At 55.9% G+C, this 57,460-nt stretch carries 57 protein-coding genes, 3 tRNA genes and 1 rRNA gene; 46 read left to right on the forward strand and 15 right to left on the reverse strand.

All coding sequences use genetic code 11. From position 1 onward, the window contains the following. From D7024_RS00005 to dnaA, 7 genes are all read right to left on the reverse strand, one after another. Positions 1 to 251 (reverse strand): 16S ribosomal RNA (locus D7024_RS00005); the annotation flags it as partial. 342 nt (positions 252 to 593) lie between these two features. Continuing rightward, positions 594 to 3,020, reverse strand: a complete 2,427-nt coding sequence (gyrA, locus tag D7024_RS00010; RefSeq protein ID WP_121449984.1) for a DNA gyrase subunit A — start codon at positions 3,018 to 3,020, stop codon at positions 594 to 596. A gap of 29 nt (positions 3,021 to 3,049) precedes the next feature. After that, on the reverse strand, positions 3,050 to 4,945 hold the full coding sequence (gyrB, locus tag D7024_RS00015; RefSeq protein WP_278246266.1) for a DNA topoisomerase (ATP-hydrolyzing) subunit B: 1,896 nt from the start codon (positions 4,943 to 4,945) through the stop codon (positions 3,050 to 3,052). A 96-nt stretch (positions 4,946 to 5,041) separates the two neighbouring features. After that, complete coding sequence (gene remB / locus D7024_RS00020) at positions 5,042 to 5,296, reverse strand: extracellular matrix regulator RemB (protein WP_121449985.1); 255 nt, start codon at positions 5,294 to 5,296, stop codon at positions 5,042 to 5,044. 3 nt (positions 5,297 to 5,299) lie between these two features. After that, positions 5,300 to 6,406 carry a DNA replication/repair protein RecF gene (gene recF / locus D7024_RS00025; protein WP_165859204.1) on the reverse strand — a complete coding sequence of 369 codons (1,107 nt, stop codon included), beginning with the start codon at positions 6,404 to 6,406 and terminating at the stop codon, positions 5,300 to 5,302. 28 nt (positions 6,407 to 6,434) lie between these two features. After that, positions 6,435 to 7,544: a DNA polymerase III subunit beta gene (gene dnaN, locus D7024_RS00030; RefSeq protein ID WP_121449987.1), complete on the reverse strand. Its 1,110-nt coding sequence runs from the start codon at positions 7,542 to 7,544 to the stop codon at positions 6,435 to 6,437. A gap of 225 nt (positions 7,545 to 7,769) precedes the next feature. After that, a complete protein-coding gene (gene dnaA, locus D7024_RS00035; RefSeq protein ID WP_121449988.1) occupies positions 7,770 to 9,110 on the reverse strand; it encodes a chromosomal replication initiator protein DnaA in 1,341 nt (446 codons plus the stop codon). Positions 9,111 to 9,462: 352 nt separating this feature from the next. Between dnaA and rpmH the strand changes: the two genes are divergently transcribed. The 12 genes from rpmH (at position 9,463) to D7024_RS00095 (ending at position 18,110) form a co-directional block, all read left to right on the forward strand. Beyond that, complete coding sequence (rpmH, locus tag D7024_RS00040) at positions 9,463 to 9,597, forward strand: 50S ribosomal protein L34 (RefSeq protein WP_013824550.1); 135 nt, start codon at positions 9,463 to 9,465, stop codon at positions 9,595 to 9,597. A gap of 33 nt (positions 9,598 to 9,630) precedes the next feature. After that, entirely contained in the window at positions 9,631 to 10,008 is a 378-nt protein-coding gene (gene rnpA, locus D7024_RS00045; RefSeq protein ID WP_341466925.1) for a ribonuclease P protein component, read from the forward strand. A 6-nt stretch (positions 10,009 to 10,014) separates the two neighbouring features. Continuing rightward, positions 10,015 to 10,224, forward strand: coding sequence for a membrane protein insertion efficiency factor YidD (gene yidD / locus D7024_RS00050; protein ID WP_121449990.1), 210 nt, complete (start codon positions 10,015 to 10,017; stop codon positions 10,222 to 10,224). 16 nt (positions 10,225 to 10,240) lie between these two features. After that, the gene (locus tag D7024_RS00055; protein ID WP_243113635.1) at positions 10,241 to 10,927 is read left to right on the forward strand and encodes a YidC/Oxa1 family membrane protein insertase; all 687 of its coding nucleotides are present in this window, start codon (positions 10,241 to 10,243) and stop codon (positions 10,925 to 10,927) included. Then, positions 10,902 to 11,522: an RNA-binding cell elongation regulator Jag/EloR gene (jag, locus tag D7024_RS00060; RefSeq protein ID WP_121449992.1), complete on the forward strand. Its 621-nt coding sequence runs from the start codon at positions 10,902 to 10,904 to the stop codon at positions 11,520 to 11,522. The genes D7024_RS00055 and jag overlap by 26 nt, the downstream gene beginning before the upstream one ends. A 69-nt stretch (positions 11,523 to 11,591) precedes the next feature. Continuing rightward, positions 11,592 to 12,977 (forward strand): tRNA uridine-5-carboxymethylaminomethyl(34) synthesis GTPase MnmE, encoded by a 1,386-nt coding sequence (gene mnmE, locus D7024_RS00065; RefSeq protein WP_121449993.1) that lies wholly within the window; start codon positions 11,592 to 11,594, stop codon positions 12,975 to 12,977. Positions 12,978 to 12,989: 12 nt separating this feature from the next. Further along, on the forward strand, positions 12,990 to 14,897 hold the full coding sequence (gene mnmG, locus D7024_RS00070) for a tRNA uridine-5-carboxymethylaminomethyl(34) synthesis enzyme MnmG (protein WP_121449994.1): 1,908 nt from the start codon (positions 12,990 to 12,992) through the stop codon (positions 14,895 to 14,897). A 56-nt stretch (positions 14,898 to 14,953) separates the two neighbouring features. Next, complete coding sequence (gene rsmG, locus D7024_RS00075; RefSeq protein ID WP_121449995.1) at positions 14,954 to 15,673, forward strand: 16S rRNA (guanine(527)-N(7))-methyltransferase RsmG; 720 nt, start codon at positions 14,954 to 14,956, stop codon at positions 15,671 to 15,673. Between the two features lie 95 nt (positions 15,674 to 15,768). Then, a complete protein-coding gene (locus tag D7024_RS00080) occupies positions 15,769 to 15,921 on the forward strand; it encodes a DUF1540 domain-containing protein (RefSeq protein ID WP_121449996.1) in 153 nt (50 codons plus the stop codon). A gap of 107 nt (positions 15,922 to 16,028) precedes the next feature. Beyond that, positions 16,029 to 16,790, forward strand: coding sequence for a ParA family protein (locus D7024_RS00085; RefSeq protein WP_121449997.1), 762 nt, complete (start codon positions 16,029 to 16,031; stop codon positions 16,788 to 16,790). Beyond that, on the forward strand, positions 16,783 to 17,658 hold the full coding sequence (locus tag D7024_RS00090) for a ParB/RepB/Spo0J family partition protein (RefSeq protein ID WP_121449998.1): 876 nt from the start codon (positions 16,783 to 16,785) through the stop codon (positions 17,656 to 17,658). The genes D7024_RS00085 and D7024_RS00090 overlap by 8 nt, the downstream gene beginning before the upstream one ends. Positions 17,659 to 17,765: 107 nt before the next feature. Continuing rightward, on the forward strand, positions 17,766 to 18,110 hold the full coding sequence (locus D7024_RS00095) for a hypothetical protein (RefSeq protein ID WP_121449999.1): 345 nt from the start codon (positions 17,766 to 17,768) through the stop codon (positions 18,108 to 18,110). A 1-nt stretch (position 18,111) separates the two neighbouring features. On the opposite strand, the gene larC is transcribed toward D7024_RS00095, so the two are convergent. After that, a complete protein-coding gene (gene larC, locus D7024_RS00100) occupies positions 18,112 to 19,308 on the reverse strand; it encodes a nickel pincer cofactor biosynthesis protein LarC (protein ID WP_121450000.1) in 1,197 nt (398 codons plus the stop codon). 161 nt (positions 19,309 to 19,469) lie between these two features. Between larC and D7024_RS00105 the strand changes: the two genes are divergently transcribed. Next, positions 19,470 to 20,117 carry a phosphoribosyltransferase gene (locus D7024_RS00105; protein WP_121450001.1) on the forward strand — a complete coding sequence of 216 codons (648 nt, stop codon included), beginning with the start codon at positions 19,470 to 19,472 and terminating at the stop codon, positions 20,115 to 20,117. 123 nt (positions 20,118 to 20,240) lie between these two features. Next, positions 20,241 to 20,474 (forward strand): YkuS family protein, encoded by a 234-nt coding sequence (locus D7024_RS00110; RefSeq protein ID WP_121450002.1) that lies wholly within the window; start codon positions 20,241 to 20,243, stop codon positions 20,472 to 20,474. Between the two features lie 91 nt (positions 20,475 to 20,565). Here the strand turns inward: D7024_RS00110 and yyaC are convergent, their stop codons facing one another. After that, entirely contained in the window at positions 20,566 to 21,171 is a 606-nt protein-coding gene (gene yyaC / locus D7024_RS00115) for a spore protease YyaC (RefSeq protein ID WP_121450003.1), read from the reverse strand. 125 nt (positions 21,172 to 21,296) lie between these two features. On the opposite strand from yyaC, the gene D7024_RS00120 reads away from it, so the two are divergent. The 17 genes from D7024_RS00120 to D7024_RS00200 all read left to right on the forward strand — a co-directional run bounded on the left by D7024_RS00120 (position 21,297) and on the right by D7024_RS00200 (position 35,995). Continuing rightward, entirely contained in the window at positions 21,297 to 22,376 is a 1,080-nt protein-coding gene (locus D7024_RS00120) for a YkvI family membrane protein (RefSeq protein WP_341466926.1), read from the forward strand. A 15-nt stretch (positions 22,377 to 22,391) separates the two neighbouring features. Continuing rightward, on the forward strand, positions 22,392 to 23,057 hold the full coding sequence (locus D7024_RS00125) for a CvpA family protein (RefSeq protein WP_121450005.1): 666 nt from the start codon (positions 22,392 to 22,394) through the stop codon (positions 23,055 to 23,057). Between the two features lie 80 nt (positions 23,058 to 23,137). Beyond that, positions 23,138 to 24,532 carry an aminopeptidase gene (locus tag D7024_RS00130; RefSeq protein ID WP_121450006.1) on the forward strand — a complete coding sequence of 465 codons (1,395 nt, stop codon included), beginning with the start codon at positions 23,138 to 23,140 and terminating at the stop codon, positions 24,530 to 24,532. Positions 24,533 to 24,550: 18 nt separating this feature from the next. Continuing rightward, complete coding sequence (locus tag D7024_RS00135; protein ID WP_207666863.1) at positions 24,551 to 25,444, forward strand: mechanosensitive ion channel family protein; 894 nt, start codon at positions 24,551 to 24,553, stop codon at positions 25,442 to 25,444. Next, positions 25,422 to 25,631: a DUF951 domain-containing protein gene (locus D7024_RS00140; RefSeq protein ID WP_121450007.1), complete on the forward strand. Its 210-nt coding sequence runs from the start codon at positions 25,422 to 25,424 to the stop codon at positions 25,629 to 25,631. Before D7024_RS00135 ends, D7024_RS00140 begins: the two co-directional genes overlap by 23 nt. 202 nt (positions 25,632 to 25,833) lie before the next feature. Then, positions 25,834 to 26,121, forward strand: coding sequence for a 30S ribosomal protein S6 (gene rpsF, locus D7024_RS00145; protein ID WP_121450008.1), 288 nt, complete (start codon positions 25,834 to 25,836; stop codon positions 26,119 to 26,121). Positions 26,122 to 26,204: 83 nt separating this feature from the next. Next, positions 26,205 to 26,624, forward strand: coding sequence for a single-stranded DNA-binding protein (locus D7024_RS00150; protein WP_121450009.1), 420 nt, complete (start codon positions 26,205 to 26,207; stop codon positions 26,622 to 26,624). 144 nt (positions 26,625 to 26,768) lie between these two features. Beyond that, positions 26,769 to 27,002: a 30S ribosomal protein S18 gene (gene rpsR / locus D7024_RS00155; RefSeq protein ID WP_013824528.1), complete on the forward strand. Its 234-nt coding sequence runs from the start codon at positions 26,769 to 26,771 to the stop codon at positions 27,000 to 27,002. Between the two features lie 217 nt (positions 27,003 to 27,219). After that, complete coding sequence (locus D7024_RS00160; RefSeq protein ID WP_121450010.1) at positions 27,220 to 27,543, forward strand: MazG-like family protein; 324 nt, start codon at positions 27,220 to 27,222, stop codon at positions 27,541 to 27,543. 4 nt (positions 27,544 to 27,547) lie between these two features. Then, the gene (locus D7024_RS00165) at positions 27,548 to 28,525 is read left to right on the forward strand and encodes a YybS family protein (RefSeq protein WP_121450011.1); all 978 of its coding nucleotides are present in this window, start codon (positions 27,548 to 27,550) and stop codon (positions 28,523 to 28,525) included. Between the two features lie 3 nt (positions 28,526 to 28,528). Then, positions 28,529 to 28,978: a 50S ribosomal protein L9 gene (rplI, locus tag D7024_RS00170; RefSeq protein ID WP_121450012.1), complete on the forward strand. Its 450-nt coding sequence runs from the start codon at positions 28,529 to 28,531 to the stop codon at positions 28,976 to 28,978. Positions 28,979 to 29,128: 150 nt separating this feature from the next. Next, entirely contained in the window at positions 29,129 to 31,042 is a 1,914-nt protein-coding gene (gene lonC / locus D7024_RS00175) for a Lon family ATP-dependent protease (protein WP_121450013.1), read from the forward strand. 26 nt (positions 31,043 to 31,068) lie between these two features. After that, positions 31,069 to 32,397, forward strand: a complete 1,329-nt coding sequence (gene dnaB / locus D7024_RS00180) for a replicative DNA helicase (RefSeq protein ID WP_121450014.1) — start codon at positions 31,069 to 31,071, stop codon at positions 32,395 to 32,397. Between the two features lie 565 nt (positions 32,398 to 32,962). Beyond that, positions 32,963 to 34,360 carry an NAD(P)/FAD-dependent oxidoreductase gene (locus D7024_RS00185; protein ID WP_121450015.1) on the forward strand — a complete coding sequence of 466 codons (1,398 nt, stop codon included), beginning with the start codon at positions 32,963 to 32,965 and terminating at the stop codon, positions 34,358 to 34,360. 3 nt (positions 34,361 to 34,363) lie between these two features. Next, positions 34,364 to 35,647 carry an adenylosuccinate synthase gene (locus tag D7024_RS00190; protein WP_121450016.1) on the forward strand — a complete coding sequence of 428 codons (1,284 nt, stop codon included), beginning with the start codon at positions 34,364 to 34,366 and terminating at the stop codon, positions 35,645 to 35,647. A gap of 195 nt (positions 35,648 to 35,842) precedes the next feature. Then, positions 35,843 to 35,918: transfer RNA gene (locus D7024_RS00195), tRNA-Lys, on the forward strand. A 1-nt stretch (position 35,919) separates the two neighbouring features. Next, positions 35,920 to 35,995: transfer RNA gene (locus D7024_RS00200), tRNA-Glu, on the forward strand. 86 nt (positions 35,996 to 36,081) lie between these two features. On the opposite strand, the gene asnB is transcribed toward D7024_RS00200, so the two are convergent. The 6 genes from asnB to D7024_RS15480 all read right to left on the reverse strand — a co-directional run bounded on the left by asnB (position 36,082) and on the right by D7024_RS15480 (position 45,768). Then, positions 36,082 to 37,926: an asparagine synthase (glutamine-hydrolyzing) gene (gene asnB / locus D7024_RS00205; RefSeq protein WP_121450017.1), complete on the reverse strand. Its 1,845-nt coding sequence runs from the start codon at positions 37,924 to 37,926 to the stop codon at positions 36,082 to 36,084. Between the two features lie 288 nt (positions 37,927 to 38,214). After that, positions 38,215 to 39,780 carry a glycosyltransferase gene (locus tag D7024_RS00210; RefSeq protein ID WP_121450018.1) on the reverse strand — a complete coding sequence of 522 codons (1,566 nt, stop codon included), beginning with the start codon at positions 39,778 to 39,780 and terminating at the stop codon, positions 38,215 to 38,217. Next, positions 39,677 to 41,296, reverse strand: coding sequence for a glycosyltransferase family 2 protein (locus tag D7024_RS00215; RefSeq protein ID WP_165859206.1), 1,620 nt, complete (start codon positions 41,294 to 41,296; stop codon positions 39,677 to 39,679). Before D7024_RS00215 ends, D7024_RS00210 begins: the two co-directional genes overlap by 104 nt. After that, positions 41,293 to 43,071: a glycosyltransferase gene (locus D7024_RS00220; RefSeq protein WP_121450020.1), complete on the reverse strand. Its 1,779-nt coding sequence runs from the start codon at positions 43,069 to 43,071 to the stop codon at positions 41,293 to 41,295. The genes D7024_RS00215 and D7024_RS00220 overlap by 4 nt, the downstream gene beginning before the upstream one ends. Beyond that, on the reverse strand, positions 43,068 to 45,044 hold the full coding sequence (locus D7024_RS00225; RefSeq protein WP_121450021.1) for a TPR domain-containing glycosyltransferase: 1,977 nt from the start codon (positions 45,042 to 45,044) through the stop codon (positions 43,068 to 43,070). Before D7024_RS00225 ends, D7024_RS00220 begins: the two co-directional genes overlap by 4 nt. A gap of 166 nt (positions 45,045 to 45,210) precedes the next feature. Next, positions 45,211 to 45,768, reverse strand: coding sequence for a hypothetical protein (locus D7024_RS15480; RefSeq protein WP_165859207.1), 558 nt, complete (start codon positions 45,766 to 45,768; stop codon positions 45,211 to 45,213). A 31-nt stretch (positions 45,769 to 45,799) separates the two neighbouring features. Between D7024_RS15480 and D7024_RS15485 the strand changes: the two genes are divergently transcribed. From D7024_RS15485 to D7024_RS00300, 15 genes are all read left to right on the forward strand, one after another. Continuing rightward, a complete protein-coding gene (locus tag D7024_RS15485) occupies positions 45,800 to 46,048 on the forward strand; it encodes a DUF6385 domain-containing protein (RefSeq protein ID WP_341466927.1) in 249 nt (82 codons plus the stop codon). A 91-nt stretch (positions 46,049 to 46,139) separates the two neighbouring features. After that, the gene (locus tag D7024_RS00235) at positions 46,140 to 46,625 is read left to right on the forward strand and encodes a DUF6385 domain-containing protein (RefSeq protein WP_121450023.1); all 486 of its coding nucleotides are present in this window, start codon (positions 46,140 to 46,142) and stop codon (positions 46,623 to 46,625) included. A 33-nt stretch (positions 46,626 to 46,658) separates the two neighbouring features. Then, complete coding sequence (locus tag D7024_RS00240; RefSeq protein WP_121450024.1) at positions 46,659 to 47,486, forward strand: glycosyltransferase family 2 protein; 828 nt, start codon at positions 46,659 to 46,661, stop codon at positions 47,484 to 47,486. Positions 47,487 to 47,650: 164 nt separating this feature from the next. Further along, positions 47,651 to 48,058: a carboxypeptidase-like regulatory domain-containing protein gene (locus D7024_RS00245; RefSeq protein WP_165859208.1), complete on the forward strand. Its 408-nt coding sequence runs from the start codon at positions 47,651 to 47,653 to the stop codon at positions 48,056 to 48,058. A 98-nt stretch (positions 48,059 to 48,156) separates the two neighbouring features. Further along, positions 48,157 to 49,023, forward strand: a complete 867-nt coding sequence (locus tag D7024_RS00250; protein ID WP_165859209.1) for a glycosyltransferase family 2 protein — start codon at positions 48,157 to 48,159, stop codon at positions 49,021 to 49,023. Positions 49,024 to 49,045: 22 nt separating this feature from the next. Continuing rightward, on the forward strand, positions 49,046 to 49,951 hold the full coding sequence (locus tag D7024_RS00255; protein WP_165859210.1) for a glycosyltransferase family 2 protein: 906 nt from the start codon (positions 49,046 to 49,048) through the stop codon (positions 49,949 to 49,951). 58 nt (positions 49,952 to 50,009) lie between these two features. Continuing rightward, the gene (locus D7024_RS00260; protein WP_165859211.1) at positions 50,010 to 50,672 is read left to right on the forward strand and encodes a glycosyltransferase family protein; all 663 of its coding nucleotides are present in this window, start codon (positions 50,010 to 50,012) and stop codon (positions 50,670 to 50,672) included. Position 50,673: 1 nt separating this feature from the next. After that, positions 50,674 to 51,795 carry a glycosyltransferase family 4 protein gene (locus tag D7024_RS00265; protein WP_165859212.1) on the forward strand — a complete coding sequence of 374 codons (1,122 nt, stop codon included), beginning with the start codon at positions 50,674 to 50,676 and terminating at the stop codon, positions 51,793 to 51,795. Positions 51,796 to 51,881: 86 nt separating this feature from the next. Next, positions 51,882 to 52,685, forward strand: coding sequence for a glycosyltransferase family 2 protein (locus D7024_RS00270; protein ID WP_121450030.1), 804 nt, complete (start codon positions 51,882 to 51,884; stop codon positions 52,683 to 52,685). A gap of 13 nt (positions 52,686 to 52,698) precedes the next feature. Next, a complete protein-coding gene (gene gmd / locus D7024_RS00275; protein ID WP_121450031.1) occupies positions 52,699 to 53,709 on the forward strand; it encodes a GDP-mannose 4,6-dehydratase in 1,011 nt (336 codons plus the stop codon). Positions 53,710 to 53,807: 98 nt separating this feature from the next. Continuing rightward, positions 53,808 to 54,461, forward strand: coding sequence for a phosphoadenosine phosphosulfate reductase family protein (locus D7024_RS00280; protein WP_121450032.1), 654 nt, complete (start codon positions 53,808 to 53,810; stop codon positions 54,459 to 54,461). A 15-nt stretch (positions 54,462 to 54,476) separates the two neighbouring features. Further along, positions 54,477 to 55,673 (forward strand): sulfatase, encoded by a 1,197-nt coding sequence (locus D7024_RS00285; RefSeq protein WP_121450033.1) that lies wholly within the window; start codon positions 54,477 to 54,479, stop codon positions 55,671 to 55,673. 27 nt (positions 55,674 to 55,700) lie between these two features. After that, complete coding sequence (locus D7024_RS00290; protein ID WP_121450034.1) at positions 55,701 to 56,351, forward strand: class I SAM-dependent methyltransferase; 651 nt, start codon at positions 55,701 to 55,703, stop codon at positions 56,349 to 56,351. 199 nt (positions 56,352 to 56,550) lie between these two features. Next, positions 56,551 to 56,625: transfer RNA gene (locus D7024_RS00295), tRNA-Gly, on the forward strand. 155 nt (positions 56,626 to 56,780) lie between these two features. Then, on the forward strand, positions 56,781 to 57,281 hold the full coding sequence (locus D7024_RS00300) for a CBS domain-containing protein (RefSeq protein WP_121450035.1): 501 nt from the start codon (positions 56,781 to 56,783) through the stop codon (positions 57,279 to 57,281). Positions 57,282 to 57,460: the final 179 nt, after the last annotated feature.

A 57,460-nucleotide genomic window follows, 5' to 3' on the forward strand; every position in this document is an offset into this window, starting at 1 on the left:
GTATTAGCGCCAGTTTCCCGGCGTTATCCCGGTCTAATGGGCAGGTTATCCACGCGTTACTCACCCGTCCGCCGCTATTGAGAGGTGAGATGTGAGAAGCGAGATGTGAGATTTATTGTTGGCTTTGGCTTTGCCAAAGCCTTCTTAATCTCACTTCTAACCTCTCACCTCTCACCTCTCAATCGCTCGACTTGCATGTGTTAGGCACGCCGCCAGCGTTCGTCCTGAGCCAGGATCAAACTCTCCATCAAACTTCAAGTCCGTCCATGCTCTTCGGAATTACTGCTCGCCTTCCAACGAGGTTCAGGCCGCTTCCGCACCTCTTAATGGCGCTTCCGCTATACCTTCCCCCCTGCCTTCTTCCTCCCTGTTTAGTTTTCAAGGACCACTACCCGCGCTCAACGCGCATTTTTGATTGTATCAAACTTTTTTAAGCTTAGTCAACAGGTAATTTTTACTTTTTTATGGTCCTGCCGGTCACCCTTTTACAGGGCAACCCGGCCGGACTCCATTTAGCGAGTGCAGGATTAAATATACCACAGGGGCAAATAGCTGTCAACCAAGAAATTAAGTTTTCATAGGGTTATATTAAATCATTCTTCAGCGCTGACCAGGGCTGCGGCCACCAGTTTGTCCCCCGGGGCCAGGCGCATGAGCATTACGCCCTGGGTTGCCCGTCCCATGGTCGAAATGTCGCTGGCTTTTAACCGGATGATAATCCCCTCGGCACTGATGACCATGATCTCCTCTTCCGGTTTGACCACCTGCATGGCCACCACCGGACCGTTGCGCTCGGTCACCCGGGCGCTGATGATCCCCTTGCCGCCTCGGGACTGGAGGCGGTAATCGGACACGGGGGTACGTTTGCCGTAACCGTTTGCCGTGACCACCAGCACGTCTCCATCCGGGCGCACGATATCCATGGCCACCACCGTATCCCCCGGCTGCAGGGTGATTCCCTTCACCCCCCGGGCGGTGCGCCCGTAGGGATGCACTTCCTCCTCGGGGAAGCGAATGGCAAGCCCCTGGTTTGTGCCGATGATAATTTCTTCCCGGCCGCTGGTGAGCTTTACTTCCACCAGTTCGTCCTGCTCGTCAAGCTTGATGGCGATAATGCCGTCCCGGCGGGAAGTATCGAACTGCTCCAGCTCCGTTTTCTTCACCACACCAAAGCGGGTGGCCATGAAAAGATACAGCCCGTTACTGAATTCCCGCACCGGGATCACCGCAGTGATCCGCTCCTGCTGGCCAATATAGATCAGGTTGACCAGGGCCGTTCCCTTGGCCTGGCGCCCGGCTTCGGGAATTTCGTGCACCTTCAGGCGGTAGACCTTCCCGCGGTTGGAAAAAAAGAGGAAGTAGTGGTGCGTGCTGGTAATAAATAAATGCCGCACAAAGTCCTCTTCCTTTGTCCCCATGGCGGTAATGCCCCGGCCGCCGCGCTTCTGGCTCCGGTAGGTATCCAGGGGCATGCGCTTGATATAACCCTGGTTGGTAATGGTGATTACCACTTCTTCTTCCGGAATCAAATCCTCGGCTTCCAGGGTGGTGTCCTCGTCGCTGATCACCGTGCGGCGGGGATCGGCAAATTTCTGCCGCATTTCGGTGAGCTCGTCTTTAATAATCTGCAAGACCTTCCGTTCATCGGCCAGCACACCCCGCAGGTAGGCAATCCTGTCCAAAAGTTCTTTGTACTCCTCTTCCAGCTTATCCCGCTCCAGGCCGGTAAGGCGCTGCAGGCGCATGTCCAGAATGGCCTGAGCCTGTTTTTCGGAAAGGCCAAACTTTTCCATAAGGGCATTTTTCGCTATTTCCACCGTCCGGGAGGCCCGGATGGTATTGATGACCTCGTCAATGTGATCCAGGGCAATGCGTAACCCTTCCACAATGTGGGCCCGGGCCTCGGCCTTGTCCAGGTCAAAGCGGGTGCGCCGGACGACCACTTCCTTCTGGTGCTCCAGGTAATGGCCCAGCATCTGCCGCAGGTTCAATACCTGGGGCTGGCCGTCCACCAGGGCCAGCATGATTACCCCGAAGGTTTCCTGCATCTGAGTATGCTTGTAGAGCTGGTTGAGGATCACCTGGGGCTTGACATCCCGCCGCAGCTCAATGACAATACGCATTCCCCTCCGGTCTGATTCGTCCCGCAGGTCGGTAATACCGTCGATTTTCTTTTCCCGGACCAGCTCGGCTATTTTTTCAATCAGCCGGGCCTTGTTTACCATAAAGGGCAGTTCGTGGACGATAATGGCGTTCTTACCTCCGCCAATTTTTTCCACCGTGGCCTGGGCGCGCACCTTTATGGCCCCCCGGCCCGTCTGGTAGGCCTCCCGGATGCCCTGCCGGCCCATAATTTTCCCGCCGGTGGGGAAGTCTGGCCCCTTGATTACCTGCATTAACTCCGGAATGGTGATGTCCGGGTTGTCGATCAGCTTGATCACGCCGTCAATTACTTCCCCCAGGTTATGGGGCGGGATATTGGTGGCCATGCCCACGGCAATGCCTGAGGAACCGTTCACGAGCAAGTTGGGGATGCGGGCGGGCAATACCTTGGGTTCCTCGGTGCTGCCGTCGTAGTTGGGGATGAAGTCGACCGTATTCTTTTCAATATCCGCCAGCATGGCCATGGTAATGCGGGCCATGCGGGCTTCCGTGTAGCGCATGGCCGCCGGGGCGTCCCCATCAACGGAGCCAAAGTTGCCGTGGCCGTCCACCAGGGGATAGCGGCTGGCAAAGTCCTGGGCCATGCGCACCAGGGCGTCGTAAATGGCCATATCCCCGTGGGGGTGGAACTTGGACATTACCTCACCCACAATGTGGGCGCTCTTGCGGTGGGGACGGTCGGGGGTAAGCCCCAGCTGGTGCATGGCGTAAAGAATGCGCCGGTGCACTGGTTTCAGCCCGTCCCGCACATCGGGCAGGGCCCGGCCCACGATTACGCTCATGGCGTAATCCAGGTAGGAATGCTTCATTTCCTCGTTGATGTCGATGGGAATTACCTTGCCGATATTAACGGACAACAAAGGTCACCTCAAAAAGTTATTTTTGCTTAGACATCCAGGTTGCGCACGGCCCGGGCGTTCTGCTGGATAAACTCCCGGCGGGGCTCAACCCGGTCTCCCATGAGCATGGAGAAAATGGCGTCTGCTTCTATGGCGTCCTCTATGCTCACCTTTAAAATGGTCCGCTTTTCCGGGTTCATGGTGGTTTCCCAGAGCTGCTGCGGGTTCATTTCACCAAGACCCTTGTAGCGCTGAATGGAAACCCCGTCGCGGCCGATTTCCTTGAGTATTTCCTCCAGCTCGGCATCGCTGTAGGCATAACGGTCAATCTTGCCCTTGCGAATGCGGTACAGGGGAGGTTGGGCAATATAAACGTAACCCGCCTCTAAAAGGGGGCGCATGTAGCGGTAAAAGAAGGTTAAAAGCAGGGTGCGGATATGGGCCCCGTCCACGTCCGCATCGCTCATGAGCAAGATGCGGTGGTACCTGGCCTTGCTCAAGTCAAAGTCTTCCCCAATTCCCGTGCCCAGGGCCGTGATCAGGGCCCGGATCTCCTCGTTGGCCAGGATCTTGTCCATGCGCGCCTTTTCCACGTTCAAGATTTTGCCCCGCAGGGGCAGGATGGCCTGGAACCGCCGGTCCCGCCCTTGTTTGGCCGAACCGCCGGCCGAGTCCCCCTCCACCAGGTACAATTCAGTCTTGCTGGGATCCCGGTCGGAGCAGTCGGCCAGCTTCCCGGGCAAAGAAGCGCTTTCCAGGGCGCTCTTGCGCCTGGTCAACTCCCGGGCCTTGCGGGCGGCTTCCCGGGCCCGGGCGGCGGTAATGGCTTTATCCAGTATCCTGCGGGCAATGCTCGGGTTTTCCTCCAGGAAGGTGGCCAGCCCGTCGGCCACCACCGTATCCACAATCCCCCGCACTTCGCTGTTCCCCAGCTTGGTCTTGGTCTGGCCTTCAAACTGGGGCTCCGGCACCTTGACGCTGATCACCGCCGTCAACCCTTCCCGGATGTCCTCTCCCGTAAGGGCGGGGGTGCCGTTTTTTAAGAGGTTGTATTTTCTCCCGTAGTCATTGACCACCCGGGTGAGAGCGCTTTTAAAACCGGCCTCATGGGTGCCCCCGTCCACGGTGTGGATGTTATTGACGTAGGAAAACAGGCTTTCCACGTAGCCCTCGGTATATTGCAGGGCCACCTCCACCTGGACGTTTTCCCGCTCGCCAAACACGTAAATGGGCCGGTTGTGCAGGACCTCTTTATTTTTATTCAGGTAGTGCACGAAATCCCTGATGCCGCCGTCGTGCTGGTAGACTACCTCCTGGTCCGTACGCTCATCCCGGAAGATAATTTTAATGCCCCGGTTTAAAAAAGACAGCTCCCGGAGGCGCTGGCTTAAGGTTTCGTGGTTGAACACCAGCTCTTCAAAGATTTCCGCATCCGGCTTAAAGGAAACCTTGGTGCCCGTGGCTTTAGCCGTACCAATGGTTTTCAACGGGGTAACCGCTTTCCCCCGTTCGTAACGCTGGTGATAAACGTGCCCGTCCCGGCAAATCTCTACTTCCAGCCACTCGGAAAGGGCGTTTACCACCGACACCCCTACCCCGTGCAGCCCCCCGGAAACTTTGTATACGGTGCCGCCAAATTTTCCCCCGGCGTGCAGCATGGTGAGGACCGTTTCCACCGCCGGCAGGCCGGTTTTGGGGTGAATGTCCACGGGAATGCCGCGGCCGTTGTCAATGACGGTCACGCTGTTGTCCTTATGGACAACTACTTCTATCCGGTCGCAGAAACCGGCCATGGCTTCGTCTATGCTGTTGTCCACCACTTCATAAACCAGGTGGTGCAGACCCCGGGGACCAGTGCTCCCGATGTACATCCCCGGGCGGCGGCGGACAGCTTCCAATCCTTCAAGAACCTGGATTTCTTCCGCGCCGTAGCGATTGTTCATCTCCTGTTCCAGCAAGGCCGGGACCTCCATTTCTCAAAAACGAGTCTCTTTCCAACGCCTGTCACTAAAATTATAACCTTATTCTGGCATCTTCAGCTAATCTACAGTAAAAATTATCGCTTCCGCCCTTTTCTTTAAGGTGGAACAGGAAATAGGGGATACATATATTTGCTCACGGGTGAGTACATAGGATTTTTCCTTGCCCTTTTCCGCGATTATCTGGACCGTCTTTTCGCTCCTGACAATTTCCAAAAACTCTCGGGTGATGGGAGAATTCTGCGCGCGCACATTTAATATGGCAATCACATCTTTTTTAGGGATGATCACATCGCCGCCGAGATGTAAAAACAAAATCTAACCCCCTTCATGAAGTACATGCTCCCGAACGGTTATCACCCGTCCGGAAAGGCCAGCAATATCCCAACCGGCGGATTGGCTGGTCGTCACGAAAACTTGCGTTTTCTTCCGTATGTGCTCGACCAGCTGTGCCCTCCGGTATTGATCCAGTTCGGAAAAAACGTCATCCAGGAGGATGACGGGGTAGTCCCCCGCAAAACGCCTTCCCAGTTCCAGCTGGGCCAGCTTCAGGGCCAACACCATGGTGCGCTGCTGCCCCTGGGAGCCAAAGCGACGGACGTCCTGGCCGTTGATGGTGGTGCCCAGGTCGTCCCGGTGGGGTCCAACTAAAGTCTGCCCCCGGGCCACTTCCTCGTCATAGCGCCTGGATAATTCCCCCATAAAGCTCTCGCAGATTTCCGCTTCTCCCGTTGTCCGTTCCAGGGGAAGGGAGGAAAGATAGGAAAGGCCTGCCTTTTCGTCCCTTCCGCCTATCTGGCCGTAAATCTCCCGCACTATGGGGGAAAGCTCCGCCAGCAGGCGGCACCGCCAGGCAATGATTTTGGCGCCAAAAGCCGCCAGCTGCTGGTTCCACGGCTCCAGTTCCTGCCGGTTGCGTTGCTTTACCCTGATCTTCTGCAATAAATTGTTCCGCTGGGCCAGTACCTGCTGGTAGCGGCGAAAACAGGCCAGATAGCCCGGTTGCAGGGGCCCCAGCTCCTGATCCAGCCAGCGGCGCCGCACTGCAGGACTTCCCTTGATCATCAGCAGGTGATCGGGGGTAAACACCAGGGGCAGCAGGACCGGGTCCATGTCCCGACCTGTGCTTGCGTTTAGCTTCCTCTGTTTTTTTCCTTCGGCGGATAAAAGGATAACCGTAGAGTTTTCCTGCTGCCCCGAATGGAAATTTATTTCAACCCGGCAATAGGAACTGCCCCAGTGGATCATCTCCCTGTCCCGGTTGGTCCGGAAGGAGTGCCCGGTAAAACCAAAAAAAATAGCCTCCAGGAGGTTGGTCTTACCCTGGGCATTACCTCCCGTGATGACATTAATCAGGGGATCAGGTTGCCAGTGTAGCCGGGCATAGCCACGAAAATTTTCCAGGCGGATCTGCTCTATATGCACCTGATTCCTCCCGGGCTTATTGCGCCCGCTATTCTTTAGGCGGTTTTGCCGGCAGCAGCAGGGACAGGTAATTTTCCTCCCCCGCCGGCCTGAGCACGGCCGCACTTAAGGGGCCGGTCAATTCCAGACTTAATTCCTCGCTGCCCAGGGCCCGCAGGCTTTCACCCATGTACCGGGCGTTGAACCAGATTTCCAGGGGCTCCCCTTCCACCGCCCCGCTCACTTCTTCCCGGATCCAGCCGGCCTGGGTCTGCACGGAAACCACGCAGCCGTCCTCCTGCAGTGAGAATTGTACCGCCGGGTGCCCATCGCGAACAAGCAGAGAGGCCCTTTCCGTTGCTTCCAGTATTTCCCTGGTAGCCAGCCGCGCGCGCGTAACAAATTCTCTTGGAATGACCTGTTCGTAAGGAGGAAACTGGCCGGCAATTAACCGGGAGGCTATTTTCAGTGTTCCGGTAAGAAAGAAAACGTGATTTTCCCCGCAAACAATGGTTATTTCTTCCTCATCGCCGCCGATTAACCGGGCCACCTCGTTTAAAGTTTTCCCGGGAATGACGACGTTGATTTGTTGTTCCGGTTCCCGTTCCAGCTGAAAGCGGCGCACGGCCAGGCGGTAGGTGTCGGTGGCCACCAGCCGCAGCTGGCCTTCCTCCACCTGCATTAAAACGCCGGTGAAGATGGGACGCGTTTCGTCGTTGGAAACGGCAAAAAGCACCTGCCGTAACATATCCTTAAGTACATCCTGGGCCAGAGAAAGACTGGCTCCTTTTTCCACCGCCGGCAGACGCGGGTATTGCTCGGGTTCGAACCCATGAATGTTTATCTGGGAGACACCGTAAATAATGGTAGTGCTGGTACTTTCCGGCAGGGTGTGGAACTGGATGGGCACGTCCGGCAGGTAGCGGACCAGGTCCGCAATGTACTTGATGGGCAGGACTATCGAACCTTCCCTTTCCGTTTCCACGTTTACCGTGCACTGGATAGTTAGTTCCGTATCGGACCCGGTGACAGTCAGCTGGTCACCGTGCGCTTTAAAAAGGACGCCGGAAAGGATTGGCAGCGGCGAACGCGGGGATACTGCTTTTTGTACCGTTCCTATGGCATGGGCAAGCGTCGATTTGCTGGTGGTGAACTTCACGGGTTTTCCCCCACAATCATGATAAAGATTAACTTAACTTTCTTATAAGTAGTACATTCTAGTAATGGCTGTGCACTTGTGGATAAATACCGCTTTCTTTGGAAAACGGATTAAAAAATATAATCCTTGTCCTGTGGATAAGTACTTGTTAATTTTCAACCGGTTGTGATTAAACCGTAACTTTGATCGTTCAAGCTTTTGCGGCCTGGTTGCGTTTAAACACCGCTATACTTCTTCTTTAATTTTTTGTCTGATTTCCTTGATGGCTTCTTCCAGCAGCGTGTCGGTGGCCATCTGGGAGCTTATCTTCTCGCATGCGTGGAGCACGGTGGTGTGGTCTCTTCCCCCGAAGGCGTCCCCGATTTGCGGCAGGGAAAGATCCGTCAGTTCGCGGGTCAGGTACATGGCGATCTGCCGGGGAAAAGCCACGTTGCGGCTGCGCCTTTTGGACTTGAAATCGTCCGGTTTAAGACCGTAATAGGCGGCTACCTTTTCCTGGATTAATTGCGCCGTAATCTGTTTGGGCGACTTTTTGGGCAGGATGTCCTTCAGGATATCCCGGGCCAGCTGGGTGGTGATCTGCTGCTTGTACAGGGAGGCGTAGGCCACCACCCGTATGAGTGCCCCCTCCAGCTCACGTATGTTGGACGTGATTTGTTGCGCTATGTATTCCAGCGTTTCATCAGGTACGTTGACGTTGTCCAGGTGGGCCTTTTTCCTTAGAATGGCAATTCTCGTTTCCAGATCCGGCGGTTGGATGTCTGTTATCAGGCCCCATTCAAAGCGGGAGCGCAGCCGGTCTTCCAGCGTTGGTATTTCCTTGGGCGGTCGGTCGCTGGAAATGACAATCTGCTTGTTAGCCTCGTATAAAGTGTTAAAAGTATGGAAGAATTCTTCCTGGGTGCGTTCCTTACCGGCCAGAAATTGGATGTCGTCGATGAGCAGCACGTCCATGCCCCGGTACTTGTTGCGGAATTCCACCGCCCGCTTTTCTGCGATGGCATTGATCAGCTCATTGGTGAACTTTTCTGAAGTAACGTAAACTATGCGGCTGTAGGTGCCCCGCTCCAGGATATAGTGGCTTATGGCATGCATCAGGTGGGTTTTCCCCAGCCCAACCCCGCCGTAAATGAACAGGGGATTATAGGTTTCCGCTGGAGATTCGGCTACTGCCAGACAGGCTGCGTGGGCGAACCGGTTGCTGTTGCCCACCACGAAGGTATCAAAGGTATAACGGGGGTTGAGGGGGCAGGTTTCCGTAGCTACGGAAGGCGTTGATTTGCGTATTCTGTTGAGTAGTTTTTCATTAACCTCTTCGGCGGGTAGAAATTGTACTTCAATTTCGTCCCTTGTGATTTCCTGCAGGTAATTTTTGATTATGGACGCATAGCGGGTGACCAGCCAGTCACGGTAAAATTGGTTTGGGACCTGGATGAAAAATGTGCTCCGGTGAAACCCCAGGGGGAGTACCGATTCCTGCCAGATTTCATAGGTTTCCGCATCCAGGCGCGGCTGGATATGGGCCAGGAGTTCATCCCAAATCTCAGTGATATGTGCTTTTACCATATGAGGTAACCCCCTGCTCACAGTCGTTAATTACAACTTAAAAAAAGCCTCCGTAAACGACTTGACGGGGCTTGTCCCTTGGATTTTTTAGCATAATTATCGACAGCTTTATACCCAACTTTACCCACAACCTGTGGATAATTTTATCCCCGGTTGCTGGCGATTCAATAATATCAAATTTGCCAGGGCTTATCAACCGATAAAATGGCATCCTGTGGATAATTGTGTATGTTGTGGACGGGCTATTGCCGTCCAGGGTTTTTTCTTGACTTGGGAAGGGTTTTTCCTATATAATAACTTGTGATGTGTCTGGTTTTTCCAGTTCGGGATGGTGGTAAGGAGGTGTTACGACTTGAAGCGCACTTATCAGCCTAAGAACAGAAAGCGTAAAAAGATTCATGGCTTTTTAAAGCGCATGTCCACCAGGGCAGGCCGTAATGTAATTAAGAGGAGAAGGCTGAAGGGAAGAAAAAGACTTACTGCATAAGGCCGCTTAATAAAAGGGTGGCCTTTTCGTAATTTGGTCGGGTGGTTTTGTGAGCGGGATTGGTCCGTGGCCATGGAGATTTTAAAAAAGAAAAAAGATTTTCAACGGGTTTACCGGCGGGGTCATTCCGTGGCCTGCGGTGCCCTGGTTTTGTATTTGTCCCGTAATCGAGGACAGGGCCGGCGTTTTGGTTTTTCCGTGAGTAAAAAAACGGGCAAGGCTGTTGTCCGGAACCGCGTGCGCCGTGTTTTGCGGGAAATCTGCCGTCTAAATGAGGATTGGTTTCCACATGATCATGATGTAGTGATCATCGCCCGCAGGGAGGCCGTGGGGAAAAACTTTCATGACTTGGCGGGACAGCTATATAACCTTGCCCGTCGGGCTGTCCGCAAGATGACGTCGAAAGGTTGATTACCCATGCGCGCTTTGGTTATCGCCGGACTGCGTTTTTACCAGCGTTTTATTTCGCCTTTAAAGCCGCCCAGTTGTCGCTTTTACCCTACGTGTTCCGAGTATGCCATACGGGCCGTGGCTAAATACGGTGTAACCCGTGGTTTGCTCTTAGCCCTGTGGCGTCTTTTGCGTTGCCATCCCCTTTGCCGGGGTGGCTATGATCCGGTTAAATAAGCAAGGAGGGGATGGTTTGTTTCAAGCTCTAGTTGATGGCATGACCGCTCTGTTAAACTGGTTGTACCACCTTACAGAGCTGGCTCATATGGCAAATTACGGCCTGGCGATCATTTTACTTACCATTCTCATTAAGATTGCCCTTTACCCCTTGTCCGTCAAGCAGATGCGCTCTATGGTGATCATGCAGCAGCTGGCGCCCAAGGTTAAGGAGATTCAGGAGCGCTACCGCAATAAAGATCCCCAGAAAATGCAGCAAAAAATCATGGAACTGTACCGGGAACATAATGTAAATCCTATGGCCGGATGCCTGCCTCTTTTGATTCAGATGCCCATTTTAATTGCCCTCTATCGCGCGCTTTTGCACTTTAATTACGCGGATCCCGCCCATGCCCGGTTCTTGTGGGTGAAAAATCTAAGCCAGGTGGGAGATCCCTATTTTATCCTCCCCCTTTTAGCTGGTTTAACTACCTATGTTCAATCGCGCATGACCACCAACATGACCGATCCCACCCAGCGCACCATGCTGATCGTCATGCCCATCTTTATTGCCTGGATTAGTGCTACCGTGCCTGCGGGCCTGGCTTTATACTGGGTGATTTTCAATGCCGTTGGTATTGTCCAGCAGTATTTTGTGAACAGGCATACCCAAGGTTTGAAGGAGGCGCTAAACACCGGTGGAGGGAGTAGAGAAAACCGCTAAAACAGTGGACGAGGCGGTTTCCCTGGCGCTGGCCCAACTGGGAATTTCCCGGGAAGAAGCGGAAATTGAGGTTTTAGAGGAACCTTCCAGAGGTTTTTTGGGACTGCTGGGTTCACGACCGGCTCGGGTCAGGGTACGGGTTAAAGATACGCCGTCGCGCCGGGCAAAGGAATTGCTCGATAAGCTTTTAGGGGCCATGAACCTCCCCGTAAATATGGCCATCGAAGAGAAGGAAAATAACGTGTTCATTGATATAGAGGGACGGGATGTGGGCATACTGATCGGCAGGAGGGGCGAAACCCTTGATGCCCTCCAGTACCTGGTTAGTCTCTATGTCAATAAGAATAAAAGTCAGCGGTGTAAAGTGTTTTTAGATGTGGAAGGTTACCGCCGCCGGAGGGAGGAAACCCTGCAGCGTTTGGCCGTAAAACTGGCCGAAAAGGCCAAGCAGCGCGGCAGGAATGTGGTACTGGAACCGATGACTTCCCACGAGCGCAGAATCATCCATACCGCCCTTCAGGGAAGGGACGATATCTATACCTACAGCGAGGGCGAGGAACCTTACCGCAAAATAATAATCTCCCCCAAAAAATAAACGTTTTCTTTACCGTAGACCCAGCCGGTCTTAGCCGGGCTGGGTTTTTTCAAATGGTGGTGTTGTCTTGTGTTGAATGATACCATTGCAGCCATTGCCACTCCCCTTGGCGAAGGGGCCATCGGTATCGTGCGTGTTTCCGGTCCCGATGCCGTTGCCATAGCAGAGAAACTTTTTGTCAGTCGCTCGGGTGCGGACTGGCGGAAGCAGGGTAGCCATCGCCTTTTTTACGGTTTGGTGGTGGATCCGGCCACCGGCCAGCCGGTGGATGAGGTTTTGCTCGGGGTGATGTATGCCCCCCGGACTTTTACCCGGGAAGATGTGGTGGAATTTAACTGCCACGGGGGTATCGTTCCCTTGCGGCGGACCCTGGAACTGGTGCTGCAATACGGTGCCAGGCTGGCCGAGCCCGGCGAATTTACCCGGCGCGCCTTTTTAAACGGCCGCCTGGACCTGGCCCAGGCCGAATCCATTCTGGATATTATCCGGGCTAAAACGGAAGCCGGCCTTGCGGTGGCCATGTCTTTGCTGGCCGGGGAGCTTTCCTCCCGGGTACGTGCCTTCCAGGATCAGCTGCTGGGACTGGTGGCCCAGGTGGAGGCAAGCATCGACTTTCCCGAAGAGGGGATTGAAGAGGCCACCCGCGAGGATATGGTGGAATCGGTGCGCGCTGTCATGGGCGAGCTGGAGGATCTCCTCCGGCAGGCCCGTTCCGGCAAGGTTTACCGGGAAGGATTACGCACTGTCATTGTGGGACGACCCAATGTGGGTAAATCCTCCCTGCTCAACTCCCTCCTGCGGGAAAAACGGGCCATCGTTACCGAGATCCCAGGCACCACCCGGGATATTATTGAGGAAGTAGTGAACATCCGGGGCATACCCATTCGCCTGGCCGATACGGCCGGGCTGCGGAAGACCGACGACATTGTGGAAAAGATCGGCGTGGAGCGTTCCCGGGATCTGGTGAAAATGGCCGACCTGGTGCTGGTGGTTTTGGACGCCAGCACGGGATTGACACCCGAGGACCTCTCCGTCCTTGAACTGGTGCGGGAGCAAAAGGGGATTATTCTGGTAAACAAGAGCGATATTGGCAATGGTGAGGCCCTGGCGCGGCAGGTGGGCCAGCTTTTCCCGGACAAGCCCGTGAAGGTGATCTCGGTGAAGACCGGCGAGGGCCTGGCCCAGGTGGAAGAGGCCATCGAACAGATGGTTCTCGGCGGCCAGGCGGTGGCGTCACAACTGCCCCTGGTCAGCCACGTGCGCCACAAGCAGGCCCTGGCTCGCTGCCACGAGCACCTGCAGGAAGTGATCCGCGCTTTATCCGCCGGCGAAAACCTGGATTTAGTGGCCATCGATTTGCGGGCGGCCTGGGAGGCTTTGGGTGAAATTACCGGCACCACGGTTGCCGAGGATATCGTGGACCGGATTTTCCGGGATTTCTGTATCGGAAAGTGAGGTCTGGCTTTCGTGGAATACCTGGCAGGAAAATATGATGTGATCGTCGTGGGGGCGGGCCATGCCGGCTGCGAGGCGGCCCTGGCCGCGGCCCGCATGGGCTGCCGTACCCTGGTTCTGACGTTAAATTTAGATAATGTGGCCCTGATGCCCTGCAACCCGGCCGTGGGCGGGCCGGCCAAGGCCCAGCTGGTGCGGGAAGTGGATGCCCTGGGGGGCGAGATTGGACTCAACACCGACCGCACGGCCATCCAGATGCGTCTGTTAAATACCGCCAAGGGGCCGGCGGTGCGGGCCCTGCGGGCCCAGGCGGACAAAAAACGCTACCAGTGGAGCATGAAGAAAGTTTTGGAAAGCCAGGAGCGCCTGGACGTAAAGCAGGTCCTGGTGGAGCGCTTGCTGGTGCGGGGCACTCGCGTGGAGGGAGTCGTGGGAACTACCGGGGCCAAATTTCTGGCTCCAGTGGTGATCCTCACCACCGGGACCTATCTGAACGGCCGTATCATTATCGGCGATCTGGCTTATACCGGCGGTCCCAACGGCCAGTTTGCCGCCGTGGGATTGTCCGATTCCCTGCGGGAGCTGGGGCTGGAACTGGGTCGCTTTAAAACCGGCACCCCCGCCCGGGTGGACCGGCGGACTATAGATTTCAGTAAGCTGACCATCCAGCCGGGGGACGACCGCCTGCTTAACTTTTCATTTGTTTCCCCCGTGACCCACCGGGAGCAGGTGCCCTGCTGGCTTACGTATACCACTGAGGAAACCCACCGCATTATCCGGGAGAACCTGCACCGCTCTCCCCTTTTCAGCGGTTTCATTAAGGGGACGGGGCCCCGCTACTGCCCTTCCATTGAGGACAAGGTGGTGCGTTTTGCCCACCGCCCCAGCCACCAGGTGTTCATTGAGCCTGAAGGTCTGGATACGGTAGAGATGTACGTCCAGGGCATGAGCACCAGCCTTCCCGAGGATGTTCAGCTGGCCATGCTGCGCTCACTGCCCGGCCTGGAAAAGGTGGAGATAATGCGCCCGGGCTATGCCATCGAGTACGATTATCTCATTCCCACCCAGTTGAAACTTTCCCTGGAGTGCAAGACCATTAGCGGTTTGTTCAGTGCCGGGCAGGTTAACGGCACTTCCGGTTACGAAGAGGCGGCCGCTCAGGGCATTATTGCCGGCATTAACGCCGCCCGTTTCATTCAGGATAAAGACCCGTTGATTCTGTCCCGTTCCGAGGCCTACATTGGCGTGCTGATCGACGACCTGATCACCAAGGGTACCAACGAGCCCTACCGCATGCTTACCTCCCGGGCCGAATATCGTTTACTCCTGCGCCAGGATAATGCAGACCTGCGGCTCACGGAAAAGGGTTACGAGGTGGGACTGGTTACTCCCGAACGGTACCGGGTTTTTGAAAAGAGGCGTCGCCTGATTAATGAAGAGGTTGACCGTTTGCGCCGCACCATGGTCACGGTGGATGAAAAGGTGCAGGCCATACTGGAAGGGGCCGGCAGTTCCCCACTGCAGCAGGCTGCCTCACTGGCCGCTTTGTTGCGCCGGCCTGAGATTACCTACCGGCACATTAAGGAAATAGATCCGGGGGCTCCCGAGCTGCCCGGGGATGTAGAAGAAGAAGTGGAGATCCAGATTAAATATGAAGGCTACATTAAAAAGCAGCAGGCCCAGGTGGACCGGTTTGAAAAGCTGGAGAACCGGCGTATTCCCGATGACATAGACTATAGCGCCATCAAAGGGCTGGCCACTGAGGCAAGGCAAAAGCTGGAACAAATTCGCCCCCGTTCCATCGGCCAGGCAAGCCGTATATCAGGGGTCAATCCCGCCGATATTGCCGTGCTCCTGGTTTACCTGGAGAGCCGCCACCGGGCGCAAAAGGTAGAAGATAGCCATGATGGGCAAAAGTAGCCTTCACCCAGGGACAGTGCCGTGCCTTTCGCGGCAGCTTAAGGGGGTAGTATTGTTTGCATGAATTCAAGCAATTGCTTCGTGACGCCGCCGGCGCTTTGGGCATTTCCCTGATGGAAAACATGTGCGAACGTTTTCTTCGTTATTACCGTTTGTTGATCGAGTGGAATGAAAAGTTTAATTTAACCTCTCTGATTGAGCCCCGGGACGTCGCGATAAAGCATTTTATCGATTCTTTAACCTGCCTGCTGGTCCATAACCCCGCCGGTGGGGCCAGGGTCGTTGATATTGGTACCGGTGCAGGTTTTCCCGGTTTGCCGGTGAAAATTGTGCGTGAAGATCTACATTGTACCCTGGTCGAATCAACCGGCAAAAAGGTTTCGTTTTTGCGCCACGTGGCCGGTGCTTTGGGCATGACGGGCGTGGATGTGGCCTGCGGCCGGGCCGAGGATCTGGCCCGTCATGTCCATTACCGGGCTTCTTTTGATCTGGCTCTGGCCCGGGCAGTAGCTCCGCTTCCCGTATTGCTGGAATTTGCACTTCCCTTTTTGAAAACTGGGGGCCTTTTTATTGCCCTCAAGGGCCCGGCGGTGCAGGAGGAACTGCCTGCCAGCGGCAATGCATTGAATATTCTAGGTGGTACTGTAAAAGAGGTTAAAACAGTTTTTTTGCCTTTAACCGGCGACGAAAGGAAAGTGGTCTTAATTGAAAAAACGGGACCTACACCGGAAAAATATCCGCGACGGCCGGGCGTCCCGCAACGCCGCCCGTTGTAGGTTTTTCCTGTTGTAGCTTAATTTTCAAAAAGCTTTTTTATCATACATAAAGTGATACCTTGCGGGGCAACTTATCATTGGAGGTGAGTAGCCCTATGCCACAACAAATTAAATGTTCCGTTTCGGAGTGCCAGTATAACAGCGATTTGGCATGTGACGCTCCAATGGTTCAGGTAGACCGCAACGGTGTCAGTAAGGCCAGTAATTCTCCTCAAACCAAATGTGAAACTTTTAAACCACGGGGTTAGCACCGGGAAATGGCCGCTGTTTTAGACAGTGGCCATTTTCTTGCAGGAACAGCAGCCGGTTCTGTTGAATAATTGCCCACATGAAGCAGTTGAAGGAGTGGTTATCTTTGGGAAAGACCATCGCCATTGCCAATCAAAAAGGAGGTGTGGGCAAAACAACCACGGCAGTAAATCTGGCGGCATGGCTTTCCCTCATGGGAAAACAGGTTCTTCTGGTGGATATTGATCCCCAGGGTAATGCCACCAGCGGCCTGGGCATTGATAAAGACCAGCTGCAGTTTTGCATTTACGATGTTATCATTGAAGCAGAAGAACTGGTCAATGTTATTGTGGACTCCTCCCTGCCCGGTTTAAAGGTGGTCCCGGCCACCATTGAGCTGGCCGGGGCTGAAATTGAGCTTGTATCCATGGTCGACCGGGAGCGCATCCTGCGCCGGGCAATTCAACCCGTACGGGAGCAATTTGATTTTATTTTTGTGGATTGTCCACCTTCCCTTGGTTTACTAACCCTCAACGCCCTGGCTGCCGCCGATTCGGTTTTAATTCCCATTCAATGCGAATATTATGCTCTCGAGGGGGTTGGTCAATTGATGAATACCATTCACCTGGTTCAAAGACGTTTGAACCCCCAACTGGAGCTGGAAGGCATATTGTTGACCATGTTTGACGGGCGAACCAACCTCAGCATTCAGGTGGTGGAAGAGGTAAAAAAATTTTTCCCGGGCAAGGTGTATAAGACCATCATTCCCCGCAATGTTCGCTTGAGTGAGGCCCCCAGTCACGGGCAGCCGATCATGATTTACGATCGCCGTTCCCGGGGGTCGGAGGTTTATCATGAGCTGGCTAAGGAAGTGATGGGCATTGAGTAAGAAGCGCGGTCTTGGTAGAGGGCTGGGTGCTTTAATCCCCGTGGTGCAATCCGAAGGTGAGGGTGCGCTCCAGGAGATCCGGGTTGACGAAGTGCAGCCGAACCCCCGCCAGCCCCGCCAGGCCATTGACCAGGAAAAAATTCAAGAGCTTGCGCTTTCCATACAGGAGCACGGCGTTGTACAGCCCATTGTGGTCCGGCCTGTTCCCGGCGGCAAGTATGAGATCATAGCCGGGGAGCGTCGCTGGCGGGCCTGCCGTATGCTGGGCCTGGAGTTTATCCCGGCCATCATCCGTGATTACGGCGATCTGGAGGCTTCAGCCATTTCCCTGATCGAAAATGTGCAGCGGGAAGACCTGAACCCGCTGGAAGAAGCGGTGGCCTACCGCAGGCTAATTGACGAGTTTGGGCTTACCCAGGAAGATATCGCCAGGCTGGTGGCAAAAAGCAGGCCCTTCATTGCCAATACCCTGCGTTTATTGAGCCTTCCTCCGGAAGTGCAGGATATGCTCAACGCGGGTCTGATTACAGCCGGCCACGCCCGGGCCATCCTTTCCCTGGACGATGCGGCCACCCAAATTGCCGCGGCCCGGGAAGTGGTTTCTGGTGGTTTAAATGTCCGTGAGACCGAGGAATTGATCCGCCGTTTTTCCGACAAAGATGGTAAAAACCATGAGCCTGCACAAAAACAGGCATCTCCTTCTTCCCGTAGTAAAGATGAGGAATTAGAATCTATGGAGGATATGCTTGGTGGTGCCCTGGGTACAAGAGTGCGTATTCGTTCCCGGCGGGGTGGCCGGGGGGTTATTGAAATTACCTTTGAGAGCCGGGCACAACTGGACGAAATTATTAACCTGCTTATGAATTGATTAATTTTTTATTTTGGAGCTTGCTATAGGTCAATGAAACAATTTAAGGGTTTTAAAAATGTTTCACGTGTTACATGACGGTGAAACAACAATGCGGGGGATAGAGTATGGATGATTTTAAACTCGGCTTTTTGCTCGGTCTGCTGGTGGGAGAGGGCCATTTTGGCGGTGACGGCAGGCAACCACAGATAACTCTGCGCATGCATGCGCGGCACCACCGTCTTTTTGAGTGGCTGACTCAGAACGTTCCGGGCTCGCGCCTGTACGGTCCGTATACCCATGGCGGCCGTAACTACTACCAGTGGATGCTCAGGGGCGAAAGTTTGAAAAAAATATTACCCCTCCTCGATACGCTTCCGATTGCTGAAATTTCTCCAGTTACCTATGCCCGTTACGAAAAGATGAAGGTGGAATACGGTCTTTCCAGTGATCGAAAAACAAAGGGGTCATAAACTATTCTTGAAGTTTATCCAGGGCCGCCTGCCGGGCGGCGTGGTAAATTTCCTGGATAGGGCGACTCGAGCTCTCGGCCAGCCGGCGGCAATCCTCATATTCCGGACTGACCTGCAGGGGATTATCCGGCGTCAAATAGGCCACCTTCACCCCGACCTGACCCCATGGGGTCTGCACTTGAACCTGATGCCGGTTAAGAACGCTTCGCCGCTCTTGCCTGATCCGCACCCCCAGGGTGGTTGTTTCCCGGAAAATAATGCCGAGCAGAACTTCCTCCAGAGCGGGAGGGCAGAGAACCGTTAAACGGGTGCCGGGACGCCCTTTTTTCATGATGGTGGGCGTAAGAAACACGTCCAGGGCGCCGCCCTGCCGCAACAGGTGGTCAACGTACGAAAAAAACTCGGGATTCATATCGTCAATGTCAGTTTCCATGACCAGCACCGTATCGCCGCCCCCGGGCGTTCCAGTGCTTGAGCCCTGGATGTGTTTGCCCAAAAATACCCGCAACAAGTTAGGGACGGAAAAATTGTGGGCGCCGATGCCGTAGCCAATACCGGCAATTTGCATGGGCGGCAGTGGGCCAAATTCCGCAGCCAGCGTTGTGGCGATGGCTGCGCCGTCAGCAGTAACCAGTTCCCCTTCAGCATCTACCGTGTATACGGGAACCCCCAGCATCAACTCTGCCGTGGCCGGGGCCGGAACGGGCATAACACCGCCGGTACGAATCAGGGGGCCGTGGCCCACCGGCAAAGGGGAGCAGTAAACCCGCTCCACCTGCAGCATGAAAAGGGCCAGACAGCTGCCTGTTACGGCCAGGACTGATTTTATGAATTGCCCACCCTCGAAACACACCTCCCGGGGGGAGATGCCCCGCACCCTGGCTTCGGCACAGGCAAGGCGCTCAAAAACGCGGCCGGCAGTTTTTTTAATTGGTGCAGGCAGGGAACTTGAGGCAATGAGCTCCAGGACGTCGCCAAGCTGGTAAGAAGACCGGAACGGTGTGTCCACGGAAAAGAACAACCGGATCCCCCGCCAGCCTCCCTTTACTTCTTCTGTTATATTAACCTCAAAGCCACCGAGATGTAGAAAGTTGAGCTGGCCAGTCAGCTCCCGGGCATTTACTCCCCCGTCTATTAAGGCCGCCAGGAGCATCTCCCCGCTGATACCACCCACACAATCAAGGTAGGCTATGTTCACGGCTTAATAACCATCCTTTCACAGGTTTTTTTTACCCCTTCAAAATTAAAAGAAGTTCACTTTGGCAAACATTTTACGTTTGATTACCCCCGAATTTAAGTATACTCAAATCAGGGATATAAGCGATAGGTCCAGGATTCAAAAAAGGTGGTGGCAACCAGATGATTTTTTCCGACCGTGTTGAAGCGGGAAAAAAGTTGGCCGGGGAAATGGCTGGTGTCTGCAAGCACAACGGATTGGTGCTGGCCATACCCCGGGGAGGGGTGGTGGTGGGGGCGGAAATCGCCCGGTCACTGGGCATGCCCCTGGACGTGATTATCCCCAGAAAAATTGGGGCGCCGCACAATCCGGAGGTGGCCATCGGAGCAGTGACGCAGGATGGTACAACCTTTTTCAACCATTCATTGCTTGCTTTTCTGGGGCTGGAAGAAAAAGATCTGACCGGGCTCGTGGATGAACAGAAAAGGGAAATAAAAAGGCGGATGATCCTGTACCGGGGCGGGGTTGAATACCCGGATTATAGCGGGCGGTGCATTATCGTTGTTGACGACGGCATTGCCACCGGCTACACGGTGCTGGCCGCCCTTCGCTGGATCCGGCAAAAATTTAAGCCCCAGAAGCTCATTTTGGCCGTTCCGGTGGCGCCGCGGGACACCCTGGACCGGCTGAAAGACGAGGTGGACCAGCTGGTGGTGCTGGCGGCTCCGGACGATTTTTACGCCGTGGGGCAGTTTTACCGGGATTTCAGCCAGACCACCGATCAGGAAGTGATTCAAATATTAAAAGAAAGAACGGCCCCACAGGCGTAAAATTCTCCGCTCTTCGCCCTCGCCTTACGAGCAAGAAAGGCAAAAGGCGCGGGAACTTCCCGGCGAGGTGAGTTAAAAAAGTACCTCCCGGTCATACTAACAGGGAACGGGAGGTGTTTGAATATGTCCAAAAAAATTGCTGTAGAAGAAAACTTAACGGGGCTGAGGGAGCTCCTGCGGGAGCAGGGGTATACAGTGGTAAACCCCGGCAACAGTGAAAATGTCCTGGCCATAGTGGTTACGGGGCTGGACAACAACACCATGAACATGCAGGACATTACCACAAAGGTACCGGTGATTGATGCGGCCGGGAAAACACCGGACCAGATTTTATCGCGGATTAAGGAACTGGAATGATCAAAAACGGACGTAAATATTCAGTAAAACCGTTATGACGAGGATGCGGGTTTAAAGTTAACGGTAACGCCCCTCAAACAAGAAACCCGGGTCAAATTTCCCGGGTTTCTTGTTTAGTACAGAGGGCTATGGTGTGCAATATCCCCTGGGCAATAACATCGGCCATGCGCATAACCAGATTCAGTCTGGTGTTCTGCAGAACAAGGTACTCCATGAAACCGCCCACGTTAACAATGCCGGTGATGTGAATCTCACCCACCGGGGGCAGTTTTTTGTTTACCCCGGCTCCCGGGTGCAGGGCACCATCCCCTATGGTAACAAAGCCGACGCTGTCCACACTACCCAGGGATGCGTCCACGGCGATTACCAGGGGATTTTGGTGCACCCGGTATATTTCATCCAGCTTTTCCTGTAAATTGCTGGCATGAACAGGCTGGTCCAGGGTGCCGTAGACGGCAAAAAGATCCTGATTGCTGGAGGCCAGCTTGGTGCCCACCAGCGGGCCGAGACAGTCGCCGGTGGACCGGTCGGTGCCAATACACAACAGAACCAGGGGCTGGCCGGATAGCCCGCTGTATCGCTCCAGGCGGGCAAAAAGATCATAACCAAATTTTTTGGCCGCCATGGGATCTTCTATATGAACCCTTGTCTTACCACCAGCCATTAAATCCTGTATATCCTGGGCCTTGTCAATCATCTTGGATTCCCCCTGATTTGCCAATAACTAGTATATTTATTTCCCCTCAAGCCTGGAATTATTCCTGGGAAGCTTAATTTTGGTCAACTTGTCACCCCCGCTGCATAGGAATGAAAAAGGGGGTGGTGGACTTGCCGGGAAACGGTTGGTTCCGGCAATGGTTTCAGGTTAGTGCCCTTTATGTTGGCACGGTGATTGGTGCCGGGTTTGCCTCCGGCCAGGAAATTATGCAGTTCTTTATTATTTTTGGAGAAAAAGGGCTCTGGGGCGTCATTTTAGCAACTCTGCTCTTTGGCATGATGGGGTTTTTGTTAATGACCCTCACCACGGCCCTTGGGTGCAGCAGTTACGCGGAACTGCTCCCGCTCTTGATGGGACGCAGGCTGGCCCGGGTGGTAGACTGGCTGAGCCTGGCCATGTTGCCGGGAGGACTGGCCGTAATGCTGTCCGGCAGCGGTGCCTTATTCCATGAACAATTCGGCCTTCCTACGGAACTGGGGGCACTGCTGGCTGCACTGATTACGGCCCTGGTCATTTTGGGCGGGCTGGAAGGGGTACTCGTGGCAAACATGATCCTGGTGCCGGTGAAAATATGCATTATCGCCCTGGTTTGCCTCCTCGCCGTTATTCACCACGGCGGGTGGCCCGAGATAGCGGAAGCAGGCAAGCCACTGACCGGGGCAGGCCGGCACTGGCTCTGGTCCAGCATCCTTTACGTGTCTTACAACATGGTCGTACCGCTGGCCGTATTGTCCTCACTGGGGCGCAGCGTGGAGCAAAGGCCGGGGGTTGTGGGCGGATTTACTGGCGGGATTGCCCTGGGCACCACGGCAGTCCTGGTCACCCTGGCGGGTCTGTTTTTTTATCCCCAGATAACCTGCTATCAGGTGCCGCTTTTGTGCATTGCCGGCGACCTGGGAGAAGGCTGGCGGCACGGGTTGGGGATGTTGATCTGGCTGGCCATTTTAACCACCGCCATTGCGGACGCCCATGGCTTTGCCAGCCGCCTTGCTGCCGGCGGGGGCCGGTCCTACCGCCTGGTAGGCCTGGGGACAATTATACTCACCCTTCCTCTGGCCGGGATGGACTTTACCCGACTGGTGCAAATACTTTACCCGCTATTTGGTTACGCCGGCCTGATGATCATGGCCGGCCTGTTAATTACGCCCTTTAAGTTAAAATGGCTCCTCAGGGAATGGAAATAGGAAGGAATCGGGCAAGTGTTGCGAGAAAAAATGATCTTCAAAATAAAAAAGGCAAAAAAGAAAGGGCGGTTTGGTTTATTGAACTGGCTTGATTTATTCCTGCTGTGGATGATTGGCTGGTCAACATGGCGGGGTGTGCAGACCGGCCTGGTGGCAGGCCTGACACGGCTGTGCGGCCTCCTTGTAGGTCTGTTTCTGGCCAGGGAATTTCAGGCCCCCCTGGCGGCATACCTCAGGCAGCAATGGCCGTTGGATCAATGGATTAAATCCTGGTTTTCCGCCCCTGCTATTGGCCAGGCTCCCGGGCCCCTGTCGGGATGGGACCTGTATATAGCGCAGGGCCTGCTCGAGGTGCTGTCCTTTATGGCCATCCTGCTGGTTGCCGCCCGCTTGATTGGCTGGCTGGGACAGTTGCTGGCCCGGGCGGCCAGGTTCAGCTTTCTCGGTCCCGTTGACCGGGTTGGCGGACTGGTCCTGGGCATTGTCCGGGGGATTGTGGCGGCAGCCATATTATTAGCAGCGATCTTTGCCTTTCAGAATGCAACCGGATCCTGGCTTCCCGGTGAGCCCCTGCCATGGCTTGCCCGGGCAGTTGAGTCATCTCGACTGACCCAATTCCTGGCTCCTGTTGTCGAAGCGTTACAACAGCTAATGCCCGTTCTTATGGCTCTCTACACTTAAAAAAGGTACATGAAATGCTAAGTTGCCGGCAGCGGGGAAATAATACCTTTGTCCGGAGTATATCGATAGGGGGAGTAAAAATGACACAGAACATAAAAAATCAATCCGGTACCACGCCGGTTTGGACAAAGCTGAACAGCTCGGAGCAGGAGGCGGTGATGAACCTGACGGAAGAGTATCGACAGTTCATCTCCGCCGCCAAGACGGAACGGGAAACAATCGACATGGCGGTTATGACGGCTCAAAACAGGGGCTTTGTTCCGCTGGAACAAAGCTCCGCCCTGCAACCGGGAGAGCGGGTTTTTGCCACCTGGCGGGGCAAATGCATGGCCATGGCCGTAATCGGCAGCGAACCCCTGGAAAAAGGTTTGAACGTTGTGGGCGCCCACGGGGACAGCCCCCGCCTGGATTTAAAACCCCGGCCGCTTTACGAAGAGGCGGACCTGGCCCTGTTCAAGACACACTACTACGGGGGGATTAAAAAATACCACTGGGTTGGCATTCCCCTGGCCCTGCACGGGGTGGTGGTAAAGGAAGACGGGCAGGTGCTTAAAGTGGTCATCGGAGAAAGGGAAACGGATCCCGTCTTTACCATAGCCGACCTGCTCCCCCACCTGGCCAGGGACCAGATGGAGAAAAAAATGGGTGAAGGGATCAGCGGCGAGGGATTGAACCTGCTGGTGGGCGGTCTGCCGTTAACCGGCGGGGAGGTGCAGGAAAAAATCAAGCAGACCGTGCTCGATTATCTGAACCGGGAATACGGGTTGCAGGAGGAAGATTTTATCAGCGCGGAAATTGAAGCCGTGCCGGCCTGGCCGGCCCGGGACGTGGGTTTGGACGGGAGCATGATTGGGGCCTACGGCCAGGATGACCGGGTAAGCGTTTTTACCACCTTGAGGGCCATAGTGGACTTGCCGGCTCCATCGCGAACGGCAGTAGCCCTTTTCGTGGACAAAGAGGAAATTGGCAGTGTGGGCAACACCGGGATGTACTCGGCCTTTTTCACCAATTTTGTGGCCGAGCTGGCCGCCCGGATTGTTCCCCGGTACAGTGAACTGGTTTTGCGGCGGATCCTGGCCAACTCCCGGGCTATTTCGGCCGATGTGAATGCCGGGCTTGACCCCAATTATCCCGATGTGATGGATAAACTGAATGCCGCCCGGCTGGGGCACGGCGTGGTTTTGACCAAGTACACGGGCTCCGGAGGTAAAAAAGGGGCCAGCGACGCTCACGCCGAGTTCATGGGCCTGGTGCGCCAACTGTTTAACCGGCATGGTGTGGCCTGGCAGAGCGGCCTTTTAGGAAAAGTGGACCAGGGGGGCGGCGGTACCATTGCCTATCTGCTGGCCGTACACGGCATGGACGTGGTTGATTGCGGGGTTCCCCTGCTTGGGATGCATTCCCCCTTTGAGGTGGCCCACAAGGTGGACATTTACATGGCTTACCGGGGATACCGGGCTTTCCTCGGGGCCTAGAGGCGGAGGGTTGTTGCCATGGAGGGTATTTGGGGATCCCCAATGATGCAGGTCGCCCTGGCCCAGGTGGCCGCCGTTGACTGGGGCAAAGTTTTCGGTACGGCCATCAAGGTTTTGCTCATCCTCGTGCTGGCCTTCGTGATCATGCGCCTGGGCGACGCTGCTGTGGAACGTTTTTTCAATAACTGGAACAAGCTTGGTCCCGTGGACGGCCGGCGGGCTCAGACCCTGCGCACCCTGCTGAAAAGCGGCCTGCGCTACACCGTCTACTTTATCGCCATGGTTACCATTTTGAACCTCTTCGGTGTGCGGGTGGAAGCCATCCTGGCCGGGGCCGGCGTGGTGGGTCTGGCGGTGGGTTTTGGCGCCCAAAACCTGGTCCGGGACGTGATCACCGGGTTTTTTCTTCTACTGGAGGACCAGTTTGCCGTAGGTGACTACATTACCGCGGCCGGGGTAAGCGGTACGGTGGAAGAGATGGGCCTGCGGGTGACCCGCCTGCGGGATTTCGGCGGGGAACTGCACATCATCCCCAACGGCCAAATTACCCAGGTCACCAATCACAGCCGGGGCAATATGCGGGCCCTGGTGGAAGTGGGCGTTGCCTACGAGGAAGACCTGGACCGGGTTACGGCCGTGCTGCAACAGGTCTGCGAGCAGGCCGCCCGGGACATGGCCGATATCATAGCCGAAGGCCCCCACGTGCTGGGGGTGGTAAATTTCGGTCAATCGGATGTGGTGATCAGGATCATTGCCTACACCAAACCCATGCAGCAATGGTATGTGGAGCGGGAGCTGCGGCGCCGGATCAAAGAAGCTTTTGACCGGGAAAATATCGAAATCCCTTACCCCAGGCGGGTGGTGTTGAGTATGAGCGGGGGTGAAAGGCGTGATCAGGTATCAGGTTGGTGATGTGGTGAGAACCCGTAAGCCCCACCCCTGCGGGGGTGACCAGTGGGAAGTGATGCGCACCGGGATAGATTTTCGCATCAAGTGTCTGACCTGCGGCCGGGTGGTAATGATCCCTCGGCCCAAGTTTGAAAAAAGCGTGCGGGCAATTGTGCGCTCGGGTCGGGATGATAATCAAACAGATAAATAATGGATGTACTATTTGCTTCAAAGAGAACCGGGCTTCTCCCCGGGGCCAGGGTTTCTGAAACCGGTTCATGCAGGATAGCTGCAGGTTGTTGCTATTTGTACATTATTATGCTATAATCTTCAAGTCAAATTTTTGACGTCATCCGCCCTGCTCTACCCCCAGGAAGGTAGGGCCAGCAGTCCACAGGGAGGAGGTGTGTTCAGTGCGTAGCTATGAATGTGTTTTCATTCTACGCCCGGATCTTGACGAGGAAAGGGCCGGCGAGGTGGCGGAAAAGTTCAAGTCCCTCGTGGAAAACCACGGCGGGGAAGTCACCAGGTTGGAGAAATGGGGCAAGCGCCGCCTGGCCTACGAAATTGCCCACACCCGGGAAGGCCTGTACATGATCATGCAGTTCAATGCCGCTCCGGAAGTGGCCCAGGAGCTGGACCGGGTGCTCAAGATTACGGAAGACGTTCTGCGTCACATCATTGTGCGCCAGGCGGCTTAAAAAGAAAAATCTCCCGACAACCGACCGGTTTTAAAAACCGGCCTGCCCTGCCGGGGAGAGAATAAAACCGAGGCGGTGGAAAGATGCTCAATAAAATCATTCTAATCGGGCGCCTGGTCAGGGAGCCCGAACTGCGGTACACGCCCAGCGGTGTGGCGGTGGCCAGATTTACCATAGCGGTGGACCGCCCCTTTGCCAACCGGCAGGGGGAGCGGGAGGCTGATTTTATTGACATCGTGGTCTGGCAGAAGCAGGCGGAAGTTTGTACGCAGTACCTGGGCAAAGGTCGGTTGGTGGCCGTGGAAGGCCGTTTGCAGATCCGCTCCTACGACGACAGCCAGGGAGTGCGGCGCAAAGCGGCCGAAGTGGTGGCCGAACAGGTGCGCTTCCTGGACCGGCCCCGGGAGGGCCAGGCCGCTGCGGGCGCCGGGAGCAATGATTTTGCACTGGCTGAAAGTGGATACAGCGAAGTTAACTTCAGCGAGGACGATATACCATTCTAGGCGCTACCTCCAGCCCATACTACCTGAGCCCAACGATATCCGGGGCGCGGCCGTCACGGAGGAGCACCGGCGACGATGGACGACTGCCGACCGGGGTTTGTGCGCCAATATCTTCTAAAGGCTATGCGGTAAGGGGTGAATTCATTGGCGAAGAGGGAAAGGGGACGCCGGGGCAAGAAACGCATCTGCAACTTCTGCGTGGATAAAATAGACATTATCGATTATAAGGATGTACCCCGGCTGAAAAAGTACATTACCGAACGGGGTAAGATTTTACCCCGGCGCATATCCGGGAACTGTGCCCGGCACCAGCGGATGCTGACCGTGGCCATTAAAAGGGCACGGAACATAGCCCTCCTGCCTTTTACAGCCGAGTAAAACACGAAGGGGAACTGCCGGTTCCCCTTAATTTATTTGTACCTCCCCTGGGTCTGCCTTTAATGTTATGGGACTGTCTGTGCATCAAAAGGCGTCTAACTTTGAGGTCCCCTGCCAGCGGGGCCAGCAAATAACAGGCCCAAGTTAAGTGAAGGGGGCAGGAAAAGCAGGGCCGCTTCGCGAATTTAGTCCTGGATTACACGAAAGGGGGCAGCCCATGTTCGGACCCCATCACCATCAGGATACGGATATCGCCAAAAACATACGGGTAGTTGAATGGTTGAAGGCAGATTTGCTGGCTTCCCTCTCTGCTTTGTTCAAAGCCATGCTGCGGGGTAATGAAGAACGGCTCCTGGATGCCTTTAGCAGCATTATTATTACCTGTTACGTACTGGGGCGCCGGCTGGGGATTAGCTTTACCCGGATGGATCTCAAGCTGGAGTCCAAACTGCGCCAGGGTATCGATGAGGGACACGAAATGGAACGGTGGTATGGAGATCTATCCGCCCTGCTGGCCCACCTGGTAGAAAAAAAGAGGTGATCCCTTGGCTTCCCGGTTACGCCATGATGCCCTGGTGGAGGGGGCGTTTATTGCCGGCCTGACGGTGGTCATCGCCCTTTCAGGTCTTTCTGTGCCGCCGCTGTTTCTCTTGAGCAACCTCGTTACCCCTTTGCCCCTGGCCGTGCTTGTGCGGAGGCATGATCTCAAAACCGGTGCCGTAGCCCTGATGGTGGCGGCGGCGCTTTTGTTCGTGCTTTACGGGCGGCCGGTTACCGTGCTGATGCTGGTCATCCAGATGGGCCCCCTGGGCCTTTTACTGGGGCTGCTTTTTAAAAACCACGTACGGGCCGGTCTTGCCGTAGCGGTAGCCGCTGTGGTTGCGGCCGGGTTGACCTTGCTGACCCTTGTTTTGGGCTTTTGGATTACCGGTATTAATCCCCTGGTAATCGGGCCCCAGATGCACCAGGGCGCAGAACATCTCCTCGAGTGGTACCGCCAGCAGGGCTTTATTGAGCCGGGGATGGAAGAGGAGCTGCGCCGCCTGCTCCAGGAAATGATACAGCTGGCCGCTATTTTGCTGCCGGCCAACCTGGTCATCTGGTCACTGGTTTCCACCTTCATTACCTATTACCTGGGGCAGGTGGTTTTCCGGCGCCTGGGATACGTGGTTACGCCCCTGCCTTCTTTCAGGGAATGGCAATTTCCCTGGTACCTTGTGTGGATCCTGATCCTGGGACTGGCCCTCTTCATGGGGGGCGATGCCCTGGGGAAGCAAGTTTTTTCCGCTGCCGGGAAAAACCTTTTATACATTGGTGCCTGTCTTTACCTGGTCCTGGGATTGGCTGTGGTCAGCTTTTATTTTGCTCGCTGGCAGCTTTCCAGGTCGGTAAAAATCCTGCTGGCCGTGGCCCTTTTGCTGTACTGGCCCTTTGCCGTCATTATGCTGATCACCCTGGGTCTGGTGGATTCCCTGTTAAATATCAGGCATCTTAATCATCACGGGGATAAAGGAGGGGATTGAAAAGTGAAGGTTATTTTGCTGGAAGACGTGAAAAATCTCGGTACCAAGGGTGCCGTGGTGAATGTAAGCGACGGCTATGCCCGGAACTTTTTAATACCCCGGCGGCTGGCGGTGGAGGCTTCGCCGGGGAGAATGAAGGAGCTGGCCCAGCAAAAGGCCGTCGAGGCCAGAAAAAAGGAAGAGGCCGAGGCACGGGCCAGGGACCTGGCCGCCCGGTTGGATGGGCTCACCGTACAGGTAAAGGCAAAGGTCGGCGAGGGCGGCCGGTTGTTTGGCGCGGTAAACAGCAAGGACATCGCCGAGGCTCTGGAACGGCAGCACCAGATTGCCGTAGACAAGAAAAAGATCCTGCTCAAGGAACCCATCAAACAGCTGGGTGAACAAACCCTGGTGGTTAAACTTCACCCCAACGTACAGGCACAGGTCAAGGTAGCAGTAGTTCCCGCAGAATAATGGTAAATATTCAGTAAAACCGTTATGAGGAGGATGCGGTGCTGTCGGCGCGGAGCACTGGAGTGAGCGAGGACAGCGCCGCATCCAACCGGATTCACTGAATATTTACGAATAATGCAGCAAGGCACGTAGAAAGGAGTAGCCGGGGCAATGAAAGTTTTTTTGCATAAGTTCAAAGGCAGCAAGGAAGAACCCGGTACCAGGCTCAAGGGAGTGGAACAACTTCGCCGCCAGGTGAACGCCCTCTATGGCCTGGTGGCCAACATCTATGGTTCGGATAAACTGGTTTTGCGGGCCGGGAAACTGAATGTCCTGCATTTAATGCGCTCTGAGCGCCTGGAAGACAGGGTTCTGGCCCTTCAGAAGCTGGTGTTTGAGGATCCCACCCTGGATACCGTGCCCTGTATAGAGGAGATTCCGGCTATTTTAGAGCAGATCGAAGAGGAAATTGCCGATATCCTGGCCCGGCGTACGGTGGAAGATGAACTGGAGAAAAAAATCAGTGAAAAGTTGCAGCAACGGCACGAAGAGTATGTAAAAGAAATTAAAATGCAGGTGCTCAAGGAAAATGCCGGCCCGGAAAATGCCCAGACCCTGAAGAAACTGGCCATTTTGGAGAAGCTGGAGCAGAAGAAACTGGCCCGTTCGGCAATAGAAGTGCTCCGCCCGGGGGATTTTTCGGAACTGGTAGGCCAGGAAAGGGCCGTGAAGGCGCTGCTGGCCAAACTGGCCTCCCCCTTTCCCCAGCACATTATTTTGTACGGCCCGCCCGGGGTGGGTAAAACTACCGCCGCCCGGCTGGCTTTGGAAGCGGCCAAGAACATCAACGGCTCCCCCTTTGCCAAGGATGCTCCCTTTGTGGAAGTAAACGGCACCGCCCTGCGGTGGGATCCCCGGGAGGTAACCAATCCCCTGCTCGGTTCGGTGCACGACCCCATTTACCAGGGTGCGCGGCGGGATTTAGCCGACAGCGGCGTACCCGAGCCCAAGCTGGGCCTGGTTACCGAGGCCCACGGGGGTGTTCTTTTCATTGATGAAATTGGTGAAATGGATCCCGTGCTGCAAACCAAGCTGCTGAAGGTGCTGGAGGATAAAAGGGTATTTTTTGATTCTCCCTATTACGATCCCCATGATCCCGCGGTGCCCCAGTACGTGCGCAAGCTTTTTGAGGAAGGGGCGCCAGCGGACTTCATTTTAATAGGGGCCACCACCAGGGAACCGGAGGAAATTAACCCGGCCATCCGTTCCCGCTGCGCGGAGGTTTATTTTGAACCCCTGACACCGCAGGACATCGAGCGCATCATCAGGCAGGCAGCAGAAAAACTGGGGGTGCGGATGGACGAGCAGGTGCCCCAGGTGATCAGCCAGTACACCATTGAAGGGCGAAAGGCCATTGGCATCCTGGCCGATGCTTACGGCCTGGCCTGCTACCGGGGCGGGGGAGAAGTGGGGGAAGAAGGCATCACTTTACAGGACGTCTACGAGGTAATTCAAGCCAGCCGCCTGAGCCCCTACGTCCTCCACAAGGCCTGCCCGGAAATGGAGGTAGGCAAGGTTTTTGGCCTGGGGGTAATAGGCTTTGTGGGCTCCGTACTGGAAATTGAGGCGGTGACCTTTCCGGCCCGCAACCAGGGCCAGGGTACCATCCGCTTTAACGATACGGCAGGGAGCATGGCCAGGGACTCTGTTTTTAACGCCGCTTCGGTGATGCGCAAAATTACCGGCGAGGACCTGGCCAGCTACGACGTACACATTAATGTGGTCGGGGGAGGGCGCATTGACGGCCCTTCCGCCGGTGCGGCCATCTTTCTGGCCATTTTAAGCGCCATCCAGGAAAGGCCAATTCCCCAGGACGTGGCCATTACCGGGGAGTTGTCCATTCAGGGGCGCATCCGGGGCGTGGGTGGCATCGTTGAAAAAATTTACGGTGCCCGCCAGGCCGGGATGCGCCGGGTGATTATCCCCGCGGAAAACAAAAGCGACGTCCCGGCCGGTCTGCAGGGGGTAGAAGTCATTCCGGTTGCCACGGTGGAGGAAATGCTGGAGCATATTTTCACCAGATAGCCAGTTAGTTATACAGGTGAAGGACTGTGAGTGAAAAAAGACCGCCGCAAAACATAGATGCGGAACAATCGGTGCTGGGGGCCCTGTTCCTGGACCGGGAAGCCATACCCCGGGTGGCCCGGTTGCTAAAGCCCGAGGACTTTTACCTGGAGGCCCACCGGAAAATATATGAGGCCATTCTCGCCCTGGATGAAGCGGGCGAGCCGGTGGATCTGCTCACCGTGACAAACTACCTGCAGGAAAAAAAGCTCCTGGAACTCATCGGCGGGGTTACCTATGTGGCCTCCCTGGCCAACGTGGTTCCTACCGCAGCCAATGTGGAATACTATGCCCGCATTGTCGAGGAAAAGGCCATCCTGCGCCAGTTAATAGAAGTGGCCGAAAGGATCGCGGGCCTGGGCTACGAGGGCAGCGAAGACGTGGAGCGGCTGATGGACGAGGCCGAAAGGATGATCCTGGAACTGGCTGCCCGCCGTTCTGCCGGCCTGTTTGTTTCCATAAAAGAAATACTGCAGCAAATTTTCGAGTACATCGAAGAGCGCTACCGCAATAAGGGAAAGGTCAGCGGCATTGCCAGCGGTTTTACCGATCTGGACCGGCTGCTCTGCGGCTTTCAGCCCGGGGACCTTATCATCATAGCCGGCCGGCCGGCCATGGGCAAAACCAGCCTGGGCCTCACCATCGCCCACCAGGTGGCCCTGCAGCACCAGGTGCCGGTGGCCGTCTTTAGCTTAGAGATGTCCCGGGCCCAGCTGGTGCAGCGGATGCTTTGCGCAGAGGCCATGGTGGACCAGCAAAAGGTGCGCAGCGGCTATTTATCCGCGGAGGACTGGGCCCGCCTTACCCAGGCGGCAGCCCGCCTGGCCAGGGCCCCCCTGTACATAGACGATACGGCCATCCTCTCACCCCGCCAGCTGCGGGCCAAGGCCCGCCGGCTGCAGGCGGAAAAGGGCCTGGGGTTGATCTTGATTGATTACCTGCAGTTAATGCAGGGCAGCCGCCGGGTAGAAAACCGTCAGCAGGAGATAGCGGAAATCTCCCGTTCCCTGAAAGGTGTGGCCAAAGACCTGAACGTGCCCGTGCTGGCCCTGGCCCAGCTCAGCCGGTCGGTGGAACAGCGGCAGGACAAAAGACCGATCATGTCCGATTTGCGCGAAAGTGGGTCGCTCGAACAGGACGCGGATGTGGTCATGTTTATTTACCGCGATGAGTACTACCGGCCCGATACGGAAAAACGGGGCATAGCGGAAATTATTGTGGCCAAACAAAGAAACGGCCCCACCGGGCTGGTGGAGCTAGCCTTCTTAAAGGAATTCACGCGGTTCATGAACCTGGCCAAAGAAGAGGAGCGTTAATATGATAAAATAGCTTACGGGTGAGCAGCCCGGGTAAGGCGTCAAGCTTAAAAAAGAGGGCGTACTGTCAAGCGTCAGTGACTTTGTCAGTGAAATTCGTCAGTGAAAATGTCACTCAGACACATTACTTATCTCATTCATCTGGGCTAAGAAAATGTCACTCCTGGTTTTTAATAAGGCGGCGGTCTTGACAGCCACCCCTCACGTGGTTAAGTTAAAAATGCCGACGGGGCGGCTCCGGGGAACATGCAACAAAGACTAATACCAGGGCAGCTTCAAAGGTTGAAATCTGACCTTCCAGAACCCGCTGCAAAACCAGCATCCGCTTCAGTTCCGTCTGCGACAGGGTAACCATCTCCTTCATACTGACATTTTCACTGACGGATTTTACCCTGACAATATCACAGACGGATCACATTAAAAAAGAGGGCGTACTTGACATTTCACTGTAAGCTTTGCTAAAATCAGTATGTTTGGCATGGTGCCCCGGGCAGTTAGATTCTTTTTATGCTCTGAGTGGTGAAAAAACGAACATGCCCGGGGGTAGCTAAGGGAGGGATTAAAAATGGAACAGGTTTACGACGTGATAATTGTCGGTGCAGGTCCCGCCGGCATTTTTACTGCCCTGGAGCTGGTCAGGCAAAAAGGCGGTTTAAAAATCCTTATGCTGGAAAAAGGGCGGGATTTGGAACAGCGTAAATGTCCCTCCAGAGAAAAGAATAACGCCTGTTTTCACTGCAACCCTTGCTCCACCATCTGCGGCTGGGGTGGTGCTGGAGCCTTCAGCGACGGTAAGCTGACCCTATCCACAGAAATTGGGGGTAGCCTGGAGCAGTATATTGGGGAAGATGCTCTTGGCGAGCTAATTGATTATGTGGACAGAATCTACCGGGAATTTGGGGCGCCGGAAATGGTTTACGGCCTGGAGCATGCGGAAGCCATCGAAGAGTTTCAGCACCGGGCCGCCCAGGCGGAACTTAAACTGATTCCCGTGGCCATTCGCCATCTGGGTACCGGCCGGTGCCAGGAGATCCTGGCCCGCATGAAACAATACCTGCTGGCCGCGGGAGTGGAAATCCGCACCTCTTACCCGGTGGAGTCCATCCTGGCAGAAAATAATCAAGTACGGGGCATAATTACCACCGGGGGAGAAATCATTTACGGCCGCCATGTGGTTCTTGCCCCCGGGCGGGAAGGAGCCGAGTGGCTGGCCAGGCAGGCCCAGATGCTGGGACTGACCACGGTGGTCAACCCGGTGGATATCGGCGTGCGGGTGGAAGTGCCGGCGCCGGTGATGGAACCCCTGACCCGGGTCTTCTATGAAGCCAAGTTCATTTATTATTCCCGGGCCTTTGACGATAAGGTGCGCACCTTTTGTATGAACCCCTACGGTGAGGTGGTCATGGAGAATAACGACGGCCTGGTAACCGTCAACGGCCACACCCATGCCTACCGTAAAACCGGGAATACCAACTTTGCGGTTCTGGTTAGCAAAACCTTCACCGAGCCCTTTAAAGAGCCCATTGCCTACGGCAAGTATATTGCCAGCCTGGCCAACCTGCTGGGCGGCGGGGTTATCGTCCAGCGGCTGGGCGACCTCCTGGCCGGGAGGCGGAGCACGGAAGAAAGGATGCGCAAGTGCCTCACCGTTCCCACCCTGACTAAGGCCACGCCGGGAGACCTGAGCCTGGTCTTTCCTTACCGGCATCTGGTGGCCATTGTGGAAATGTTGAAAGCCATGGACGAAGTCGCGCCGGGAATCTATTCCCGTTACACCCTCCTTTACGGGGTGGAAGTGAAATTTTATTCTTCCCGTCTGGCCCTGACCCAGGGGTTGGAAACCCAGGTGCAGAATCTCTTTGCCGCCGGAGACGGGGCAGGAGTAACCAGAGGTCTGGCCCAGGCGTCGGTGTCCGGGATTGTGGCGGCGCGGGAGATCCTGAAAAAGTGGGGGGATAATTAGAGCATGTCAACGCTAGTGCTGGTGGGTGCCCAGTGGGGAGACGAGGGGAAGGGCAAGATCACAGACTTTCTCGCCGAAAAGGCCGACCTCATTGTGCGCTACCAGGGTGGCAACAATGCTGGCCACACGGTGGTTGTAGCGGGCCAGCAGTTCAAGCTGCACCTGGTTCCTTCGGGCATCCTGTACCCCGATAAACTGTGCTTAATTGGAAACGGTGTGGTGGTTGATCCCGAGGTCCTCCTGAGCGAGCTGGATCACCTGGCCGCCCGGGGGATTTCCACGGCCAACCTGCGCATCAGTCCCCGGGCCCATGTCATCCTCCCCTACCACCGGCAGCAGGACAAGTGCGAGGAAGAAAAAAAGGGTGCCTGGCGCATCGGCACTACCTGCCGGGGCATCGGTCCCGCCTACACCGATAAAATTGCCCGGGTGGGCATTCGCATGGGCGAGCTGGTGGATGAGGAAGAATTTCCGGGTCTACTGGCACGAAATCTGGAGAACAAGAACCAGCTCTTCCGGGAGATTTACCACAGCGCGGAACTGAAGCTGGAGGAAATTCTTCCCGCCTATTTGGGCTATGGCCGGCGGTTGAAACCTTTCGTGGCCGATGTGTCCGTTATCGTCAGCGAAGCCATTGAGCAGGGCAAAAAGGTTCTTTTTGAAGGCGCCCAGGGGACCCTCCTGGACGTAGATCACGGTACTTACCCCTACGTAACCTCGTCCCATCCCGTGGCCGCCGGGGCCTGCATCGGTGCGGGTATCGGTCCCACCCGCATTGACCGGGTGATGGGTGTGGCCAAGGCCTATGTCACCAGGGTGGGTGAAGGCCCCTTCCCCACGGAGCTAAAAGATGCCCTGGGGGACCATATCCGCACCCGGGGTGGGGAATTTGGCACCACCACCGGCCGGCCGCGCCGCTGCGGCTGGTTTGACGCCGTGGTGGCCCGTTATGCGGTGCGGATCAACGGCCTGGACTACCTGGCCATCACCAAGCTGGACGTACTTACCGGTTTGGAGACCATCCGCCTGTGCACCGCCTACCGCTACAAGGGGGAAATCTTAACCGAGTTTCCGGCCACCCTCAAGGTGCTGGCGGCCTGCGAGCCGGTTTACGAGGAGTGGCCCGGCTGGCAGGAAGACATCAGCCGGGCCCGGCGTTATGAGGACCTGCCCGCCAGTGCCCGGCGGTACCTGGAGCGCATCACCGAGCTGGTGGGCGTTCCCATAGCCATTATTGGCGTCGGCCCCGGGCGGGAGGAAACCATTATTACCCGGGAGGTATTCTAATTTCCCTTTGCCCGGTGGAAAAATATGAGGCAGGCGGTGCGTTGTGGTCACCGCCTGCCTCAATAACATGGAAATCGCCACCATTAAATCGCTAACTTTTTGAACGACACTCTGGCCATGCAACAAACAAACCATAAATTTTGTGTTGACACCGGTGTCCATCTATAGTATCATATCTACCGGTAACGCTCTTGTGAGCCATTAGCTCAGCTGGTAGAGCACCTGACTTTTAATCAGGGTGTCGGTGGTTCGAGTCCACCATGGCTCACCATGGCCCCATGGTCAAGCGGCCTAAGACACCGCCCTTTCACGGCGGTAACGCGGGTTCGAATCCCGCTGGGGTCACCAATCTTTAAGCCCCGTGAACAAAGCACGGGGCTTAAATTTTTTGCCGTTGCTGCGCGGACAACGCCGTGTCTATGACATTACAATAGCTACCGCACCACCACCCGGTACTCCCTGAGCCAGGTGTCAATTTGAATGAGGTAGGCCAGGAGCTGCGGCCCCCTCATCAGCTGGCCGTACCAGGGCATGTTCATGGCAGGCGCATCCAGCCGGGCAAACTGGCGCACGGCCTCAACGTCTATAAAGGGCAGCAGGGGGGAGGCGGGGTCGTCCAGAATATCCAGGAGCCACCGGCGGACGGCCTCAAAATAGGCCGGGTGATGGGTCTTGGGGTAAGGGCTTTTGCGCCGCAGGAGCACCTCCTGTGGCAACACCCCCGCCAGCGCCCGGCGTAAGATACCTTTTTCCACGCCCCCGCAGCTTTTCATCTCCCAGGGAATGTTCCAGGCGTATTCCACCAGACGGTGATCGCAAAAGGGGACCCGTACCTCCAGTCCAGTGGCCATACTCATGCGGTCTTTACGGTCCAGGAGCGTAGCCATAAACCAGTTAAGATTCAGGTAAAACATTTCACGTATGCGTGCTTCACGGGGGTTTTCCCCCGGAAGGCGCGGTACTTCGGCCAGGGTATCCCGGTAGCGTTGCGCCACGTATTCCTCCGGGCGGATCATTGCCAGCAGTTCCGGTGACAACAAACGGGTCCGCTCTCCAGTAATAAGCGCCCAGGGGAAGGTTTGGGCGGCCAGGGCATCCTCCCTCCGGAACCAGGGATAGCCGCCGAAAATTTCGTCGGCGCACTCGCCGGACAGGGCTACGGTGGCTTCTTTTTTGACCTCCCGGCAGAAGAGCAGAAGGGAAGCGTCCACATCGGCCATACCGGGCAAATCCCGGGCTTGCACGGCAGCGCTTAGCGCCTCCACCAGCTGTGGCGCGTCGATCAATACGGTCCGGTGGTGGGTGCCCAGAAAATGAGACACCTGTCCTACCCACCGGGCATCGGAATCGGGCTCAAATTGATTGGGCCGGAAGTGACGGTCGTTATCCACATAGTCCACCGAAAAGGTACGAAGTTGCCCCGTACCATTTTTTTGGAAGGCAGCCGCGGCAAAGGCTGAAATGGCGCTGGAGTCGAGGCCGCCGGAAAGCAGAGTGCAGACGGGCACATCAGCCACCAGCTGCCGCCGGACCGCATCCTGCAAAAGCCAGCCTACCTTATCGGCAGTGGTGTCCAGGTCGTCCAGATGGGGATGGCTTTCCAGGGCCCAGTACCGGTAAATGTGCATACCCCGGTGGTCGTAAACCAGGCAGTGGCCGGGCCTCAGCTCCTTTACTCCCCGGAAAACGCCGTGTCCCGGGGTGCGTCCGGGACCCAAAACAAAGATTTCGGCCAGACCTTCAGCGTCCACCTCCGGTTGTACGCCCGGGTGGGCCAGGAGTGCCTTCAATTCTGAGCCAAAGATAAAAGCGCTACCCCTCTGGGTATAAAAAAGGGGTTTTACTCCCAGCCGGTCCCGGGCCATGAACAGGCTTTGCTCCTCTTCATCCCAGATGGCAAAGGCGAAAATACCGTTCAAGCGCGGCACGCATTCTTTGCCCCACTCCATAAATGCCGTGAGCAGCACCTCTGTATCCGAGTGGCCCTGGAAACGATAACCCCGGGCTTCCAGCTCCTGGCGCAGTTCGGGGGTATTATATAGTTCTCCATTGTAGGTGATGATGTACCTTCGCTCCCCCCGCCGGCGGATCATGGGCTGCCCTCCGCCCGCGGGATCAACCACGATCAGGCGGCGGTGGGCCAGGGCGGCCCGGGGAGACAGCCACACCCCGGCGGCGTCGGGCCCGCGGCAGGCCAGGGTTGCCGCCATGTCCTCGAGTACGGTTTTTTGCCGGGTTAGATCCTCTTCCCAGTCTATCCAGCCGGTGATTCCGCACATAATGACTTTCTCCCTCCCGTAAAACCCGTGCGGGCTGGCGTTTAAAAGCGGCCCGGTAAAAAGAAAGACGCCCCTCGAAGGCAGTGTTTTTCTGCGCTGCGGGGGGGCGCCTTTGCCCGGGCCCGTAGTTGCTTTATGGCAACCCGTACGGCAGATTTTTTTCAGGTTCATATTATGCAGTAAGAGAATGATATGTGCAATTATCTAACCACCTGCGGGGTGGCAGTCAAGGCTGCCACTGTGAAACTAATGTTTTGAGCGGTGAACAGGTTGTATCACCGGGCAAATTCACTGCTCGTCTTTCCAGGCCACCAGGTTTGGTTTAGGGTCAAGGATAGACAGATATTGATCAATTAGTCCGTACTGCCCCAGTGGGTCCAGTTTTTTGTAGCGGTAGTACTTGGCCAGGCGGTCGGCCGGTTTCATCCAGCCCAGGTGTTTCACCCGTAAGGAGCTGGTGGCGCCTCTAAGCTCAGTGATGTTATGGGGAAATCGCCCGCAGTGCTGGGGGGTTTCCCGCCACTGGTAGGGGAAACCGGGAACATACCTGACCATGAAGGGTCTGTAGTAGTGGTGAGCCTTCCAGTATTCGTCCTCGCGGTAATGATCTTCATCCCACATGTCGTAGAGGCGGAAATAATAAACCTCAATTTCCGGGTTGACAGCCAGGGACCTTAGCTCCTTCACCGCGCGCTCTTCAAAAATTTCATCGGCGTCCAAAATTAAAATCCAGTCCGGCCTGGTTCCCACCGCCAGCTCCCAGAGCTGCTTGCGCAGGATGATTTCGTTATGAAAAGAGGGTTGCTTGTTGGAAACCAGGGTCAAGGGAATGTTTTGCAGGGTTTTTTTACACACTTCCACTGTATTATCCTCGCTGGCATCGTCTAAAATCACGGCACAATCGATGTACTGCGCCGCGTGCTTGAGAACTCTCTCAAGGTATCTCCCGGCTTCGTTTCTTACCAGCATGGCCAGGGTAATTTTACTTCCCCGTGTACCAGTCTCTTCATCAGCAGTTTGCAGCATGGCCGCACCGGTTGGAGTTTCCCTGCCGGACGGAAAATATTTCTCTTTATAAGCCTTCAGGCCCGCAAGCTCGGACTCCCGGTAAATGTGGTAAGGCGGGTAGTAGGTGTCGGCATACAGTTCCAGCCCCAGGGCAGCCGCCCGGATACAAAAGTGCCGGTCCTCCCCGATAAGGCCCAGGTTATATATTTCGCTGAAGGAGACCCCCAACAGGATTGCCCTGCGGCTGATCAGGGTACAGGCACCCAGGCCGCCTACTTTATAAACACCGGGCTTTTGCAACGTCTCCAGAAATTCTTTCACCCGCCGGGCGATCTCCTTTTCGTCGAGCATCTCGCCCCGCTGCATGTGATACAGCCGGTAGTTGTCGGCTACCCAGACCTGAGGAAGGGGGATCATGTCCGGTTCCCACCTGGTCCAGTAGACCTCGGAAACGATATCCTTTCCCAACCCCACCAGGTGGACCAGCGTTTTCGGGTGCAGCACCAGGTCCGAATCAACCAGGAACAAGAAATCAAAGCCACTGTCCCGGGCCAGCTGGATAAAACGGTTCTTATATCCGGCTACTTTCCAGATTAAATCTTCCCGCCAGTGGTGGGTGTGCTCGTCACAGTGGTAAGCGTGCCCTGCACCGTTGCCGGGGAAGATATGAACATTTTTTCTCCCGGCGGCAAACTCCCGCAGCAGGGTACTTTCCCTTTCGTTATCATCAATAAACGCGTATTCAACTTCTAGACCCGTGGTCTCCAGGTGCGAGAGGGACCACAGGAATTCTCTTAGTATGGACGGTTTCTGCCGGACCGGACTGGCGATGAGCACCCTTTGCATCCAGATCAATCCTTTCACCAAACGTCAGGCTATTCAGTAGAGCAGGTGACCAGGAAGGGCACAACCCCATGACCACCAGTTCCAGGGCGGATGAGGCCAGCCTGAGAAGTCCCTGGACGAAAGAAAACAACCCACACTCCAGATTCCGCTGCACCGCGCCGGCGTATAAAAGCATCCCGCTGGCGCAGGTAAGAAGGTAGTTGCCCAGCGGCTCTTGCCCGGGCCGGCTGGCCAGGTACTGTTCCATCATAAACTGGTATTCCCGGCAGGTCTCTATTAATTCCCTGCAGTTTCTGGAGTTAGACGGTTCGACCAGTATAAGCAGCGCCAGGACCATTGCCAGGGGTAACTCGCCGAGTTTGCACAGCTCTTTGTACAGGGCTTTTTTCCTGGATGGGGAAGCAAACCGGCTTAATGACTGCCATTGGAGCCTGCCCCGACCCCGCTGTTTTAAACCCAGTATTTGGGTCAGCGGGTACAACATGTGCGGTGCAAGGAGTAAGGCGTGAAAGTACTCATCTTCTGCTTCCCCATACTGGCCCAAAAGATTATAGCTGTCCCCAAGCAAGGCGTGGATGTGGTAAGGGGGGAGAATCTGGGCTCCCGCAATGAGGGCAAAACGCAGTTCTTCGATGGCCGTGTCGCAGCGGCCGTCATACAGGGCCAAAAGTCCTTTGAGCAGGTGCAGGTCCGGGTCGGCGGGCAGCATGGATAGGGCCCCGTCTAGCAAAAATGTTAACCTGTCCCTTTGACCGGTTCTGAAAAGCCCCAGGCACAGCGTGAGCAACAAATCGCGGAAATAACCCTCGTTCCCGCGCATGAAGACCAGGGCTTTCTCCAGCTGTTCAATGCCTTTTTTGATTTCCCCACACTGCAAGTGTTCGATGCCGAGGCTGTATAAAAGAAAAGGGTCATCAGGTTTATCATCCAGGGCCTTTTTAATTACGCAGATGTTACGCTGGTGCTTGTTTTTGAGCTGCAAGTGCCGGTCGAGATAGCCAAAGTGGTAGATTAACAGATCCGAAAAGGCGAGGCCCCCTCCGGCGTTATGCTTTTTGATTGCCCCGGCTACCTGTTCATGGATGGCTCCGGCAAAACGATAGGCGGGTTTATTTCTAAACAACCGCACCACCTGGTCCTCGGCCATCCCTTCACCGTACCCCAGGTAGCTGCGGATTTTCACGAAATACCCTTCTACATCCGGTGCGTCAAGGAGTCTGGCGAATTCTTCCAATTTAACTGGAGCCAGTATTTCATCAGCATCCAGGACCAGGATCCAGTCACCTGTGGCTTTACTAAGGGAGTAGTTTCTTGCCGCCGCAAAATCATCGCACCAGTGAAAGGTAAAAACCCTGGCTCCACTTTGGGCGGCCACTTCCTTCGTCCGGTCGGTAGAGCCCGTGTCGACCACGACGATTTCCCGCACCAGGTGCTGCACACTTTGGATGCAGGAGGCAATCCAGTGTTCTTCGTTTCTGGCAATCATGCACAGGCTCACCGGTAACCCGCTGCTCATGAAAATAACCTCCTGGCCGGGCCGCATTTGTAGTCCAGCATGTGACGGGCGGCGCTGGCTTTTTCTTTAAGGTAGGCACACAGGGCCATGCATCCCCTGGGAGACAGGCTGGTTAAAAGCTTTATTGTCTCTTGCGCCAGCCGGTGGTACCCCGATGAAACGCGAGCATTACCTGGTTCCAAAGGCCCGGGCCGGTAGCGCAAGCAGTTCTCCAGGATGGTCAGGGCCGTTTCAATGACTGCCGGCTCACGGTTTTTTTCCGGCCGGCCGCACCTGGAACTGTTGCCGAGCAGCGAAATCAGGTTCAATAACGTCCAGGCCGGGCTGCGCCCTTGTGGCCGCCGCCACATGGAAATGGTCCTTATTTTCGCCAGGCGGTAATCTTCTTTGAGCATCAGGGCAACGATCTCGTCAACTGCCAGGGAGGGATCTATCTCACCACCGGCGTGCCGGATACGCTCCATAAGGGAAAGGGCATGCTCAAACCGGCCTGCATACACGCAAAACCGTGCCAGGTGCCGGGCATGGTCCTCAGCTGGACTGCCGGCACCTGGACAGGTTTCTTCAAAACACGCACAGGCCAGGTCCGGAAAACCGGCCTCGAAGAACAGGTCGGCCAGCACTACTACCTGTTGGGGGTGGTTGAGGTGCCCGGCGGCTTTGAGATGGTCGAAGGTACCCTGTGGTCCCTTTTCAGCCAGGTGGAGCAGGAACAGGTTGTAGAGCGGATAAAGATAGGCAGGGTTTAATGCCAGGGCCTTCTCGTAACAGTTTTTAGCTTCGTTGAACCTGGCCAGTTTTTCGTGGCAGTAGCCCAGATGATATAACGACAGGAAGCTCTCCGTGCCGTTGGTATGGCTAAACAGGGGGGGCGGTTGGCCGAGACGCAGGGCCTCCTTAAACCATTTCAGGGCTATTTCATACTCCCCTTTTTCCTCGAACAGGATTCCTCCGTCGAAAAATAGATCGGTGTAAAAGGGATAGCGCTGGCTTTCTTCCATACATATACAGATGGCCTCATCCAGGTTCCCCAGCGCCCTCAAGCAGGCAATCACTAAACGGATGGCCGGTACCCGGAACAGGATGTGCCCGTCCGTCAGCTGTTTTAAGGCTTCTTGAAGGTACGGGAGCGCCCGTTCAGCCTTGCCCAGGCCCAGCCATTCCACCCCCAGGTAATACTGTAAGAAGGGATTGGCGGGATCCGCAGCTAATGCCTGCCGCAGCAGGGCCAGATTGCGCCCCCGCTTGCGGTTGCGTTCTCTTTTGGATAAAGGCCTGTGCCAGATAACCGGGCCCTGTGCTGTACCTACCGCTTCCGGGCGGCTAATCACCACCTGCTCATGGATGACCCCCTGGAAGCGGTAGCCGGCCTTGTTTCGAAACAGCCTGAGGACGAAAAACCGGTTGTAGTCACCGGGATTTTCAGTGGCCCGGTTATGGAGGGGCAGGAAAAAGGCCTCGTAACCGCTGTTATTGTTTATAAGCGAGTACAGGTCGCCCGGACTGGTATCCAGTTCTTCATCGGCATCAAGGAACAGGATCCAATCGCTTTTAGCCCGGGCAAGGGCATAGTTGCGGGCGGCGCTGAAATCACCGTGCCACGGGTAACGGTAGACCTTGCCGGTGTAACGGCGGGCGATCTCTACGGTACGGTCCGTCGAACCGGTATCTACAATAACTATTTCATCGACCGCCCCCTTAACGCTATCCAGGCAGGCGGCCAGGTTTGCCTCCTCGTTGCGCACGATCATCGCTAAAGCTACAGTTGGTATCATATTTCCTGGTTTGCCTCCTCAAAGAGCCTGCGCAGAACCGGTAGTTCGGGGTATTTATCAATGGCTTCCCGCAGGATTTCCCGGCGCATCTTTTCATAAAGCCTGATCAGGCTGACATAATACCGCGGTTCTGCTGGATCCAGCGCCAGGGCCCGTCTATAAAGTTCCCCGGCCTCGATGCAGGCGTTTTGACGCTCTTTAATTTCTGCAAGGGTAAAGAGTGTTTCGGGGCATTCCGGATTGGCCTCCAGGTAAAGACCCAGGTAATATTCTGCGGTCTTGAGGTGGCCGTACCGGTAGAACAGCTGGCCTACGGCCCGGGCGTTCTTGCTCAGGCACTCCCGGGATAAACCGTCTAACAGCGACTCGGCCCGTTCTTTCTCCCCCAGGTCAAGGGCACGCATTAGAATATCCAGGAGAAGGGACATTCCCTCATCGCCCAGGGTGACCCCGGGACCTCTGCGCCTGCCCGGGTAGTTTCGCAGCAGGCTTACCACCGCCCCCGTGTCCTGGGAAAGTCCGAGGGCAAACAGTTCTTCCACCAGGGGCAGCACTTTACGGCGTTTTCCCTGGAACCAGAAGCACAAGATTTTATTTAATTTGGCCAGCGGGTAAAGCCGGTGGCCGGGGTCGAACCCCTCAAGGATGCGCAGGGCTTCCAGGTAACGCCTCAGCTGGATCAGGCAGATTGCTTTCCATAATAGAATTTCCGGTGCGGCTTCCTGCTGGTCCATGCCCCGCTCCAGGTACTCCAGGGCAAGCTTGTAGGCGGACTGGCGGAAAAGGATTTGCCCCATCAGGAGGTTGGCCTGGGGAGTACAGAATTCACAAAGCTGTTCCAGGCATTTTTTTGCATAAACCGGATCTTCTTGTGGTTTTAAGAGGCGCGTGATGCTTTCCAGGGCGGGGGTGAAGTGGGGGTTATCCCGCAGGCTCAAGATGTAATAACGCATGGCTTCTTCGTGGTTCAAAAAAACTTCCGCCAGCTGTCCCATTTGGTAAAGGGAACGGAAACCCCGCGTCCCGCCGAAAGGTGCGTAGTGGGCCGGCTGTTCGGGCATGGACAGCGCCCTTTGGAAGAACTCGTACGCCCGCCCGTAATCTTTTTGTTCGTAGCTGATCAACCCGCCGTAGTAATAGAGGTCTGCGTAGTCAGGAAAAAGATCCAGGCCGAGCTGGACAATTTCTAAAGCCTGTTCGGGCTTGCGGGCGGCATGGTAGGCCAGGACGATGTAACGCAGGAGTTTGGGCAGGTAGATGGTGTTCGGATCGATACCATTGGCCGCCCTGACCAGTTCTGCTGCTGCTTCATCAAACCTTTCCGCCCGGTACAGCTCCACACCGTAGTGATAGCGAAGGTGGCGGTTGTCCGGATTCCGGTTTAGCTCCTGGCTGAGCAGGGCCAGGTTCCGGTTCTTTTTATCCTTTGCCTTTATTTGCCGGTCCAGGTAGCCGTAATGCAGGATCACCAGGTCTTCGGCAATCTGGTACCTGGCCTGGCTGTTTCGTTCTAATATCACGTCTGCGATCTGTTCGTGGATAGCCCCGCGAAACCGGTAGTCCTTTCGGTTTTTGAAAAGGCGGAAGACCAGGTCCGGGCAGGTTTCGCCCCATCCCTCGTTGCCTACATAGTTAATTATCTTGATAAAATAACCTTCTACATTCTTTTCGTTGGCCAGCCTGCGCAGCACTTCCCTGCTTTCACCAGCCAGTTCTTCATCAGCATCTAAAAACAAAATCCAGTCTCCCGTGGCCAGTTCAAGTGAGGCATTGCGGGCGTCACTGAAATTGTCATTCCAGGGGAAAGAGTGGACCAGGGCACCAAATTCCCTGGCTATTTGACAAGTACCGTCGGTAGAGCCCGTATCTACAACAATTATTTCGTCCACGGTCCCGGCCACGCTTTGAAGGCAGCGGCGGATGTTTTGTTCTTCGTCCTTCACAATCATGCACAAGCTGATTCTGGACTCCATGATCTCTCATACCTCATTCAGTAAAATAGTTTTTTTGTTAATTTATGCACAGGGCCTGTAACCTTCCACAATAATGCAGAATATCCTAATAGCGGTAACGTCAAAATTTACCATACGAAGGAGGACAGCTAATGCCAAACTATAAAATTTTTCAAGATAATCCAGATCAAGCGCGTATAAAAATCTTTGGCAGCCAGAATGTAGCCTTGAATACCGACTCAACAGGTAACCTGAGCATCACCAGCACCGGTCTGGCCGTCACCGCACCGGCGAACGGGTTGCTGGTGACGGCACCGGCCACCGGTTTATCGATCACGCCGCCGGCCGGGGGTTTAACCATCACCAGCACCGGTCTGGCCGTCACCGCACCGGCGAACGGGTTGCTGGTAACGGCACCGGCCACCGGTTTATCGATCACGCCGCCGGCCGGGGGTTTGACCATCACCAGCACCGGTCTGGCCGTCACCGCACCGGCGAACGGGTTGCTGGTGACGGCACCGGCCACCGGTTTATCGATCACGCCGCCGGCCGGGGGTTTAACCATCACCAGCACCGGTCTGGCCGTCACCGCACCGGCGAACGGGTTGCTGGTAACGGCACCGGATACTGGTTTGTCGATCACGCCGCCGGCCGGGGGCCTGACTATCACCAGCACCGGCCTGGCCGTATTGTCAAATCTGGTCACCACTGACGTATCGGCCACGAGGGCAAACGTTACAGACACTGCAGGAAGCCCCGATACCAGTTACACCGTTTTGAATCTCAGGACCTGGACGTTTGGCGTTGTTAACGCCTCCACAACGATTGCTCCCGCCACTGTCAAGCTGCAGATCAGCCCGGACGGTAGCAGCTGGATCGACGAGGCCGGCCCGGTTACCCTGAACACCGGCGATGTAACTACCCTTGTGTCTGCTATTTTCTTGAAATACGCACGTATATACTATGCTGCCGTCGACTCGAATAGCGCCGTGACCCTGAATATCTTTTTCCAGGGCCAGAGCTAACAACAAGGAGAAGGCCGCGGTTTTTCCCGCGGTCTTTCCCCTCCAATTCTGCCAATGTTGACCGGGTATCTGATTATGGAGGTTTAAGTCTATGGCAAAAATTGGTGCCATGCCGGAAGATTCCAGATTCGCACGGCAAAAAGATAACCTTGAGCACCTGGGCGTGCTGGGCATTTTTGCCGGGATTGTGCTGGGGGCTGTCGCCATTGTCCTATGCCTTATCTTATACCGCAAGCCCGTTCCCGAATGTCCTGAACCCGAGTTCACCAGTATTGTCCAGCGTAATCTGGTTAGCCGGGATGTAGAAGGTTTTAGCAAAAGCATTGATCTTTCCCGGATCCGGACCTTTTCTTTTCTGGTCCGCAATGACGGTCCCAATCCTGTGGTGGCCCAGACCGAGCTGAGTCCGGACGGAGTGACCTGGAGTTCCTTCGGGGAATCGTCGTACGTAATCGAGCCCGGGGATAAGCACCTTTTTGTCCCCCAGTTTTTCCTGCGATATGCCCGCATTAAATTCCGGAACAAGAAGCCGGGCATGGATACGGTGATTACCGTGTGGTTTCAGGGGCAGGGTTAAGGACAACCATTTCCAGGGCAGGTGATAGATAATTTGCCCTTTCTGATGAAGGAAAAACTTACCTCTATTATCATTCCCACAAGGAACCAGCTGAGCCTGACCGTGTTATGCCTGGAAAACATTATCAAGTACACCCCGGAACCGGTTGAAATTATTGTGGTGGACAACGGTTCCACCGACGGCATCCGGGAATACCTGCGCTCAGTGTCTGAAATCCGGCTGCTGGAAAACGGCCGCAACCTGGGTTTTGCCGCCGCCTGCAACCGGGGCCTGGCCGTTGCCCGGGGCGACTACCTTTTGCTTTTAAACAACGATACCCTGGTAACCCCGGGATGGTTATCCGGGCTCATCTCCCATTTAAAAAAGTATCCCGGCGCCGGGCTGGTGGGTCCCCTCTCCAACTGTGGCGGTGTAACGCAGACCATGCCGGTAGCCCCGCCTTCCCTGGACCGGCTGGAGGAATTCAGCCGCCGGCTGGCACTGCAAAACCGGGGCCAGTGCCGCCCGGTCCCGGTGCTCAGCGGTTTTTGCCTGCTGTTCACGCGGCGGGTTTTGAATACCATTGGCGGGCTGGATCCCCGTTTTAACCCCGGGAATTTTGAAGATGACGATTTCTGCCTGCGGGCCAGGCTGGCCGGCTTTGTGCTGCTGGTGGCCGCAGACGTATTTGTTTACCACTTCGGTCAAAGAACTTTTACCGGGGAAGGAATGGATTACCGGGCTGCCCTGCAGACCGGTTGGGAAAAGTTTCGACTTAAATGGAAGTTGCCGCCCAATTTTCCACCGGAAAAGCGCCACACTTCTCCCCTGATCCTGAATCAAGCCTTTGATCCCTGCCGGCATATGATTCCGCTGGAGTAAAACAGCTCTACCCTTGAGCCCGAAGGGCGCTGTGCGGTCCCTAAAAGTATGTTGCAGATGTCCAAATGCGTCAGTAAAGTATTTCCACAGGGGACTCGAGCACCATATTTTAGCCCTTTCATAGTATGTTCATAGCAGGAATCACTAAAGAAGGAGTGTCCAGGATGGCCTTTCAACTAACCAGTTTTGACCTGGTTACCCCGCCTGGTGGGAACCAGCAGCATTACGACTTTTTCATCCTCCCCGAACCCCGGGCGCTGGCCAGCGGGGTAGTGCGCCGGCCCGATGGTACGCCCGTGCCGGGAGCCGTGGTGGTCGTGTTTCGGAAGGAAGGGGATAAGCTGGGGCCCGTTATCGGTCACACCTTCACCGATCAGGACGGGCAGTTTTTCCTGGGACCCCTGGCTCCCGGGACCGAGTACAAGGTAAAGGTATTCTACATGGAGACCGGTGCTGTACAGGATCAGGCTCAGGTGGTGGAGTCCGGTATTTTCCCGCCGGTCTTCCCGCTGCCTCCCATAGCTCCATTTCCGACCATAGCTCCGTTTCCTCCAGTTGCTCCGTTGCCATAGGGAAGCTGGGAAACTTTATCCGAACGTCAGTTTGAGGAATCACTTATACCTCGATTGGTTCAAACTGCTATCCTTTGCGAAGGGTGGTCGCTCCTTTTGTGCTTTTTTCCATTATAATTCCCTGCCGCAATGAAGGAGATCATTTACGGCGGACCGTCCGATCCATGATCCAGGCAAGGGGATCGGAGCAGGAAATTATTGTGGTGGACGACGGGTCCACCGACGGGTGCTGTGATTTCCTGCGGTCCGGTGAAATGCCCGGTGTGCGGTTGGTTGAGGGGAAAAACCTGGGTGTGGCCGGTGCACGCAATGTTGGGGCGGCCCAGGCCCGGGGAGAAATCCTTTGTTTCTGCGATGCCCACCTGGAATTGCCGCCCGGTTGGCTGGCGGCTCTGGCCCGCCCCCTCGGGGAGGGTATGGCCGAGGTGGTTTGCCCGGCCATGGCCGATTTCCGCCGGCCCCACGCGGTGGGTTACGGGGTTACCTGGGGAGCCAGCCTGCAATGGCGGTGGTTGCACCGCCGTCCCCCGGAACCTTCCTATGTCCCCCTGGCTCCCGGGGGCTGTCTTCTGGTATCCCGGCAGGTGTACGAAGCGGTAGGAGGATTTGAAAGGGGTTTTTACGGGTTTGGTTTTGACGACCAGGAGTTTTCCCTCAAGGTCTGGCTCTTTGGTTACAGGGTTATGGTGCAGCCGCAGGTGCAGGTGCGGCATCTTTTCCGGGAGGCCCACCCTTATCCGGTAGGGGCGGACGAACTGCTGCACAATTTTTTGCGCATGACTTTTTTGCATTTTAACCGGAGGCGTCTGAAGCGGGTAATGGAGATGGTCAGGGGACAGCCCGGATTTGCCGGAGTAATGGCAGGGCTGCTGGACAGCGATGTTTGGGAAAAGCGTATGAATTATTTCCGGCGCCGCCGCTATGACGACGATTGGTTCATGGAGCGTTTTAAAATACCCTTTTAATGCCTGGAGTGGTTTACAACAGATGCATGAAGCATCCGCAAGGGGATCAAAAGGTCTGGCTTCGGTAATTATTGCCTGCCGGGATGAACTGCCCTATCTGGAGCAAACCATCCGGTTTATGCTTACCGTGCCTTCCGGTTGCCCCATGGAGATCATTGTGGTGGATGACGGCTCCCGGGATGGGTGCGCCGACTTTCTCCGGCGGGGGGGCGAGCTGAGCCGGCGCGTGCACCTTGTCGAAGCCCCCGGTTTGGGGCCGGCCCGGGCCCGGAACCTGGGAGCTGCCCGGGCCAGGGGTGAGCTCCTGGTTTTTTGCGACGCCCACATCATTGTTCCCGGTGGCTGGCTGGGCGATCTGGCCCGGCCGGTGCTGGCCGGGCAGGCCCATGCCGTTTGCCCGGCCCTGGTGCATACGGAAAACCCGCACTTGATCATCTACGGCGGCACCTTAAGTAAGGATCTATCCTGGGTGGGGCTGACCTTTCCTCCCCGTTCCCTCTCACCCGTGCCCCTGGCCCCCGCCGGCTGCCTGGCCGTGGGTCGAGAGGCCTTTTTAGAGGTGGGAGGCTTTGAAGAGGGTTTAACCACCTGGGGATACGATGATGTAGAATTTTCGCTGAAGTTGTGGCTTTTTGGTTTTGCCGTGGCGGTAATGCCGAGGGTTAAAGTCGTGCACATCAGCCGCCCTTTAAAACCCTACCAGAGGCCGGGAAAAAATCTCACCCGCAACCTTCTCCTGCTGGCAGCCCTGCACTTCAGCCCCCACCGCCTGGCCAGGGTGGCGTCAATGGCCGGGCGCTATCCTGGCTTTTCCGAATCGTGGGCCCGGGTGAGTACACCGGGCGTCTTAAAAAAACGGGATGAGTATTTTCGCCGCCGGGTTCGCGACGATGACTGGTTCATGCATACCTTCGGTATTCCGGTTTGAGGGAGGCCCCTTTTCACCGGCGGGGCACAATAAGCATATCCTGGATGGAGGGTCACGTGTGGAGCATTTTGCCTTTATCATTTGCAGCCAGGACGATGCCCGTTACCGCCGCTGCCTCCAGTACCTGCAGGCGCTGGAACGCCCTGACGTGCAGATGGAGGTTCTGCGGGTGGCGTCCCGGCACAGTATTGCGGCTGCTTATAACCGGGCGATGGAAAGGAGCGCGGCTACCTATAAGGTTTACCTGCACGACGATGTATTTATTTTAAACCGTCACTTTTGCCGGGACGTTCTGAAGATTTTTCGGGCAGACCCCTCCATCGGCCTTATAGGCATGTGCGGGTGCAAAAAGATACCGCCCGGGGGGATGTGGTGGGAGGGGAAAAGTTACGGCAAAGTTTCTCATGGGGACCCACCCCGGGTGCTCCTCTTCAACCAGCCCGCGGGCCTTTACGAGGTGGTGCAGGCGGTGGACGGCCTGCTCATGGTCACCCGCTACGATGTGCCCTGGCGGGAGGACATAATCGACGGTTTTCACTTTTACGACCTTTCCCAGTGCCTGGAATTTGCCCGCCGGGGATACCGGGTGGTGGTGCCCCGCCAGGAAGAACCCTGGTGCTATCACCGGAGTCCGGGCAGGATTGATGCGGAATATGAGCGGCTGCGGCAGGTTTTCTTAAGGGAATATGCTGAGGAATTATCTGGCAATCAGGTGGGGTAAGATGGCCAGCGTGCTGTTTATTGACGGAGTTCTTCCCTCATTCCCCCATCCCGAACGGGGATGGCGCGTTTTGCGTATTTTAAAAGCTATTGCAGAAGCCGGGCACAGGGTGGTTTACCTGTTGCTCCAGGGAGAGCGGTACGAAATCTACCGGCCAGTTTTTGAGGAAGCCGGTATTGAGTTTATGGTGGAAAAAGGAGCCCGGATCTGCCGGCAGGGTCCGGTGAAGTGCCGGGTGGTGGGGCTGGACCAGCTGGTGCAGGAAGTCCCCTTTCACCTTGCCTGCATTCATTTTGCGGCCAACGCCCTCGCGTGCATTCCGGTAATCCGCCGCCATTCCCCCCGCACCAGGATTGCCGTGGATACGGTGGATCTCGCCCATATCCGGTTGTGGCGGGAGGCCCTGGTTACCGGGCGGCAGGAGAAGGTTGTAGAAGCCTACCGCCACTGGGAAATGGAAACGGCCGTTTTCCGGCAGGCCGATGCGGTTATTGCCGTTACCCCTTTGGAAGCCAAAATGATTTCCCGCCTGGCACCAGGTGTCAAAACAGTGGTCATTCCCGTTATTGCCGATGCCTGGCCACAAGTCAACCCCTTTTCCAGCCGCCAGGGCCTGCTTTACGTGGGAAACTTTTTTCACCCGCCCAATGCGGATGCCGTGTTTTACCTGGTCTATCACATCTGGCCCCATTTGCAAAAGGCCCTCCCCGGGGTGGACCTCTACATTGTGGGCCACAATCCCCCGCGAGAGATCCGGGATCGGGCAGCAGACGGAATCAAGGTGACTGGCTATGTGCCCTCTCTGGCTCCTTACTTTGAGCAGTGCCGCCTGATGGTGGCCCCCATCCGCTACGGGGCGGGGATAAAGACCAAGATAGTGGAGGCCATGGCCGCCGGCCTGCCGGTGGTGACCACCAGCATGGGTGCCGAGGGTATGGGGCTGCAGCCTGGTGAAAACGTGCTGGTGGCCGATGATCCCGTCTCCTTCAGCCGGGCGGTGGCCACCCTTTATCAAAACCAGTCCCTGTGGGAGCGCCTGTCTCAAAAAGGACGGGAGCATGTGCGCCGCTATTACAGTTTTCCCGTGGTGGCCCCGGCCATTTATAGTTTGCTGTCAAGCTGAGATACCAGGCCGGTCAGGCAGTCATTAGCAGATTAGCCAGCTAAATAGAAGGTAAGGCAAGATGCAGGGATTCGAGGAGTGACACCATGCTGGTTTCCATCATCATACCCGTACACAACCAGCTGGAACACATACAAAACTGCCTGCGGGCATTGTGGAAAAACACCAGCCGCACCTTCCCCTGGGAACTGATCATCGTGGACAACAACTCGGACAGGGAAACGGCGACCTGGCTCCAAACACTGGGCAATGTGGTGCGCTTAATTTCCAACTCCACCAACCTGGGTTTTGTCCATGCCTGCAATCAAGGGGCGGCGGCGAGCCGGGGCAAATACCTTCTCTTTTTAAACAGCGACACCCGGCCCCTCCCCGGCTGGCTGACAGCCCTGGTAGCTGCTTTGCAGGAAAACCCGCGGGCGGGGGCGGCGGGTGCCAGGCTGCTTTACCCCGACGGGAGGTTGCAGGAGGCCGGCGCCATCATCTGGAGGGACGGTACCGGCTGGAACTACGGCCGGGGCGACGATCCCGCCCTGCCCAGGTACAATTACCCCCGCCCGGTGGATTACTGTTCCGGGGCCTGCCTGATGGTAAGGGCAGATCTCTTCCGTAGTCTGGGAGGTTTTGATCCCCGCTATGCTCCCATGTACTACGAGGATGCCGATCTTTGCTTTGGCCTGCGTCGGGCGGGATGGGCCGTGCTTTACGTACCCACGGCTGCGGTCATCCATTACGACGGCGGAACCGCCGCAGCCGGCAACGGGGGATGGCGGCGTTACATGGCCGTGAACAGGGAAAAATTCGTGGCCAAATGGAAAGATGTCCTGCGCTATCATTATCCACCTTCCCCGGAGAATGTGGAGCGGGCCTGCTGCCGTCCTCTGGACGCATAAGGGGTGAGGGCAAGTGAAACGGGCATTGATTACGGGCATTACGGGCCAGGACGGCTCTTACCTGGCCGAGTTTTTACTGGAGAAGGGTTACCGGGTTTACGGGCTGGTGCGGCGTTCCAGCGTGGGCAACCTGAAGAGAATCAAACACCTGGAAAAGGACCTGCGGCTGATCCCCGGCGATTTGACGGACCAGAATTCCCTGATTGCCGCCCTGGTGGAAGCCCGGCCCGATGAAGTTTACAACCTGGCCGCCCAGTCCTTCGTGGGAGTTTCCTGGCAGCAGCCGGTGCTTACAGCCCAGGTTACCGCCCTGGGGGTTACCCGCATGCTGGAGGCCATCCGTACCGTAAACCCGCGCATTCGCTTTTTCCAGGCCTCCAGCTCGGAAATGTTCGGCCGGGTACAGGAAACGCCCCAATCGGAAAAAACACCCTTTTACCCCCGCAGCCCTTACGGCGTGGCCAAGGTTTACGGCCATTACATCACCGTGAACTACCGGGAGAGTTACGGCCTTTTTGCCTGCAGCGGTATATTGTTTAACCACGAATCGCCCCGGCGGGGCCTGGAGTTTGTCACCCGCAAGGTCAGCGACGGGGTGGCCCGCATCAAGCTGGGCCTGGCCAGTGAGCTTCGCCTGGGGAACCTGGACAGCCGCAGGGACTGGGGTTATGCCGGGGATTACGTGCAGGCCATGTGGCAGATGCTGCAGCAGGATGAGCCCGATGACTACGTGATTGCCACCGGGGAAACCCACTCGGTGCGGGAACTGGTGGAGATTGCCTTCAGCCACGCCGGCCTGGACTGGCAAAAGTACGTGGTTGTGGATCCCCGCCTTTACCGCCCGGCAGAAGTGGATCTGCTCCAGGGGGACTATTCCAAAGCCCGGTCCAAACTGGGCTGGGAGCCCCGGGTTTCCTTTCCCGAGCTGGTGCGCATGATGGTGGATGCAGATCTGGCCCGCTGGGAAAAGATTCTGCGACAGGGCGTGCCGGAGGACACGGTTCGGGAAAAGGGGAAACCGTGACCTGGAAAACAACCTGTTTGGTAATTATTCCCGCAGTGTTTGCGGTCAAAATGATAAAAGGCTAAAAATTTGAGCTGCCTTTTCCAAGGAGGTACCCTATGCTCACGGAAAAGATTGAGCGTTCCAAAGAAATCATTGCTGCCGCGCTCGAGCAGGCCAAAGGGGCCATGGTGACCTTTTCCGGCGGTAAGGATTCCCTGGTGCTGCTTCACCTGATCCGTACCGTTCAAGGCGGGAAGATAGCCTTACCCGTATTAAACATTGACACCGGGGTAAAGTTTCCGGAAATTTACCGGTTTATTGATAAGATGCAGCGTCTCTGGGGGTTTAACCTGGTGCGGGAAAATAACATCGGGGCCATTCCCCCGGAAGAAATTGGCCGGGACCAGGTTCAATGCTGTTACCGGCTGAAGACCGTTCCCTTGAAACGGGCACTGGAGAAATACCGCGTCTCCCACCTTTTCACCGCCATCCGGCGGGATGAGCACCCGGCCCGGGCCGGCGAGGATTATATTTCCCCGCGGGAAGACCACATCCGCGTGCAGCCCCTGCTGCATTTCACCCGGGAGGATATCTGGGCCTACATCCGCCTGCACCACCTGCCCTACTGCTCCCTTTATGACCGGGGATATGTCAGCCTGGGCTGCAGGCCCTGCACCAGCCCGGCCGGTCCCGGTGAAGCGGAGCGCTCCGGGCGGGCTCCGGCCAAGGAAATAGCCATGCCCGATTTAAGGCAACTGGGGTATTTTTAAGCGGGAGGAGTCTGCATGATCTTTTCCATACTGATGATTACCATTGATACCCTGCGGGCGGATCACCTGGGGTGCTACGGTTATCAACGGGAAACCTCGCCCCACCTGGATGCGCTGGCCCGGGAAGCCATTCTTTTCCGCCGGGCTTACTCCCCATGCTCTTATACTTTACCGGTTCATGCCTCAATTATGACGGGGAAATATGTGCCCCATCATTCAGTCGGTTACAGGCAGGGGGACGGAAAAATGGACCCCGACCGGGAAGTGACCCTGGCCGAAATCCTCCTGAGCCTGGGCTGGTCCACTGCGGCCTTTGTCAGCTGCGCCGTTCTGGACGCCAGCCGGGGGCTTTCCCAGGGCTTTGTGCTGTACGACGACGAGATGACCAGGGGAGAAGAAAACAGACCTCATGAGCTGGTGCGGGACGGCCCCCTTACCACGGCGCGGGCACTGGCATGGTTAAAAGACAACACCGGCAAACCGTTTTTTGTCTGGATACACTATTTTGATGTTCACGGTCCGTATATACAACCTGCTCCCTTTAACACTTTTTTCAGGCCGGAGGATTACGGGAAAAGACCCCTCTTGTTGCCGGTGGTGAATGAAGGGGAGGCCGGGGGAATTCCCCGTTACCAGCTGCTGGCCGATGATTCCGATGGTGTGGCAAAACACCAGCATGATGTCCGTTTTTACCTGGCTCGATATGACTGCGGTATCCGGTACCAGGACCATATTGTGGGTGATTTATTCCAGACATTAAAGGAAATGGGCCTCTGGGATGAACTGATGATCATTGTCACTGCCGATCACGGCGAGGCCCTGGGGGAAAACGGCGTCTACTTTTACCACGGTCTCACTTTGACCCCCGACCAGATCCATGTGCCCCTGATCACCAAAATGCCCCGTTCCATTGGTCCGGCCGGCGTGCAGGTTGACGTGCCGGTGAGTACGGTGGATATTATGCCCACGGTCCTGGAATTATTGGGATTTGACTGTAGCCGCATGGCTTTAGACGGGTTGCCGCTGCAGTTTGCCCTGACAAGGCCGGATCTTTTAGCACAAAGGGCCGTGCATAGCGATCTGAAATGTCAAGGAGCGCTTATCTGCGGAAAGGAGCTGCACCTCTGGCCCCGCACCTCCACCATCTGCTCGCCTGGCTATCTATATAACCCGTCCCTGGTTTTTGAAGAGACAAAAATTTACCTGTTCTGAATTCGAACTGGAAGGGAGTATCAACCGATGAACAATTCCGTGGTAAGCGGTGAAAGGGCGGTTCCCGGGTTTAGTGACCCGATTACCATGGCCGAACACCTGGCCCGCTACGAGTTTGCCCTGGCTTTCGTGGCCGGCCGGGAGGTGCTGGATGCGGCCTGCGGGGTGGGTTACGGCAGCCGGATGATGGCTGAACGGGCGAAGAAGGTGGTGGGGGTGGATATTGATCAGGAGTGCCTTGAGTATGCCCGGGAAAATTACACCCATCCCCGGGTTGTTTACCAGCAGGGGGATGTCTGCGCCCTCCCTCTCCCCGGCGGGAGCTTTGACGTGGTGGTTTCCTTTGAAACCATTGAACACGTTGCCGATGGCGAGGCCTGCGTCCGGGAAGCATGGCGGGTGCTGAGGCCGGGAGGCCTCTACCTGGTTTCCACGCCCAACCGGCTGCTCATTTCACCCGGCCGGGGACCCCAGGACCCGCCGGCCAACAGCTTCCACGTGCGGGAGTACACCCTGGAGGAATTTCAAGAACTGGTAGGGAGCTATTTCCAGAACCTGCAACTTTTCCGGCAGAATCTCGAAGAAGAGGGGCGGGGCCGGAACCCGGCCGTAAAACCCCTTTTGCCCGGGGAGGGCGCCTGGTTTTACGTTATTGTCGGCGTCAAGGGGGCTGAATAAGGCGACGTCCAATCGTTTCAAAATGGGCTGGCGAAAATGCGCCATCCCTGGCCCGGACGGCCTCCGTGCCTTGCTTAACTGGACGTGATGCGTGCCCCCCCCCTGGGAAAACTTTGTGAATGATAATCTGGTTAAGCCGTAAAGCCTGCTGCAATGATCCCTTGACTATTTTTTTGAAATTGCTATAATAAAAAAGTAAGCGGGTGTAGCTCAATGGTAGAGCATCAGCTTCCCAAGCTGAGGGCTGCGGGTTCGATCCCCGTCACCCGCTCCAATTTTTTATAAAAAAGATTTAAGCCTCCCGTTCAGGCGGGAGGTTTTTTATAGTAAACTAATAGTAAACTATATGCAGGCCAATCCATGTCAAAAGGCGGGGCCGTTGATTTGCGGTAAGGCGCGGTAAAAGGCACAGAAATAAGGAGGAGCTGTATGTCTGAAACGAGAAAAGTTAGGGAGCTCATGGTGCCGCTGTCCGAATATCCGGTGGTGTATGAAACCGATACCTTAAAGGATGCCATTAAGGTACTTAGAAATTACCGCGCCGCCGGCCACGAGCACCGTTCCCTGCTGGTCTTCAGCAAGACCAGGAAAGTAGGGGACGAGGAGCAGCTGGTGGGAATTCTCACTACCCGGGACATCCTCAATGCCATTAAGAAAAACCGCATGCTTTATGACAATACTGAACTCTTCACCATGTCCTGGGCCTTTTTCTACCGCAAGGAACCTCTCAATGAACTCACCGTGACCAGGGTGGGGCAGGCCATCCGGCCCCTGGTGGATGCTTACGTACAGGCTGACGATATCGTAACCAGGGCCATCGAACTGATGTTGACCAAAAACGTGAATATCCTGCCCGTGTTCGAAGGTAAAAAAGCCGTAGGCATCATCAGGGCGATAGACCTCCTGGACTACATCGCCGGGATGCTGTAACAGAACCATAATTTACCTGTTCCCGCATTAAAACGTCATTTAACCGCCAGCTTTCACTGCGTTGGACCTGCCTTTTGGTGTATGCCGCCCGTTGGTGGCTCCTGCCAAACTAAAGGCATCAGGGTCTTGTCTGGCTGGCCTGGACCGGGGTATAATGTACATAGTCTTAACAAAAGGAG

The organism is Desulfofundulus salinus, from assembly GCF_003627965.1.
Taxonomy (GTDB): Bacteria; Bacillota; Desulfotomaculia; order Desulfotomaculales; family Desulfovirgulaceae; genus Desulfofundulus; species Desulfofundulus salinus.

Excerpts from the sequence above, each read along its gene's own strand:
- D7024_RS00220 (WP_121450020.1), bottom strand. The coding sequence starts at position 43,071 with ATGATACCAACTGTAGCTTTAGCGATGATCGTGCGCAACGAGGAGGCA.
- D7024_RS00300 (WP_121450035.1), top strand. The coding sequence starts at position 56,781 with ATGTCTGAAACGAGAAAAGTTAGGGAGCTCATGGTGCCGCTGTCCGAA.
- D7024_RS00095 (WP_121449999.1), top strand. The coding sequence starts at position 17,766 with ATGGATGATTTTAAACTCGGCTTTTTGCTCGGTCTGCTGGTGGGAGAG.
- D7024_RS00285 (WP_121450033.1), top strand. The coding sequence starts at position 54,477 with ATGATCTTTTCCATACTGATGATTACCATTGATACCCTGCGGGCGGAT.
- D7024_RS00255 (WP_165859210.1), top strand. The coding sequence starts at position 49,046 with ATGCATGAAGCATCCGCAAGGGGATCAAAAGGTCTGGCTTCGGTAATT.
- D7024_RS00270 (WP_121450030.1), top strand. The coding sequence starts at position 51,882 with ATGCTGGTTTCCATCATCATACCCGTACACAACCAGCTGGAACACATA.
- D7024_RS00080 (WP_121449996.1), top strand. The coding sequence starts at position 15,769 with ATGCCACAACAAATTAAATGTTCCGTTTCGGAGTGCCAGTATAACAGC.
- D7024_RS00150 (WP_121450009.1), top strand. The coding sequence starts at position 26,205 with ATGCTCAATAAAATCATTCTAATCGGGCGCCTGGTCAGGGAGCCCGAA.
- D7024_RS00210 (WP_121450018.1), bottom strand. The coding sequence starts at position 39,780 with ATGCAAAGGGTGCTCATCGCCAGTCCGGTCCGGCAGAAACCGTCCATA.
- D7024_RS00135 (WP_207666863.1), top strand. The coding sequence starts at position 24,551 with ATGGAGGGTATTTGGGGATCCCCAATGATGCAGGTCGCCCTGGCCCAG.
- D7024_RS00280 (WP_121450032.1), top strand. The coding sequence starts at position 53,808 with ATGCTCACGGAAAAGATTGAGCGTTCCAAAGAAATCATTGCTGCCGCG.
- D7024_RS00190 (WP_121450016.1), top strand. The coding sequence starts at position 34,364 with ATGTCAACGCTAGTGCTGGTGGGTGCCCAGTGGGGAGACGAGGGGAAG.
- D7024_RS00245 (WP_165859208.1), top strand. The coding sequence starts at position 47,651 with ATGGCCTTTCAACTAACCAGTTTTGACCTGGTTACCCCGCCTGGTGGG.
- D7024_RS00290 (WP_121450034.1), top strand. The coding sequence starts at position 55,701 with ATGAACAATTCCGTGGTAAGCGGTGAAAGGGCGGTTCCCGGGTTTAGT.
- yidD (WP_121449990.1), top strand. The coding sequence starts at position 10,015 with ATGCGCGCTTTGGTTATCGCCGGACTGCGTTTTTACCAGCGTTTTATT.
- dnaA (WP_121449988.1), bottom strand. The coding sequence starts at position 9,110 with ATGGTAAAAGCACATATCACTGAGATTTGGGATGAACTCCTGGCCCAT.
- D7024_RS00105 (WP_121450001.1), top strand. The coding sequence starts at position 19,470 with ATGATTTTTTCCGACCGTGTTGAAGCGGGAAAAAAGTTGGCCGGGGAA.
- D7024_RS00185 (WP_121450015.1), top strand. The coding sequence starts at position 32,963 with ATGGAACAGGTTTACGACGTGATAATTGTCGGTGCAGGTCCCGCCGGC.
- D7024_RS00265 (WP_165859212.1), top strand. The coding sequence starts at position 50,674 with ATGGCCAGCGTGCTGTTTATTGACGGAGTTCTTCCCTCATTCCCCCAT.
- gyrB (WP_278246266.1), bottom strand. The coding sequence starts at position 4,945 with ATGAACAATCGCTACGGCGCGGAAGAAATCCAGGTTCTTGAAGGATTG.
- yyaC (WP_121450003.1), bottom strand. The coding sequence starts at position 21,171 with ATGATTGACAAGGCCCAGGATATACAGGATTTAATGGCTGGTGGTAAG.
- lonC (WP_121450013.1), top strand. The coding sequence starts at position 29,129 with ATGAAAGTTTTTTTGCATAAGTTCAAAGGCAGCAAGGAAGAACCCGGT.
- D7024_RS00215 (WP_165859206.1), bottom strand. The coding sequence starts at position 41,296 with ATGAGCAGCGGGTTACCGGTGAGCCTGTGCATGATTGCCAGAAACGAA.
- asnB (WP_121450017.1), bottom strand. The coding sequence starts at position 37,926 with ATGTGCGGAATCACCGGCTGGATAGACTGGGAAGAGGATCTAACCCGG.
- D7024_RS00110 (WP_121450002.1), top strand. The coding sequence starts at position 20,241 with ATGTCCAAAAAAATTGCTGTAGAAGAAAACTTAACGGGGCTGAGGGAG.
- D7024_RS00130 (WP_121450006.1), top strand. The coding sequence starts at position 23,138 with ATGACACAGAACATAAAAAATCAATCCGGTACCACGCCGGTTTGGACA.
- D7024_RS00235 (WP_121450023.1), top strand. The coding sequence starts at position 46,140 with ATGGCAAAAATTGGTGCCATGCCGGAAGATTCCAGATTCGCACGGCAA.
- D7024_RS00225 (WP_121450021.1), bottom strand. The coding sequence starts at position 45,044 with ATGGAGTCCAGAATCAGCTTGTGCATGATTGTGAAGGACGAAGAACAA.
- D7024_RS00160 (WP_121450010.1), top strand. The coding sequence starts at position 27,220 with ATGTTCGGACCCCATCACCATCAGGATACGGATATCGCCAAAAACATA.